This window comes from Solibaculum intestinale (assembly GCF_040096205.1).
Classification (GTDB): domain Bacteria; phylum Bacillota; class Clostridia; order Oscillospirales; family Acutalibacteraceae; genus Solibaculum_A; species Solibaculum_A intestinale.
Genome location: NZ_JBBMFD010000016.1, coordinates 1 through 57,447 on the forward strand (window position 1 = coordinate 1; position 57,447 = coordinate 57,447).

58 protein-coding genes (1 of these 58 only partly in view) are annotated in these 57,447 nt (G+C 52.3%); 16 read left to right on the top strand and 42 right to left on the bottom strand.

Annotated elements, in window-relative coordinates:
- Positions 1-240 precede the first annotated feature (240 nt).
- The 13 genes from ruvX to WMO26_RS09280 all read right to left on the bottom strand — a co-directional run bounded on the left by ruvX (position 241) and on the right by WMO26_RS09280 (position 12,550).
- Positions 241-675, bottom strand: a complete 435-nt coding sequence (gene ruvX / locus WMO26_RS09220; RefSeq protein ID WP_349219853.1) for a Holliday junction resolvase RuvX — start codon at positions 673-675, stop codon at positions 241-243.
- A gap of 13 nt (positions 676-688) precedes the next feature.
- Complete coding sequence (locus WMO26_RS09225) at positions 689-1,363, bottom strand: histidine phosphatase family protein (protein WP_349219854.1); 675 nt, start codon at positions 1,361-1,363, stop codon at positions 689-691.
- A 91-nt stretch (positions 1,364-1,454) separates the two neighbouring features.
- Complete coding sequence (locus WMO26_RS09230) at positions 1,455-2,366, bottom strand: dihydroorotate dehydrogenase (RefSeq protein WP_349219856.1); 912 nt, start codon at positions 2,364-2,366, stop codon at positions 1,455-1,457.
- Positions 2,366-3,139: a dihydroorotate dehydrogenase electron transfer subunit gene (locus tag WMO26_RS09235; RefSeq protein WP_349219858.1), complete on the bottom strand. Its 774-nt coding sequence runs from the start codon at positions 3,137-3,139 to the stop codon at positions 2,366-2,368. The genes WMO26_RS09230 and WMO26_RS09235 overlap by 1 nt, the downstream gene beginning before the upstream one ends.
- A gap of 21 nt (positions 3,140-3,160) precedes the next feature.
- Complete coding sequence (gene pyrF / locus WMO26_RS09240) at positions 3,161-4,087, bottom strand: orotidine-5'-phosphate decarboxylase (RefSeq protein ID WP_349219859.1); 927 nt, start codon at positions 4,085-4,087, stop codon at positions 3,161-3,163.
- 63 nt (positions 4,088-4,150) lie between these two features.
- Entirely contained in the window at positions 4,151-5,410 is a 1,260-nt protein-coding gene (locus WMO26_RS09245) for a dihydroorotase (protein WP_349219861.1), read from the bottom strand.
- A gap of 14 nt (positions 5,411-5,424) precedes the next feature.
- Positions 5,425-5,907, bottom strand: a complete 483-nt coding sequence (gene rlmH, locus WMO26_RS09250; protein WP_349219863.1) for a 23S rRNA (pseudouridine(1915)-N(3))-methyltransferase RlmH — start codon at positions 5,905-5,907, stop codon at positions 5,425-5,427.
- Between the two features lie 2 nt (positions 5,908-5,909).
- Positions 5,910-6,701, bottom strand: coding sequence for an MBL fold metallo-hydrolase (locus WMO26_RS09255; protein ID WP_349219864.1), 792 nt, complete (start codon positions 6,699-6,701; stop codon positions 5,910-5,912).
- 120 nt (positions 6,702-6,821) lie between these two features.
- Positions 6,822-8,105, bottom strand: coding sequence for a UDP-N-acetylglucosamine 1-carboxyvinyltransferase (murA, locus tag WMO26_RS09260; protein ID WP_349219866.1), 1,284 nt, complete (start codon positions 8,103-8,105; stop codon positions 6,822-6,824).
- A 229-nt stretch (positions 8,106-8,334) separates the two neighbouring features.
- A complete protein-coding gene (locus WMO26_RS09265) occupies positions 8,335-10,161 on the bottom strand; it encodes a peptidoglycan DD-metalloendopeptidase family protein (protein WP_349219868.1) in 1,827 nt (608 codons plus the stop codon).
- Between the two features lie 162 nt (positions 10,162-10,323).
- Positions 10,324-10,782, bottom strand: a complete 459-nt coding sequence (locus tag WMO26_RS09270; RefSeq protein WP_349219869.1) for an S-ribosylhomocysteine lyase — start codon at positions 10,780-10,782, stop codon at positions 10,324-10,326.
- Positions 10,783-10,810: 28 nt separating this feature from the next.
- Positions 10,811-11,662, bottom strand: a complete 852-nt coding sequence (locus WMO26_RS09275) for a hypothetical protein (RefSeq protein ID WP_349219871.1) — start codon at positions 11,660-11,662, stop codon at positions 10,811-10,813.
- A 12-nt stretch (positions 11,663-11,674) separates the two neighbouring features.
- Positions 11,675-12,550, bottom strand: coding sequence for an RluA family pseudouridine synthase (locus WMO26_RS09280; RefSeq protein ID WP_349219873.1), 876 nt, complete (start codon positions 12,548-12,550; stop codon positions 11,675-11,677).
- Between the two features lie 382 nt (positions 12,551-12,932).
- Between WMO26_RS09280 and WMO26_RS09285 the strand changes: the two genes are divergently transcribed.
- The 3 genes from WMO26_RS09285 (at position 12,933) to WMO26_RS09295 (ending at position 13,851) form a co-directional block, all read left to right on the top strand.
- Positions 12,933-13,109 (top strand): ribbon-helix-helix domain-containing protein, encoded by a 177-nt coding sequence (locus WMO26_RS09285; protein ID WP_349219874.1) that lies wholly within the window; start codon positions 12,933-12,935, stop codon positions 13,107-13,109.
- A gap of 149 nt (positions 13,110-13,258) precedes the next feature.
- Positions 13,259-13,435: a hypothetical protein gene (locus tag WMO26_RS09290; protein WP_349219876.1), complete on the top strand. Its 177-nt coding sequence runs from the start codon at positions 13,259-13,261 to the stop codon at positions 13,433-13,435.
- Between the two features lie 146 nt (positions 13,436-13,581).
- Entirely contained in the window at positions 13,582-13,851 is a 270-nt protein-coding gene (locus WMO26_RS09295) for a hypothetical protein (RefSeq protein ID WP_349219878.1), read from the top strand.
- Between the two features lie 91 nt (positions 13,852-13,942).
- Here the strand turns inward: WMO26_RS09295 and WMO26_RS09300 are convergent, their stop codons facing one another.
- Both WMO26_RS09300 and alr read right to left on the bottom strand, forming a co-directional pair.
- On the bottom strand, positions 13,943-15,016 hold the full coding sequence (locus tag WMO26_RS09300; protein WP_349219880.1) for a branched-chain amino acid aminotransferase: 1,074 nt from the start codon (positions 15,014-15,016) through the stop codon (positions 13,943-13,945).
- A gap of 143 nt (positions 15,017-15,159) precedes the next feature.
- Entirely contained in the window at positions 15,160-16,350 is a 1,191-nt protein-coding gene (alr, locus tag WMO26_RS09305; protein ID WP_349219882.1) for an alanine racemase, read from the bottom strand.
- Between the two features lie 269 nt (positions 16,351-16,619).
- Here alr and WMO26_RS09310 point away from each other — a divergent pair, with 269 nt between their 5' ends.
- From WMO26_RS09310 to leuD, 10 genes are all read left to right on the top strand, one after another.
- Positions 16,620-20,381 (top strand): phosphoribosylformylglycinamidine synthase, encoded by a 3,762-nt coding sequence (locus tag WMO26_RS09310; protein WP_349219884.1) that lies wholly within the window; start codon positions 16,620-16,622, stop codon positions 20,379-20,381.
- 127 nt (positions 20,382-20,508) lie between these two features.
- Entirely contained in the window at positions 20,509-21,780 is a 1,272-nt protein-coding gene (gene yfmF / locus WMO26_RS09315) for an EF-P 5-aminopentanol modification-associated protein YfmF (protein ID WP_349219885.1), read from the top strand.
- On the top strand, positions 21,777-23,045 hold the full coding sequence (gene yfmH / locus WMO26_RS09320; protein ID WP_349219886.1) for an EF-P 5-aminopentanol modification-associated protein YfmH: 1,269 nt from the start codon (positions 21,777-21,779) through the stop codon (positions 23,043-23,045). The genes yfmF and yfmH overlap by 4 nt, the downstream gene beginning before the upstream one ends.
- A gap of 67 nt (positions 23,046-23,112) precedes the next feature.
- The gene (gene lgt / locus WMO26_RS09325; RefSeq protein WP_349219888.1) at positions 23,113-24,624 is read left to right on the top strand and encodes a prolipoprotein diacylglyceryl transferase; all 1,512 of its coding nucleotides are present in this window, start codon (positions 23,113-23,115) and stop codon (positions 24,622-24,624) included.
- A 95-nt stretch (positions 24,625-24,719) separates the two neighbouring features.
- Positions 24,720-25,577, top strand: a complete 858-nt coding sequence (folD, locus tag WMO26_RS09330) for a bifunctional methylenetetrahydrofolate dehydrogenase/methenyltetrahydrofolate cyclohydrolase FolD (RefSeq protein ID WP_349219890.1) — start codon at positions 24,720-24,722, stop codon at positions 25,575-25,577.
- 134 nt (positions 25,578-25,711) lie between these two features.
- Positions 25,712-26,023 (top strand): 50S ribosomal protein L21, encoded by a 312-nt coding sequence (rplU, locus tag WMO26_RS09335; RefSeq protein ID WP_349219892.1) that lies wholly within the window; start codon positions 25,712-25,714, stop codon positions 26,021-26,023.
- Between the two features lie 6 nt (positions 26,024-26,029).
- Positions 26,030-26,344 (top strand): ribosomal-processing cysteine protease Prp, encoded by a 315-nt coding sequence (locus WMO26_RS09340; RefSeq protein ID WP_349219894.1) that lies wholly within the window; start codon positions 26,030-26,032, stop codon positions 26,342-26,344.
- Between the two features lie 5 nt (positions 26,345-26,349).
- Complete coding sequence (rpmA, locus tag WMO26_RS09345; protein ID WP_349219896.1) at positions 26,350-26,634, top strand: 50S ribosomal protein L27; 285 nt, start codon at positions 26,350-26,352, stop codon at positions 26,632-26,634.
- Between the two features lie 105 nt (positions 26,635-26,739).
- Positions 26,740-27,999 carry a 3-isopropylmalate dehydratase large subunit gene (leuC, locus tag WMO26_RS09350; protein ID WP_349219897.1) on the top strand — a complete coding sequence of 420 codons (1,260 nt, stop codon included), beginning with the start codon at positions 26,740-26,742 and terminating at the stop codon, positions 27,997-27,999.
- Positions 28,000-28,014: 15 nt separating this feature from the next.
- A complete protein-coding gene (gene leuD / locus WMO26_RS09355; protein WP_349219899.1) occupies positions 28,015-28,509 on the top strand; it encodes a 3-isopropylmalate dehydratase small subunit in 495 nt (164 codons plus the stop codon).
- 123 nt (positions 28,510-28,632) lie between these two features.
- On the opposite strand, the gene WMO26_RS09360 is transcribed toward leuD, so the two are convergent.
- The 11 genes from WMO26_RS09360 to WMO26_RS09410 all read right to left on the bottom strand — a co-directional run bounded on the left by WMO26_RS09360 (position 28,633) and on the right by WMO26_RS09410 (position 39,856).
- Positions 28,633-30,297, bottom strand: a complete 1,665-nt coding sequence (locus tag WMO26_RS09360; protein ID WP_349219901.1) for a recombinase family protein — start codon at positions 30,295-30,297, stop codon at positions 28,633-28,635.
- A gap of 93 nt (positions 30,298-30,390) precedes the next feature.
- Entirely contained in the window at positions 30,391-30,660 is a 270-nt protein-coding gene (locus WMO26_RS09365; protein ID WP_349219902.1) for a hypothetical protein, read from the bottom strand.
- Positions 30,661-30,749: 89 nt separating this feature from the next.
- On the bottom strand, positions 30,750-32,015 hold the full coding sequence (locus WMO26_RS09370; RefSeq protein ID WP_349219904.1) for a relaxase/mobilization nuclease domain-containing protein: 1,266 nt from the start codon (positions 32,013-32,015) through the stop codon (positions 30,750-30,752).
- Positions 32,015-32,308 (bottom strand): plasmid mobilization protein, encoded by a 294-nt coding sequence (locus WMO26_RS09375; RefSeq protein WP_349219905.1) that lies wholly within the window; start codon positions 32,306-32,308, stop codon positions 32,015-32,017. The genes WMO26_RS09370 and WMO26_RS09375 overlap by 1 nt, the downstream gene beginning before the upstream one ends.
- A 647-nt stretch (positions 32,309-32,955) precedes the next feature.
- The gene (locus WMO26_RS09380; protein WP_349219906.1) at positions 32,956-35,688 is read right to left on the bottom strand and encodes an N-6 DNA methylase; all 2,733 of its coding nucleotides are present in this window, start codon (positions 35,686-35,688) and stop codon (positions 32,956-32,958) included.
- Positions 35,689-35,700: 12 nt separating this feature from the next.
- A complete protein-coding gene (locus WMO26_RS09385; protein WP_349219907.1) occupies positions 35,701-36,552 on the bottom strand; it encodes a DNA-methyltransferase in 852 nt (283 codons plus the stop codon).
- Positions 36,553-36,554: 2 nt separating this feature from the next.
- The gene (locus tag WMO26_RS09390) at positions 36,555-36,767 is read right to left on the bottom strand and encodes a helix-turn-helix domain-containing protein (RefSeq protein WP_349219909.1); all 213 of its coding nucleotides are present in this window, start codon (positions 36,765-36,767) and stop codon (positions 36,555-36,557) included.
- A gap of 113 nt (positions 36,768-36,880) precedes the next feature.
- Complete coding sequence (locus tag WMO26_RS09395) at positions 36,881-37,054, bottom strand: TnpV protein (RefSeq protein ID WP_349219911.1); 174 nt, start codon at positions 37,052-37,054, stop codon at positions 36,881-36,883.
- Between the two features lie 213 nt (positions 37,055-37,267).
- Positions 37,268-37,639 carry a TnpV protein gene (locus WMO26_RS09400; RefSeq protein WP_349219913.1) on the bottom strand — a complete coding sequence of 124 codons (372 nt, stop codon included), beginning with the start codon at positions 37,637-37,639 and terminating at the stop codon, positions 37,268-37,270.
- Positions 37,640-37,778: 139 nt separating this feature from the next.
- Positions 37,779-38,984, bottom strand: coding sequence for a tyrosine-type recombinase/integrase (locus tag WMO26_RS09405; RefSeq protein WP_435431553.1), 1,206 nt, complete (start codon positions 38,982-38,984; stop codon positions 37,779-37,781).
- Between the two features lie 197 nt (positions 38,985-39,181).
- Positions 39,182-39,856, bottom strand: coding sequence for a helix-turn-helix domain-containing protein (locus WMO26_RS09410; RefSeq protein WP_435431554.1), 675 nt, complete (start codon positions 39,854-39,856; stop codon positions 39,182-39,184).
- A 171-nt stretch (positions 39,857-40,027) separates the two neighbouring features.
- On the opposite strand from WMO26_RS09410, the gene WMO26_RS09415 reads away from it, so the two are divergent.
- Positions 40,028-40,243, top strand: coding sequence for a helix-turn-helix domain-containing protein (locus tag WMO26_RS09415; RefSeq protein ID WP_349219916.1), 216 nt, complete (start codon positions 40,028-40,030; stop codon positions 40,241-40,243).
- Between the two features lie 237 nt (positions 40,244-40,480).
- Positions 40,481-41,893, top strand: a complete 1,413-nt coding sequence (locus tag WMO26_RS09420) for a MobA/MobL family protein (RefSeq protein WP_349219917.1) — start codon at positions 40,481-40,483, stop codon at positions 41,891-41,893.
- A 93-nt stretch (positions 41,894-41,986) separates the two neighbouring features.
- On the opposite strand, the gene WMO26_RS09425 is transcribed toward WMO26_RS09420, so the two are convergent.
- From WMO26_RS09425 to WMO26_RS09475, 11 genes are all read right to left on the bottom strand, one after another.
- A complete protein-coding gene (locus tag WMO26_RS09425) occupies positions 41,987-42,157 on the bottom strand; it encodes a cysteine-rich KTR domain-containing protein (protein WP_349219918.1) in 171 nt (56 codons plus the stop codon).
- Positions 42,158-42,168: 11 nt separating this feature from the next.
- Positions 42,169-42,993 carry a bifunctional DNA-formamidopyrimidine glycosylase/DNA-(apurinic or apyrimidinic site) lyase gene (gene mutM / locus WMO26_RS09430; protein ID WP_349219920.1) on the bottom strand — a complete coding sequence of 275 codons (825 nt, stop codon included), beginning with the start codon at positions 42,991-42,993 and terminating at the stop codon, positions 42,169-42,171.
- Positions 42,986-43,885, bottom strand: coding sequence for a radical SAM mobile pair protein B (locus WMO26_RS09435; RefSeq protein ID WP_349219922.1), 900 nt, complete (start codon positions 43,883-43,885; stop codon positions 42,986-42,988). The genes mutM and WMO26_RS09435 overlap by 8 nt, the downstream gene beginning before the upstream one ends.
- Before the next feature lie 10 nt (positions 43,886-43,895).
- Positions 43,896-44,357, bottom strand: coding sequence for a GNAT family N-acetyltransferase (locus WMO26_RS09440; RefSeq protein ID WP_349219923.1), 462 nt, complete (start codon positions 44,355-44,357; stop codon positions 43,896-43,898).
- Positions 44,354-45,832, bottom strand: a complete 1,479-nt coding sequence (locus tag WMO26_RS09445) for an amino acid adenylation domain-containing protein (protein WP_349219925.1) — start codon at positions 45,830-45,832, stop codon at positions 44,354-44,356. The genes WMO26_RS09440 and WMO26_RS09445 overlap by 4 nt, the downstream gene beginning before the upstream one ends.
- Before the next feature lie 13 nt (positions 45,833-45,845).
- Positions 45,846-46,529, bottom strand: a complete 684-nt coding sequence (locus tag WMO26_RS09450) for an alpha/beta hydrolase (protein WP_349219926.1) — start codon at positions 46,527-46,529, stop codon at positions 45,846-45,848.
- On the bottom strand, positions 46,526-47,152 hold the full coding sequence (locus tag WMO26_RS09455; RefSeq protein ID WP_124100974.1) for a nitroreductase family protein: 627 nt from the start codon (positions 47,150-47,152) through the stop codon (positions 46,526-46,528). The genes WMO26_RS09450 and WMO26_RS09455 overlap by 4 nt, the downstream gene beginning before the upstream one ends.
- A 3-nt stretch (positions 47,153-47,155) precedes the next feature.
- A complete protein-coding gene (locus tag WMO26_RS09460; protein ID WP_349219928.1) occupies positions 47,156-47,557 on the bottom strand; it encodes a MarR family winged helix-turn-helix transcriptional regulator in 402 nt (133 codons plus the stop codon).
- A gap of 210 nt (positions 47,558-47,767) precedes the next feature.
- The gene (locus WMO26_RS09465) at positions 47,768-48,148 is read right to left on the bottom strand and encodes a TnpV protein (RefSeq protein ID WP_349219930.1); all 381 of its coding nucleotides are present in this window, start codon (positions 48,146-48,148) and stop codon (positions 47,768-47,770) included.
- A gap of 309 nt (positions 48,149-48,457) precedes the next feature.
- Entirely contained in the window at positions 48,458-48,736 is a 279-nt protein-coding gene (locus WMO26_RS09470) for a helix-turn-helix domain-containing protein (protein WP_349219932.1), read from the bottom strand.
- 87 nt (positions 48,737-48,823) lie between these two features.
- On the bottom strand, positions 48,824-49,126 hold the full coding sequence (locus tag WMO26_RS09475; RefSeq protein WP_349219934.1) for a helix-turn-helix domain-containing protein: 303 nt from the start codon (positions 49,124-49,126) through the stop codon (positions 48,824-48,826).
- A 110-nt stretch (positions 49,127-49,236) separates the two neighbouring features.
- On the opposite strand from WMO26_RS09475, the gene WMO26_RS09480 reads away from it, so the two are divergent.
- A complete protein-coding gene (locus WMO26_RS09480) occupies positions 49,237-49,683 on the top strand; it encodes a hypothetical protein (RefSeq protein WP_349219935.1) in 447 nt (148 codons plus the stop codon).
- 44 nt (positions 49,684-49,727) lie between these two features.
- On the opposite strand, the gene WMO26_RS09485 is transcribed toward WMO26_RS09480, so the two are convergent.
- The 5 genes from WMO26_RS09485 to WMO26_RS09505 form a co-directional block, all read right to left on the bottom strand.
- Positions 49,728-50,600 carry a polysaccharide deacetylase family protein gene (locus WMO26_RS09485; protein ID WP_349219937.1) on the bottom strand — a complete coding sequence of 291 codons (873 nt, stop codon included), beginning with the start codon at positions 50,598-50,600 and terminating at the stop codon, positions 49,728-49,730.
- A gap of 65 nt (positions 50,601-50,665) precedes the next feature.
- The gene (locus WMO26_RS09490; RefSeq protein WP_349219938.1) at positions 50,666-51,154 is read right to left on the bottom strand and encodes a type IV pilin protein; all 489 of its coding nucleotides are present in this window, start codon (positions 51,152-51,154) and stop codon (positions 50,666-50,668) included.
- 25 nt (positions 51,155-51,179) lie between these two features.
- On the bottom strand, positions 51,180-51,488 hold the full coding sequence (locus WMO26_RS09495; protein WP_349219940.1) for a type IV pilus modification PilV family protein: 309 nt from the start codon (positions 51,486-51,488) through the stop codon (positions 51,180-51,182).
- 10 nt (positions 51,489-51,498) lie between these two features.
- Positions 51,499-52,053 carry a hypothetical protein gene (locus WMO26_RS09500; protein WP_349219942.1) on the bottom strand — a complete coding sequence of 185 codons (555 nt, stop codon included), beginning with the start codon at positions 52,051-52,053 and terminating at the stop codon, positions 51,499-51,501.
- Between the two features lie 17 nt (positions 52,054-52,070).
- Positions 52,071-57,447 carry the 3' portion of a type IV pilin protein gene (locus WMO26_RS09505; protein ID WP_349219943.1) on the bottom strand. Its footprint extends 1,868 nt past the window's final position, so only the last 5,377 of its 7,245 coding nucleotides appear in the window; its start codon lies beyond the right edge, outside the window — the gene reads right to left on this strand; the stop codon is at positions 52,071-52,073.

Here is a 57,447-nt window from a genome sequence, read left to right on the forward strand (position 1 = left end):
ATTTTCAAGGTCCATCCACCGGACTTTTTGGCCACTTTGCTGACCCGCCGTTCGGTGCTTGACTATAATATCAAATCTAAATGGGCTTGTCAACCGATTTCGACGGCTTTTTTTCAATTTCGTCCGAAACCCACTTTTTACACACATTTACAGGCCATTTTCCCGTCTCTTTTGTGTCCTTTTCTTGCAGAAAGTGGGAAATCCCAAAAAACGCCTCGTGTTTTCAAGCAGCCGCCTTATTTATCTGGTGACGAAACCACCTTGATTTTTGCGAAAATCCAAGTAATCCTGCAAAATAATAGTGGCCGCCGCCGCGTCAATGGTCTGCTTACGCTTTTTTCCGCGGGTATCGGTGGCGTTAAAGTACCCAATTGCAGACATGGTGGTACACCGCTCGTCCCAAAGCCGAACCGGCAAGGAACAAGCCTCATGCAGACGCGCGGCGAAAGCGGCGCACTTCTGGGCGCTTTCCCCTGCCGAACCGTCCATGTTCTTGGGATACCCCACCACGACTTCCTGTACCCGTTCCCCAGAGGCAAGCTGCGCGACTTTTTCGAGCAACTTCTCCCGGTTCCGTTCGGTAATGACGCACACCGGCGAAGCCAGCAGCTCCTGCTGGTCGCACACGGCGATTCCCGTGCGCACATCTCCCAAATCCACCGCCAGAATCCGCATGACGAGCCCTCCTTTATTCAAATTTGGAGAAGTTTTCCCCTTTCCACCAGCTCTGGCCCGCCAAGGTGGACATGCCATGGGTCAGGTGAGCGGTATCGTTCTCCGCCACCAGGGTCGGTCGAAAAGCTTCGTCGAAATCCAGTATAGTCACCGCCGTGTTGTCGCACCAGCCCTGCCGGTTCATTTCCTCAATCCGGCCGAATTTGACACGGGTAAGCAGGTTGCGGATAACCCCGCCGTGGGCTACCACTGCCGCGGTATGCCCTTCCTGCTCCCGGGCAATCTCCAAAACCGCCTGCCAGATCCGTTCATAGACGGCACGCATGGGTTCTCCGTCCTTAGGAGCAAAGTCCCAGGGGCGGTTGGCCCAGGCGTCCGCTTCCTCCGGGTAGAGCTTGGGCAGGTCCGCCCACTTGCGCTTCTCCCAATGGCCGCCGTTGATTTCAATGAGATTGTCCCTGCGCTCTATGGGCAGTCCGTGGTAGCGGTTGACCGCTTCGGCGGTAAACACCGCCCGGGACAAGGGGCTCGAATAGACTGCTTCAATAGGTATGTCCCGGAACCGCTCGGCCAGCAGGTCGCACTGTTCCTTGCCCTTCTCGCTCACCTGTCCGTCGGTATGCCCCTGAAAATAGCGCAAAATGTTTCCCTCCGCCTCGCAGTGGCGGACGATATAAAGTCTCGTCATGTTCCTTTGCTCCGTTCCTATGTAAGTTTAAAAAGAAGGGAACCGCCCGGCTCGCAGGCGTTCCCTTCTTCGCTTTGTTTTTTTGACTTCATTACCAGGGCTGCACCTTTCCCACCAAGTCCCCGACCTTTTCGATACCATTGTCATCCAGGTACTGTTCCAGGCCCTCCAGCACCTTCACCGGGGTAAAGGGATCGGTGAAATTGGCGGCGCCGATCTGCACGGCCGACGCGCCCGCCAGCAGCATTTCCACCGCGTCCTGCCATTTGGCGATGCCGCCCATGCCCACCACCGGGATCTTCACCCGGTTGGCCACCTGCCACACCATCCGCACCGCCACGGGCAGCACCGCAGGCCCCGAAAGGCCGCCGGTGTTATTGCGCAGGACGGGACGGCGAGTCCGAATGTCGATACGCATCCCAAGAAGGGTGTTGATCAGGGACACGCAGTCGGCTCCCGCAGCTTCCACCGCCGCGGCAATTTCTGCAATATCGGTGACGTTAGGGGTCAGCTTGATCATCAAAGGCTTTTTGCTCACCGCGCGCACCGCCTTGGTCACTTCCTCGGCCCCTGCGCAGGTGGCGCCGAACTGAACGCCTCCTTCCTTCACATTGGGGCAGGAGATATTCACCTCGATCATGTCCACATCGGTGTCCGACAAAATCTCCACAATCCGCCGGTAATCGTCCACTGAGCTGCCGGCTACGTTGGCAATGATCGCCGTTCCCTGCTTTTTCAGAAACGGGATTGCCTCCGAAATAAAGCGCTTAACACCGGGGTTTTGCAGCCCTACGGAATTGAGCATTCCCGCCGGGGTTTCCGCGATACGGGGCGGCGGATTTCCAAGGCGTTCTTCCAGAGTAGTTCCCTTGCAGGAAACGCCGCCCAGCCTGCTTACCGGGAAAAACTCATTGTACTCCCGGCCATACCCAAAGGTTCCGGACGCGCCGATCACCGGATTTTTGAGCAGTACGCCGCACAAGTTTACACACAAGTCCGCCATTACCACACCACCTCCTTCGCATCGAACACCGGTCCGTTCTTACAAACCTGGGCGTACCGTTCCTCGCCCTTGGGCGTTCTCGTCTTTACCGCGCAGCCCACGCACGCGCCCACGCCGCAGGCCATCCGCTCTTCCAGCGACACCTTACAAGGAATGTCCCGCTCTGCCGCGATGGCCGCCACCGCCTTGAGCATGGGCTTGGGGCCGCAGGCGTAGATCACGTCGCAGGATCCATTCTCCAGCCGCTCAAGCAGCAGGTCGCACACCAGGCCGCAGTGTCCAGCGGTGCCGTCGTCGGTAGAAAGCATGACCTTCGCTCCCGCCGCGGCAAAATCGTCGGTGAGGATGACTGCTTTTGCCGTGCGAAAGCCCAGAATGGCGGTGGCGTTCTTCCCGTACATTTTCGCCCCGGAAAGAAGCGGCGGAGTTCCGATGCCGCCGCCGACAAATACCGCCCGGCCTTCCCTGTCTACAATCTCAAACCCGCGGCCCAAGGGGCCGACAATATCCAAAGTTTCCCCTTCCTTCACAGTGGACATCCATTCGGTTCCTTCCCCGCGTACCTCGAAGACAAAGCGCAGCGTCCCTTTTTCCTTGTCAAAGTCACAGATAGAAATGGGGCGGCGCAGGAAAAAACCATCACAGGTAATCTGGGCAAATTGGCCGGTTTTCGCAAGCGCCGCCATCTGGGGCGCAGACACGGTGACGTCAAAAGCCAGTTTCGTAAGCTGCTTTTTGCTTAAAATCGGGCATATCTCCTGCAAATACTTCATGAAACCCCTCCTGTTGCTCTGTTATACGCTTGCAATGGCTGCGGCGATGTCGTCACGCATGCGGATGGCTTCTCTGCGGGCGGCCATGGCATAGTCCTCCGGCCGGCAGCCTTCCTTCTTATACGCGCACATAAGCGCCCGGGAGGAATTGACCACCGCGCCCAGGCCCTTTTCATCGAAGGCGCCCGCCACGTCCTTCGCGCCGCCGCCCTGGGCTCCGTAGCCGGGTACCAGAAAGAAGGTGTGGGGCAGTTCCTTTCGAAGTTCGGCAAGCTGCTCGGGCCAGGTGGCACCTACCACCGCGCCCACGCCGGAATAGCCGTATTTGCCCGGCAGTTCTTTTCCCCATTCCTCGCACATCTTGCCCATCACCAGGTAAACCGGTTCTCCGCCCTGGACTTCCTGGTTTTGCAGCTCGCTGGAGGAAGGGTTGGAGGTCTTCGCCAGAACAAAGATGCCGGTATCCTTTTCCTTGCACACCTTCAAAAGAGGCGCGATACCGTCGGTGCCCAGGTACCCGTTGACGGTCAAAGCGTCGCCGCCGAAGGGAGCGAAGCGTTCCCCCGCCACCTGAATCTCTCCCAGATGGGCGGCGGCGTAGGCCTCCATGGTGGAACCGATGTCATTGCGCTTGCCGTCGGTGATGACGAACATGCCCTTTTCTCTGGCATATGTAATGGTATCCTTTAACGCGCGCATTCCCTGCCAGCCGTACATCTCATAATAGGCGCACTGAGGCTTAACCGCGGGCACAATGTCGCACAGCGCGTCGATGAGGCCTTTGTTGAAGGTGAGTAGTGCCTGTGCCGCCCCTTCCAGGGTGCAGCCGTGTTCTTGGAAGGCCTGCTCCTTGATATAATCGGGGATATAGTCGAGCTTGGGGTCCAGGCCCGCTACGGTGGGGTTCTTCTTTTCCAGAATGTTTTTGATTAGCCGGTCCAATGCCATTGTGTTCGTCTCCTTTGCCGCCCGCTTTCGCCGGGCCAACTTTTATGGTGATAATCGCTTGTTTTACAGCCGGCTCATGACTACCTTGCCCCGGCAGATGGTCAGCATGACCCGCCCGGTCAGAGTGGTGTTCTTAAAGGCGCTGTTGCGGGCCTTCGAGCAGAAGCCCTCCGGGGTGACCGTCCAGCTTTTGTCCGGGTCGATGAGAATCAGGTCCGCATTTTCCCGTTCCGCCAGAGTGCCCGCCGGGATTCCCAGAAGCTTAGCGGGGTTTGTGGACATCAGCTCAATAAGCCGCTCTATGGTGATGACGTTTTCATTGACCAGATAGGTGATGCCTGCCGCCAAAGAGGTTTCCAATCCCACCACCCCGTTGGGTGCCCGTTCAAAATCCGCCTTTTCCTCGGGGGTATGGGGGGCGTGGTCGGTGGCGATGGCGTCGATGGTACCGTCCTGAATGCCGGCGAGGATGGCAAGCCGGTCGGCCTCTTCCCGCAGAGGAGGGTTCATCCGGTAATCCGCGTCCCGGGTCATGAGCATCCGGTCGGTCAGGGCGAAATAGTGGGGTGCGGTTTCGCAGGTGACCATAACGCCTCGGGCTTTCGCCTGGCGGATGAGCTCCACCGAGCCCTTGGTGCTCACATGGGCAATGTGGATGGGAAGGCCGTAGTATTCGCTGAGCATGACCTCGCGCATGGTGGAAATGTCCTCCGACGCCCGATGGATGCCCTTGACCCCCAAGGCTTTGGAGACCGCCCCTTCGTTTAAAATGCCGCCGTTGACCAGGGAAAGGTCCTCGGCATGGGAAATGGGCAGAAGGCCGTTTTCCATGGCCCGCTCCATAGCGTTTTTCTGCATGTAGGCATGCTCCACCGGGCGGCCGTCGTCGGTGACGGCGATGGCGCCCGCGCACTTAAGCTCGTTAAAATCAGTCAGGACCTGGCCGTTCTGCCCCTTGGTGATGGCGGCGGACACATAGACGCGGGCGTCTGCGTGTTCCGCCCGGTCGAGAATATAAAAGATGGTTTTGACGTTGTCCACCACCGGGTTGGTGTTGGGCATGGCGAGCAGGGAGGTCACTCCGCCGGACGCCGCCGCCAGGCAGCCGGTAACGATATCTTCCTTCTGGGTAAAACCGGGATCGCGCAAATGCACGTGCATGTCCACAAGGCCCGGCGCCGCCAGCAATCCGTGTGCCTGGATGGTCTCCGCGTCGGCGAGAATTTCCCCGCCAAGCGCGGCGATTTTTCCGTCCTCAATCAAGATGTCGCCCTTTCCGCCGCCGCAAAGCCGCAGATTGGCTCCTTTGATCAGCAGTCGCACTTGGTATCTCCTCCTTATTTGTGGTATTTGCCGCCGGCGTTGATGGAAAGCGCCCGGTAAAGCTGTTCGAGCAGCAGAATCCGCGCCAGCTGATGAGGAAAGGTCATAGGGGAAAAGGACAGCTTTATTGTGCTTTTCGCCTTGATCTCTTCCGATAACCCCCAGGACCCGCCGATCAGCAGCGCGATGCTGCTGACCCCCTCGACCTGCGCTTTGGCCAGCGTTTTCGCAAAATCAACTGAGCTTTGCTCCTTACCTTCGATGCACAAGGCGATGGCCTTTGCCTGGGGCGGCAGCTTGGAAAGGAGACGCTTGCCCTCCATGTCCAGTGCCGCTAAAATCTGTGCCGGGGAAGGCTGCTCGGGCACCCGGGCCTCCTCCACCTCGATCACTTCTATTTTACAAAAGGAAGACAGGCGTTTGCAATACTCTGCCGCCGCTTCCCGCCAATATTTCTCTTTTAATGTGCCCACGCACAGCACAAAAACACGCAGCATTCTTAAAACACCATCATCTTTTCTTCACTTTTGCGCGGAGCCACCGTCAAAAGGAAGTCCTCTCCCCGGCGAAGACCCGCTTCTTCCAGAGCATTGAGGGCTGTCTGCCAGGCAAGCTCAGGGAGGTTATTCTGCGCGCTCAAATGGGCCAGCACGAACCGGGTCACCCCCGTCTGCGCAAAAGCCGCCAGTTCCCTGGCGCAGTCGTTGTTGGAAAGATGCCCGCTGTCTGACAGGATACGGCGCTTGAGCGGATAGGGGTAACGTCCGTTTTGCAGCATGCGTACGTCATGGTTGGACTCGACCACTGCCAGGTCGCACCCATGAACAGCGCTTCGGATCTCGTCGGTCATGTGGCCTAAGTCGGTAGCCACCGCAATACGCCTTCCATCCGGGGTATGGACGCGGTAGCCAAATCCTTGGGCGCAGTCGTGAGGCGTGGGAAATCCCCGCACCTGCATGCCTGCTTCCTCTACCGTATTCCGGTCAAGAACCACCGCCTCAAATTTTCCGTTGAGAATGTTCATCCCTTCCAGCGCCCGCATGGTTCCCGCCGAGGCGTATACCCGAGTGGCATACCGGGAAGCGAACACCCGCAGCCCGGACACATGGTCGGAATGCTCATGGGTGACAAAAATGGCGCGGATGGACCCGGGATTGATCTCCCGTTCCAGCAGAGCGCGCTCAATGGCTTTGGCACTCACGCCCGCATCAATCAAAATTCCGCCGTCTCCCGCTCCTATGTAAATGCAATTGCCGCCGCTGGAGCTGAAAAGGGTACAAAACCTGGCCAATGGACTTCCTCCTGTCTTTCTCCACGTGCATGGATTTTCCCGGCGTTTGCGTCAAAAAGAACAGCCGGATACAATTTCAGCCGTCGGCGTCGGACCGGCGGCTGGGTACCTTGTCGTATTTTATTGCGCCTTCGCGGTTACCGCTATCTGCACCGGCACACGGCGGATATCCGCTCCAAGGGATTGCAGTTTTTCTTCGATGTTTTCGTATCCTCGCTCGATATGGCAAATTTCTTCAATTTCGGTCACACCCTGGGCCGCCAGCGCCGCAATAATCATAGCGGCACCCGCCCGCAGGTCGGTAGCCTTGATGGGGGCACCCTGCAAAGCCTCCACCCCTTCAAACACCGCAACCTTGCCGTCCACCTGGATGTTCGCTCCCATCCGCCTCAATTCATCCACATAACGGAACCGATTGTCCCACACGCCCTCGGTGATGATACTCGTCCCCCGGGCCAAAGCCAGCAGCACCGCAAACTGGGGCTGCATATCGGTTGGGAATCCAGGATGGGGCATGGTCTTGATGTTGCAGCGGTTGAGAGGACCCGAGCGGCTGACGCGCACGCTGTCGTCATACTCCTGCACGTCCACGTCCATTTCCAGCAGTTTTGCGGTAATGGATTCCAGATGCTTAGGGATGACGTTTTTCACAAGCACGTCTCCGCCGGTGGCGGCCGCCGCCGCCATATAGGTGCCGGCCTCAATTTGGTCGGGTATAATCGAATAGGTGGTGCCGCTCAAACGGTCCACCCCGCGGATTTTAATGACATCCGTACCGGCGCCTCGAATGTCAGCGCCCATGGAATTGAGGAAATTTGCCAGATCGACGATATGCGGCTCTCTAGCCGCATTTTCAATCACCGTAAGCCCCTTGGCCTTAACGGCGGCGAGCATGATGTTGATGGTAGCGCCCACCGAAACCACGTCCAGATAAATCTGGCTGCCCACCAGCTTATCCACCTTTACGTCTACCATGCCTTGATCCAGAGACCAGGTAGCGCCTAAGGCGGCAAAACCCTTCAGATGCTGGTCAATGGGACGCACGCCGAAGTTGCATCCGCCTGGAAGCGAGACCCTAGCATGCAAAAAACGGCCGAGCAGCGCGCCAATCAGGTAATAGGATGCGCGCATTCTTCGGGCCATTTCATACGGCACCACCGCCGTGTGAATATGTTTGGGATCAATTTCAATGGTATTTTTATTCACCAGGCGGATCTGAGCCCCCAGCTCGGATAAAATCCGGCTGATCATGGATACGTCGCTGATATTGGGTATATTTTCAATCCGGCAAACGCCGTCCGAAAGAATTGCTGCGGGAATGATCGCAACCGCCGCGTTTTTCGCACCGCTGATGGTCACTTCGCCTCTCAGCGGCCTGCCGCCGGTTATCACAAACTTATCCAATCGCTTACACCCCTTCAAATTCGTACTTCGGTATTATAGCACCTTGGAATGAAAAATTAAAGTAAATATTTATTACAAATTTTTAATCTTTGCATCCAAAATCGCTGCAATTCTAGTATGCAACGCCGCCCGCTTTTTCATGCGAAACCACTCGTTAAAAAACATGCCAAAATCCTCGTCCAATGGCGAGGATTTTGGCAAAAATCGCACAAAACAATGTTTTAATTGTCTAGATGCCCAGGTAAGGCGCCGGATTAACTGGAGTTCCGTTAATCGTGATGGTGAAGTGGCAGTGGTTGCCGAAGGAATAGCCCGTATTGCCCACATACCCGATCAACTGGCCCTGGCTGACCTGCTGGCCCACCGCGACCGCCACGGAATTCATATGATAATATTTCGTCATCACGCCGTTTCCATGGTCGATGAACACACAGTAGCCGTAACCGCCTGCCTTCCAGCCAGCCTGTACAACCGTCCCGCCGTCAGCAGCCACAATCTGGGAATTGGCGGGAGCCGCCAGATCCAATCCGTCGTGCAAGCTGCCCCACCGGTATCCAAAGCCGCTCGAGAGTCTGCCAGCAGCCACCGGCCACATAAAGGTGCCCGTAGAAATGCCGTTACCCTGGATAACCTGAACCGGAGCAGCGGAACCGCGGTTGACTGTCACCTTTTTTTCCTTAGTGCCGATCTCGGTTACCTCATTGACCGGCGCTTTCAGAAGCTCGGTACTGGTAACCGTACGGCCGGTCTCTACGCCGTTGACATAAACGACCTCATAGGTGATCTTTTCTTCGCCGTTTTCACCAGGCGTTACCACTTTTTCATAGCCCTTATACTGGCGGCTGTTTTCCGTGGTTTCCTCTTCATAAGCAATGGAGCGGATTTCTTCCTCGCTACGTACCAGCTTGACACCCAGCCAGCGCTCCTGTGCGGCTACACGTACCTGGTTGCCAGTGTACATCAGGTCGTCTAAATTGGGATTCAAAAGGCGAAGCTGCTCCACGCTGATCCCATATTGGGCCGCAATGCCGTCCGGTGTGTCGCCGGTCTGCACAGTGTAAAGCTGTTCGTCGGAAATGTTGGAATTGAGCTTATTCTGAATTTCTTCTTCGGTGACTACGGTGTCCTTGGGATACAGGCCATCCACAAACTGGATATCCCGCATGAATTCCACCCGTTCCCCTTCGGTCCCGGTGGAATAGGAATCGAGCACCGATGCCAAGAAGGTTTCCACCTCGCCCCGGTTCTCCACCGCGCCGACAAAGGAACCGTCTACAAACAAGCCGCTGGCGCTACCTACCACATCACTGGAGGCTTCCAGAATTTTTTCAGTCAAGGTGTCCGCGTCCATAAATTCCTCGTCGGTTTCCACCTTTGCCAGCGTATAATTCGGGAATTGGTTGAGGGCAAAGCCCTCTTCCACATTGATGATTCTTGCCTGAGCTTGTCCGATAGCCTCGTTAAACACGCTCTCGTCGGACACATATCCCAATACCTGCCCGTCGTAAGTGACGCTTAGGGCATAGGTCGCAGAGGACCACGCCGTAATCATCGGGACGATCAAAAACGCACAGAGAACCGGCAGGGTGTAGTTGACTGCCGTAGTAAATATCTTGCGGTGACGGCGGAATGCCTTCTTCGCAAGCAGGCCAAAGGTCTTAACCATCGCCAGCTTACCGCTCTGGGCCGCCTCCTTAAGGCTGCTCATGGCCACACCAAAGCCCTCGTGCACCTCTTTAAACTCGTCTCGCACTTTGCGCGCATTGCGCAAAACCACATAATCCGCAACCGGATACAGCTTCTTACCAATCGGTTTACATGCCCGGCTTGCGGCGGCACCCGCCGTTTTCAGCCCCTTACCGGTGACAGCGCCGGCCTTTTTCGCCGCCTGCAGCGCGATCACTGCATAGGCCTTTGCCGACTTCTTCGCGGGCAGCGAAGCAAACTTCGCAATCGCCTCGCCTTTGACCCGGTACTTGCAATCCATTCGTTTTATCGAAAGTCTTTTCTTAGACTCGCCTTCTTCAAACGCTTTGTTGCCAGCATTCGTGGGCATCGAATCACTCCTTTCGGGAAGCTCGTAAAGGTTACATTTCTGTAACAACTACTATCTATTATATCCAAAGGTTACAGAATTGCAACCCTTTTGTAACCTTCTTGAAAATGTTTGTACGAGTTGCCCAGAAGTAATTCAATATTTTTGTCGGATACCCATAGTTTATGCCGGATAGGTGAGAGATTCTTCCTGCCAACCTTCCAGAACGCGGCACATCTTTTCTCCCTCCGCCCGCGCGCCTTCCAAGTTTTGATCGGAATAATTGCCGCATTCGACGGGACTAGCGCCTGGAATGTCCCCTTGCCAGGAGGCGATTTGAGCGAAACACGCTTTGACAAGCGCAATCGCGTCGGTGTGGGACAGATCCCGAAGCAAGAGGTAAAACCCGGTCCGGCAGCCCATGGGGCCGAAGTAGATCACATGGTCCGCCTCCTTCGCGTTGCGGGCAAGGGTGGCGAAAAGGTGCTCGACGGTGTGGGCCGTGCCAGTATCCATCACCGTCTCCACATTGGGACGGCGGGTGCGGATGTCGTACGTGACGATGTCCCCGTCTACACGGGACACATACATCCCGCAGGTCAGCTTGTTATGGTCGATCTGAAAGCTTGCAATCCGTTTCATGACTGGTTCCTCCTTTGGTCTACCTTCTTTATAGATTCGCGTGCAGCGCCTCTTGGGCTCGTTCGGCCGCCTGCTCGAAGAGATCGAACAGGCTTTCCTCCCGCTCGGTCTCTGGGTACAGAGGGTCACGCCAGACGGCGTGTTCCACGTTTGCATAATCGAACCCGTCCGGCTCGGTCAGCGGGTGCATCCGGGCGGTGACGATTCCTTTTCGCAGCAAAAGCCCTTCGTATAAGCGCAGAGCGGAGCGCTTAAAGGTGGTGCGGTTGTTGAGAACCCTCATCCAACGCCGCCGATGCTCCATGGCTTTCAGCACCGCTGCTTGTGCCACGGGCTCTCTCCATCCTTGTGCCAAACCATCGGCGTAAACCATCGAAACACATTCCCATACGCCCGCTTCCCTAGGCCAGGTTTCCTTAAGGGAAAGCTCAAAGGGAAGCTGCCCGGTTTCATAGCGCAGCAGCAGAATGTCAAACACCGCTTCTATCCGGGCGGGGAGATTCTCGTCCAGCTCCATCGCCCGTGCCGGCTCATCGGTTTGCTCATAGGCAGATAGAGCGGCCCGGAAAAAAGGGCCGACCGCTTCCCAATAGGCCCGGTGACATAAGAATCCCGCCAGGTAGGCGCGGATCAAATCCTTCTTTTGTGGATGGCTGTGCGCAAAGGCGGTTTCCTGCGTCAGAAGCTCCGCGGCCGAAAGCGCATTCACATAATCGGCGAAGGCGCCAAGCGACGCTTCCTTACGGCGAAAGGGATGCGGCGGGTCCCGAAGAAAATCCTCCCCTTGAGCGCCCAAAAGGAAGGCCTGCCGTTTTGCCTGCCCCCGCTTAATAGGTAAGAAGCGCTGGGCAAGCAGATGGTATCCCAGTATGGTCGGCATAGGTCATTCCTCCTATCTCATAGCGGCGAAAAGCGCCTGCATATCGGTGGGATATTCGCTGACGACGCGCACAGGTTCGCCGGTAACCGGTTGCAAAAAGCACGCCCGGCGGCAGTGAAGCGCCTGGCGGGCAATCAAGGGGCTGGCGGTTCCATACATGGTGTCCCCCACCAGCGGCATTCCCAGGTGGCAAAAATGCACCCGAATTTGGTGGGTGCGCCCCGTTTCCAGGCGGATGGAGAGCTTGGTCATCCCCCGTCCGCTTTCCTCCGCCTTCCAGTGGGTGACACACCGCGCCCCCCCTTCGCCCACCTCCCGCATGACGCCGAAGCCTTCCCGGCGGCGGATGGGCAGGTCGATGGTGCCTTCTCCTGTCAGCACCCCATCGACCACCGCTACGTATTCTTTCTCCACGTGCCCGTGCAGCCTTGCCGCCGCGTAAGCGTTTTTCGCCGCCACCACGATGCCGGAGGTATCCCGGTCTAAGCGATTGATGGGGCGAAAGGCACCACGCTCTCCCTTTTCCTCCAGGTAAGCGGCCACGGCGTTGGCAAGGGTCCCGTCGTAATGACCTGGGGACGGATGCACCGCCATGGCGGGCGGCTTATCCAGCACCAGGACCTGGTCGTCCTCGTAAAGCACCTGAAAGCGCTTGTCCGGAATGGGGACGGCCGGACGGGGATCGTCGGGAATGTGCAGCTCGATGACGTCCCCCGAATGTACCCGGTCGATAACCCGGATGTGCCCGCCGTTTGCCGTAATGCCGTTTTCCACATGCTTGAGGCTCACCATCAGCCGGTAGGAAAGGGCGCAGCGTCCCCGCAGGAACACTTTGAGCTTTACCCCGTCCGATTCCGGCGGGACCACAAAACGCAGCGTCTGAGCCATAAGCGGCGCGTCTCCTTTCCTCCCGGTATTGGTGCTGACTTTTTATGAGTCTCGCTTTCGTTTCTTTCTTATCTTATAACAAAACTCTGGCCTTTTCCCCCTGCCCTTCTCCGATGCGAGGGGGATTTTCAAGGGGGAAAAATTTGTGTCCCAGATTCCAGCGTCTTTCTCCCCTCCTGCCGCCTTTTCTTTGGTTCGTTTCTTTTAGCGGAGCAAAAAAGGAACAAAAAGTTGAGTTTAGAGGCTATGAATAAGCAATCCATAGCTATTATGAAATTACAATTATAATATTTATTGAAATAGAATAATAATTCGCTATATTATGATTGACTTAGGAACTTCTTTAATGTATAATTTAGAAGTTCTTAAGTGAGGTGATGAATTGGGAACGAAAAAAATGGGTCGTCCGACCGACAACCCGAAACCGCATCAGATGACGGTAAAGTTCGATGACGAATGCAAAAGCATCCTTGAGCAATACAGCAAGCAAGAAAATGTCTCCAAAATGGAAGCGGTGCGCAGAGGGGTTAAGAAGTTGAAAAACGACCTCAAACACTGAGGAAATACCGGGCGGCAGGGAAACCTGCTGCCTGGTATTTCTTTTAACAGAATGAATTACACATGAAATTTATTAATATTCAATCTATTTTATTGACTTTTGATATACATATATGCTAGTATTTTGAATATCGAAAAGGAGGTGAACTCTTGACAAGCTCCAAAATGGGCCGTCCTACGGATAATCCCAAAGATACGCCTTTGTTTGTCCGTCTCGATCAGGAATGCAGAGAAATCTTGACTGCCTACTGCGAACAGAGGAACGTCAACAAAGCAGAAGCAGCCCGGCGCGGGATTAAGAAGTTAAAGGACGACCTCAAAAAATGAAGGAAGCGGCGCACTACTCAACAAAGTCACCACCGCTTCCCCAAAACCAACAACCGCCAAAAGGCAGGTGCGGCGTAACTATTATATCATGCGCCGCCGCGCCTTTCAAGCGTTGTTGGATCTTAACCAGGAAAGGACGCATCCAAATGAAAAAAGAATGGGATTTTTTCTTAGACGAGCTTTTGAGCCACGCGGCTACGGAATTCCGGCACACCAAAACCTATGAGCTTCTGGAGGAAAAGCTCGAGCAGATGGAGCGGGATTGCGATACCATGCTGACCGAGGACGAAAAAGAGTTCGCCGAAGAATGCTTCGAGCTGCTCTACGAGGCAAGCGGGCAGCAGGAAGAGCACGCCTACCGCTGCGGAATGCGCGACGGCATTACCATATTAAAGTATCTCGGGGTTCTCGCTTGACCACTTCGCAGGCTCGCCCAAAATCAAACGAAACGCATCGATCAAAAACCGGGCGGCAGGTTTTCCTGCCGCCCGGCTCTTCTTTTGTTGCTTATTTCACGGTAACCGTCCAGCCGTACTTGTCTTCCACCTTGCCCCACTGGATGCCGGTCAGCTCGTCGTAGAGCCGCTGGGACACCGGGCCGATCTCACCGTTGTTGATGTTCATGATCTTGGTGTCGCCCCAGTTGAGATGGCCGATGGGAGAGATGACCGCGGCCGTGCCGGTGCCGAAGGCTTCCTCCAGCTTGCCGTCGTCATAGGCTTTTGCCAGCTCGTCGATGGACAGGCGGCGTTCGGTCACCTTCATGCCCCAGCCGCGCATCAGCTCAATGGCCGACTTGCGGGTGATGCCGCCCAGGATGGAACCGTCCAGCGACGGGGTAATGATCTCGCCGTCAATCTTGAAGAAGACGTTCATAGTGCCCACTTCTTCGATGTACTTGCGCTCCACCCCGTCAAGCCAGAGCACCTGGGTATAGTTCTTCTCCTTGGCCTCGTACTGGGCCTTCAGGGAAGAGGAATAGTTGCCCGCGGTCTTGGTAAAACCGGTGCCGCCCTTGACTGCGCGGACATACTTGGTTTCCACATAAATCTTCACCGGGTCCAGGCCCTCGGGATAGTAGGGGCCCACCGGGGAAGCGATAACCATAAAGAGGTAGTGGTTCGCCGCGCGCACGCCCAAATGGGGGTCTACGGCGATGATGAAGGGGCGCAGATATAAAGAGGTATCCGGAGCCTTGGGAATCCAGTCGGCGTCGATGGAAACGAATTTCTCCAGGCACTCGAGCATAAACTCTTCATCCACCGGCGGAATGCACAGCCGGTCGTTGGAAAGGTTTAAGCGCTTGAAGTTCTCCTGGGGGCGGAACAAAAGCACCCGGCCGTCGTCTGCCCGGTAAGCCTTCATGCCCTCGAACACTTCCTGGCCGTAGTGCAGGCACATGGCCGCCGGATCCAGGGAAAGAGGGCCGTAGGGGACGATGCGCGCGTCATGCCAGCCCTGGCCCTCGTCGTAATCGACGATAAGCATATGGTCGGTAAACACGTCGCCGAAGGTCAGCTTGGACTCGTCCACCGGCTTCGGCTTGGGGGATTTGGTCAGTTCCACTTTGATGTTAGACATAAATACCCTTCCTTACTCCATAGTCTATCATTTTTGATGTTATTCTTTATTATACTCGCGTTTTTCCCTTGACGCAAGGCCGGCTTTTCCGCTTTTTGGCGCAAAAGCGATGGATTCTTTTAGATAATCTGACGAAACCCCCGTCAGTCACCCGCTTTGAGGTAATCGGCCACCCCGATGACCTTGCCGTTCTTCACATACACCCGGGGCACCCGCTTACCGATGAGGCAGACGGTTTCATACGGAATGGTTCCCACCGCGTCGGACAGTTCCTCAATAGGCAAAAACGCCTCCCCGTCCCGGCCGAACATGGTCACCGTCATTCCTTCCCTAGCTTCCGCAATGCCGGTCACGTCCAGCATCAGCTGGTCCATGCACACCCGGCCTACTACCTTGGCGGGCTTTCCGGCCACCAGCGCCCTGGTCTTGGAAGACGCAAGCCTTGGGTAGCCGTCGGCATATCCCACCGGGACGGTGGCCACACGCATGGGGTTTTGGGCCGCATAGGTGCGTCCGTAGCTGACGGTGGCCGCCGGCCCGATTTCCTTGACCATGGAAATCACGCTTTTAAGCTCCATGGCCGGACGGAGGGACAGCACGTCCTTGCACTTTCCCGAAGGGGCCAAACCATAGAGGATAATCCCCGGGCGGACCAGGTCCAGGTTCATCTGGGGGTAACAGAGCACTCCCGCGCTGTTGCAGCAGTGGCGGTAGCGAAACCGGATGCCCTTTTCACGAAGGGCGTCCACCGCCCGGCAAAACTGTTCGAACTGGTGCTGGGTAAAAGCTTCTCCCTCTTCCCCTTCGTCGGACACGGCGAAATGGGTAAAAATCCCTTCCGGAACAAGTCCCGGCAGAGTGCAGACCTGTGCCGCCTCGTCGATGGAGGCCGCGCAGTCCTCCTGCTGGCAGAAAAAGCCCAGACGGCTCATGCCCGTGTCAATCTTTATATGAATGTTTACCGCCACGCCCGCCTCCACGGCCCCTTTGGACAAAGCCTCGCCGTAGGAGGTGGAGAACACAGTCTGGGAAATGCGGTGGCGGGCCAGCTCCCCTGCAAGCTGCGGCGGGGTATAGCCCAAAATCAGCACCGGCTGGGGAAGGCCCGCCCGGCGCAGCTCCACCGCTTCCTCGATATTGGAAACCGCAAACCAGTCCGCCCCGCAGTCCGCCAGCTCTCTGGCCACGTACACCGCGCCGTGGCCGTAGCCGTCCGCCTTGACCACCGCCATCATTCCCGCCGCTGGGTTCACCGCCCGCCGGATCTCCTCATAATTATGCCGGATGGCATCCAAGTCCACCTGCACCCAAGTGCGCCGTAAAAATTCGTCCATCTGCGCCTCCGCCGCACACCCTTTTCGAACGGCATGCGTTTCATTCATTCGTAAATGTAAATTTTACCCCAGTTATTCTTGTTTTTCAAGTGCATTTTCGCCACGCAAACCGCCGCTTTTGCGCTAAATTTGTGAACGCGGTTTGAAATCTCGATTCTTTTGCGCCCCAAAGCCTTTTTTTCACGCTATATTTATGTTAAAATAAAGCGGTACATGCAACCCGTCCCAATACGCCCGCCCGGCGGGCAAAGAAGTAAGGAGTTTGCGATATGTCAGATGTAATCCGCGTATTCGTGGAAAAAAAGCCCGGCTTTGACATTGAAGCGGGCCACATTTTGGCCGATCTGAAAGAAAACTTAGGCATCAAAGCCTTAACCGGCCTGCGTTTTGCCAACCGTTACGACGTGCAGGGCCTCAGCCGCGAAGAGTTCGACGCGGCCAAGGGCACCATCCTTTCCGAGCCGAACCAGGACATCGTCACCTTAGAAACCTGGCCGGTGGGCGAGGAATATCAGGTCTTCGCGGTGGAATATCTGCCCGGCCAGTATGACCAGCGGGCGGACTCCGCCGCCCAGTGCGTACAGCTGCTCACCCAGGGAGAACGGCCCGAAGTGGCCAACGCCCGGATGTACGCGGTCAAGGGCGACCTGTCCCAGGACGACCTCCGCAGGATGCAGGAATATCTGGTCAATCCCGTGGAATCCCGCTTGGCTTCCCTGGAAAAGCCCCAGACGCTGGACATGGACGTGGAAGCGCCGGAGAACGTCAAGCGGGTGGAGGGCTTTATCGAAATGAGCCCGGAGGAAATCGCCGGCTATTGGAAGCGGATGGGGTTTGCCATGAGCGTGGAGGACCTGGAGTTCTGCCGGGATTACTTTGCCACCAAGGAGCGCAGGGACCCCACAGTGACCGAACTGCGGGTGATCGACACCTACTGGTCGGACCACTGCCGGCACACCACCTTCTTAACCAGGCTTGAAAAAATTGAAATTGAAAAAGCGGAGATCACCGCCGCTATTGAAGAGGCCCTGCAGGCCTATTATGACGCCCGCAAGGAGGTCTACGGCGACCGGGACAAGACCGTCTGCCTGATGGACATGGCCTGCATCGGCGCGAAGCTGTTAAAGAAGCGGGGCATGATCCCGGACCTGGACGAGTCGGAGGAAATCAATGCCTGTTCCATCGAGGTTCCCATCGAGATCGACGGGGAAAAAGAAACGTGGCTGGTCCAGTTTAAAAACGAAACCCACAACCATCCCACGGAAATCGAGCCCTTCGGCGGCGCGGCCACCTGTCTGGGCGGCGCCATCCGCGACCCCCTTTCCGGGCGCGCCTATGTCTACCAGGCCATGCGAGTGACCGGTTCGGGCGATCCCACCGTGCCCATAAGCGAAACGCTCCCCGCCAAGCTTCCCCAGCGCAAAATCACCACCAGCGCCGCCCACGGCTATTCCTCCTACGGCAACCAAATCGGCCTTGCCACCGGCCAGGTGGTGGAGCTCTACGACAAAGGCTATATCGCCAAGCGTCTGGAAATCGGCGCGGTGGTGGGCGCTTCTCCCAAGTCGAACGTGGTGCGGGAAGTTCCCCAGCCCGGCGATGTGATCGTCCTTTTGGGCGGGCGCACCGGCCGCGACGGCTGTGGCGGCGCCACCGGCTCCTCCAAGGCCCACACCGATGAATCCTTACAGACCTGCGGCGCAGAGGTGCAAAAGGGCAACCCGCCCACCGAGCGCAAGCTTCAGCGCCTCTTCCGCAACCCGGACGTATCCAGGATGATCAAACGCTGCAACGACTTCGGCGCGGGCGGCGTGTGCGTGGCCATCGGCGAGCTTGCCGACGGGCTTCGCATTACGCTCGACAGCGTGCCGCGCAAATACGAGGGCTTGGACGGCACCGAGCTTGCCATTTCCGAGTCCCAGGAGCGCATGGCGGTGGTTCTCGACGACGGGGACGTAAACGCCTTCATTGACGCGGCGGATGCGGAAAACCTGGAAGCCACCCCGGTGGCGGTGGTCACCGCCGACGAGCGGCTGCGCATGCTCTGGCGGGACGACATGATTGTGGACATTTCCCGCGCCTTTCTCAATACAAACGGCGTGACCCAGAAAGCCGAAGCCGCCATCACCGCCCCCAAGGCGGAGGAATGCTATCTGGAGCAGCTTCCCGAAGAAGTGGTGGGCAAGGACTTTGCCGGCGCCATGAAGGCAAACCTTTCCCGCCTGAACGTCTGCTCCCAGAAGGGGCTTTCGGAACGGTTCGACTCCTCCATCGGCGCAGGTACCGTGCTTATGCCCTTTGCGGGCAAGTACCAGCTGACGCCGGAGGAGGCCATGGTGGCAAAGCTTCCCCTTCTTCACGGGGAAACCGACGACGCCACTGCCATGAGCTATGGCTTTATTCCCGGCATTTCCGAGTGGAGTCCGTTCCATGGGGCGGCCTGGGCAGTCACCGAGTCCCTGTCCAAGCTGGCGGCGGTGGGAGCCGATCCCCTTTCCGCCCGCCTGACATTCCAGGAATATTTTGAACGCCTACACGACGTTCCCACCCGCTGGGGCAAGCCCGCCGCCGCCCTTTTGGGCGCTTTGCAGGCCCAGCTTGCCTACGGCACCCCCTCCATCGGCGGTAAGGACTCCATGTCCGGCTCCTTCAATGAGCTGGATGTTCCCCCCACCCTGGTGAGCTTTGCCATCGCCGCCACCAAGGCAAGCAAAACCGTGTCCGCCGCTTTCCAGAAGGCCGGCTCCAAGCTGGTGTTTGTAAAATTGCCTGCGGCCTCCTCCAAGCTGCCGGACTTTGAAAAGGTCAAAGAGATCTATCGCAGCATTCACGCCGCCGCGCAAAGCGGCGCGGTGCTCGCCGCAGGCGTTTTGCGCGAGGGCGGCCTTGGGGCGGCGCTTGCCCGCATGGCTTTGGGCAACCGCATCGGCGTCAAGCTGACGGCGGACCTGTCGGCAAACGACCTGTATACCCCCAAGGCGGGCTCCTTCCTTTTGGAAATGAACGAGCCGGAGGCTTTGGGTTGCATTCCCTATCAGGTCATCGGCGAAACCACCGCTTTGCAGGACTTTGTGCTCGGCGGCGAATCGGTTTCCCTTGCCCAGCTGCAGGACGCCTATCTCTCCAAGCTGGAACCGGTCTTCCCGGTAAACGCGCCCGACGCGCCCGATTACGGCATCGAAGTCACTCCCTATGCCTTCCCCTCCGGCGCGGCGCCTGCTGTGAAAACCGCCAGACCGAAGGTGTTCATCCCCGTCTTCCCGGGCACCAACTGCGAGGTGGACTCCGCTCGTGCCTTTGAAGAAGCGGGAGCCAAGGCGGAAATCCTGGTGGTCAACAACCTGACCGCCTACGGCATTGAGAAAACCATCGAGCGGATGGTAAAGGAGATCGGCGATTCCCAGATCATCATGCTGCCCGGCGGCTTCTCCGGCGGCGACGAGCCGGACGGCTCGGGCAAGTTCATCGCCACCACCTTCCGCAATCCCCAGGTGGCCGAAGCGGTGCGCGCGCTGCTTTATGACCGGGACGGCCTGATGCTGGGTATCTGCAACGGCTTCCAGGCGCTCATTAAGCTGGGCCTGGTACCCTTCGGTGAAATCCGCGACTTAAAGCCCGAGGATCCCACCCTGACCTTCAACACCTTAGGCCGCCATGTGTCCCGGATGGTGTATACCCGCGTTTCCTCCGTCAACTCGCCCTGGCTTACCGGCGTCAAGCCCGGCGACGTGCACGCGGTGCCGGTGTCCCACGGCGAAGGCCGGTTTGTGGCGGACGAAACTACGGTCAAATACCTGGCGGAGAACGGCCAGATCGCCTTCCAGTACTGCGACCCGCAGGGCAACATTTCCAATTCCATCGAGTGGAACCCCAACGGCTCGGTCTGCGCCATTGAGGGCATTTTAAGCCCGGACGGCCGCGTCCTCGGCAAGATGGGTCACTCGGAACGCAAGGGCCGCAACCTGTACAAAAATGTCCCCGGTGAGAAAGAACAGCGTATCTTTGAGTCGGGTGTGAAATACTTTAAATAAAGGCCCATTAGGATGAGCATAATAACAAGGATTGCCAAAGAAGGGCGTCGTGTTGTTATGCTCATCTGCCGTGGGGCGGCTTCGTCCCGCAGCGAGGGGCCGATCATTTTAATAAGGTGGTGTGCGTGTGCCTGTATGGAAAACCGTGCCGTCGGTAGACGACGGCGTGAAGCTCTTGTCCCTGCCGGATTCCCGCTTTAAAACCAAGCGGGCGGCCGTATCCTTTTATGTTCCGCTGCATGCGAAATCTGCGGCTGCCATGGCGATTCTGCCCTATCTTTTAAGCCATTCCTGCCGGGACTATCCCAACGTTACCCTTTTGAACGAGCGCCTCGCTTCCCTCTATGGCGCAAAGCTGTTCGGGTCGGTGGAGCGCCTCGGGGAAAGCCAGGTGCTGACCATTTCCTTGTTCGCTATTGGAGACGAGTATACCCCCGACCACGAACCGTTGAGCCGGGAATGCATGTCCCTTCTGCGTTCGCTGCTGTTTGACCCGGTTTTGGAGGACGGCTGCTTTCCCGCGTCCTCCATTGAGCAGGAAAAGCGCTGCTTGACGGAGCTCATCGAAGCCGAGCAAAACGACAAGCGAACCTATGCGAGAAACCGGTGCGAGCAGATTATGTGCGAATCGGAAGGGTACGGGGTCAATAAGTACGGCACGGTTCAAACGGTGGCCGCCCTGACGCCCACCGACGTGACCGCCGCCTGGAAACACCTCCTGAAAACCGCCCGGGTGTGCCTTTCCTTTTTGGGAATGGAGTCGGACGGGACGCTGGAGGAGGCCTTCCAGGCATATGGACGCACCCAGCCGGTCTCCTGCCGGACCCAGGTAATAGAGAAGGCGGAAACGGTCAAGGAAGTTACCGACCGGCTGCCCGTCAATCAGGCAAAGCTGGTGATGGGTTTTCGCACGGGTACGGCTGAGCCGGACCCGGCGGTGATGGCCACCCGGATGATGGTGGCTCTCCTGGGCGGAACGGCTCATTCGAAGTTTTTCCTAAACGTGCGGGAAAAGCTTCATCTGTGCTACTACTGCTCGGCCCGGTTTGACCGGCACAAGGGAATTATGCTGGTGGAGTCCGGCATCGAGCGGGAGAACTTTGAGAAGGCCAAGGCGGAAATCCTCCGTCAAATCGAGGCAGTCCAGGCGGGGGACTTTACCGACGAAGAGCTGTCCGCCACTGTCATGAGTATTCAGAACTCGTTTCGCACCGTGTCCGACCGGGTAACCGGCATCGCCACCTGGTACGAAAACCAGTATTTTGACGATACTCTTGTAACCCCCGAGGAAAGCGCCGACGCAGCCGGCAAGGTTACGCGGGAAGAGGTGGTCGCCGCGGCAAAGCGGCTGACTCTGGATACCATTTACCTGCTGACTGGAGAGGAGGATGGACAGTGAACGTGGTAAAAAGCGCCCTGCTGGACGAAAGCTATTACGAGTACGACCATCCGTCGGGGCTGAAAATCCTGGTATACCCCAAGGAAGGGTACCAGTCGGCCTACGCTATTTTCGGCACTCGCTACGGTTCCATCGACACCCGTTTCCGCCTCAAAGGCGAACAGGAATGGACGGTGGTACCCGAGGGAATTGCCCATTTTCTCGAGCATAAGCTCTTTGAAAGCCAGGACGAGGACGCCTTTGCCCGCTATGCGCGCACCGGCGCCAATGCAAACGCTTTCACCTCCTTTGACCGAACCTGTTACCTTTTCTCCTGCACGGAGAATTTCGGCGCGTCCCTGGAAATCCTGCTGGATTTCGTCCAGTCCCCTTACTTTACCAAGGAAACGGTGGACAAAGAGCAGGGCATCATCGGCCAGGAAATCCGTATGTATGACGACGAGCCCAACTGGCGGGTCATGTTTAACCTTCTGACCGCTCTGTACCACACCCATCCGGTGCGCATCGACATTGCGGGTACCGTAGAGTCCATCGCCAAGATCGACGCGGACCTTCTCTACAAGTGCTACCACACTTTTTATAACCTCAACAACATGGTGCTGGCCGTAGCGGGCAAGGTAGACCCGAAAGAGGTCCTCTCCATTGCCGACAGGGTACTCAAGCCCTCTGCGGACGCGGTCATCGAGCGTTCCTTTGAGGAGGAGCCGGAAGGAATTGTGACCGATCATGTGGAGCAAAAGCTGTCGGTTTCGGTGCCTCTTTTCATGTTCGGCTATAAGGAAACGCCCAAGGCGGAGGGAATGGATACCCAGACCTTGGTGGAATGGGAGCTTCTCTTGGAACTGATTGCCGGCAAAACCTCTCCCCTCTATCGCAGGCTTCTGGACGAACAGCTCATTAACGAAAGCTTCGGCACCGAGCTCTTTGAGGGCCGGGGGTATGTCGCAGCCATGTTCGCCGGGGAGTCGAAGGACCCCAAAGCGGTGGCAGAGGCTGTCAAAGCGGAAATCGAGCGGCTCAAGAAGGACGGCATTGACAAGGATGCCTTCGAGCGGGTCCGCCGGGAACGGTACGGTTTGTCGGTCATGGCCTTTGACAGCGTAGAGGGCATCGCCAACAACCTGTCCTCCGCTCATTTTACCGGACGGGGGATCTTTGACACGGCGGAGGTTTTGAGCCGCGTGACCTGCGAGCAGGTACAAAACCGTTTGATGGAAAGCCTGCGCCCGGAGCGCAGCGCTCTTTCCACCATCCTTCCCGCATAAACCGCAAGCAAGGACTTTTGCCGGGTTTTACGCCCGGCCTACATAACATACAGGAGGACCTACGCGAATGACGAATACCATTGAATTCCCCAAGCTGGGGTTTCAGATTGATCTCAACCCCATCGCGTTCTCCATCGGCGATTTCCATGTATACTGGTACGGCATCATCATCGCGCTGGGCATGCTGCTGGCCGTTCTCTACGTCATGAAAAGCTGCAAGCGGTTCGACGTGAATCCCGACCGGCTCATCGACGTGATTTTGGTTGGCGTGGTCGCCGGCATCGTGGGCGCCCGGCTCTATTACGTGCTCTTCAACATGAAGGAATTTACCGACGTCTGGTCTATTTTCGACCTAAAGTCAGGGGGCCTGGGCATCTACGGAGGCCTGATCTTCGGCCTGGGCGCGGGAGCTTTGATGGCCATGTGGCGCAAGGTGGACATCCCCAGTGCCTTCGACCTGGCATCCTTAGGCTTTCTCATCGGCCAGGGCATTGGCCGCTGGGGAAACTTTATCAACCAGGAGGCCTTCGGGGTCAACACCGATCTGCCCTGGGGCATGACCGGCAACCGCATTTCCGCCTGGCTTTACGCCAATTCCTCCACTCTGGCGGACGAAGGCATTTTCGTGGATTATACACAGCCGGTGCATCCCACCTTTCTCTACGAATCCCTGTGGTGCCTCTTAGGTTTTTTGCTGCTGCATTTCTTAAGCAAGCACCGCAAGTACAAAGGCGAGATCTTCCTTTTGTACTCCGCCTGGTATGGGTTCGGCCGCTTCTTTATTGAAGGGCTGCGCACCGACAGCCTCTACATTCCCGGCACCTACATCCGAGTATCCCAGGTGGTGGCGGCGGTGGCCTTCGTGGGCGCGCTGATCGCGCACTTTGTGATTCTTCACCGCATTAAGCAGAAAGAGCCGCTGGAACCGGACTATGTGCCGGTTTTCGGCAACCTGGATGAATTGTCTGCGGAGTCCCTGCGGCTGCGGGCGACCGAGCTTAATGCACAAGCAAAAGAACTGCGTGAGCAGGCCGAGCGCTACCGTCTCCTTGCCCAGGAGGACGGGGATTTTCCCGAGGAGGAAGAGTCAGACGGCAGCACCCCGCAAACCGCAGAAGAAGCCTCTGAACCGGAAAACGCGGAAGCCGCTCAAACAGGCGAGGACAATGACGAGGACGATTACCGCAAAAGCGCCGAAGAGGCGGAGCGTCGGGCGATAGAGTTGGAGGGACAGGCGAAGGACTACATGCAAAAAGCCGAAGAACTGGAAGCGCAGGAAGAAAAGCAGGCCGACCGCACCGCGTTAAAGGCGAAGGCCCATTCTCTGCGCGTTCGTGCCAAGGCGCTCGAAGAGGAGATTGCCGCTCTAAGCGATACCGAGGAAGACTTAGAAAAGAAAAAAGCGCTGGAAGCGGAACGGGCGGAGTGCGAGGAAACGGCCGCCGAATGCGAACAACTTCTTCGTGAACAGGAAGCCCAGGACGAGCAAAACGACGACCGCATCCAGGAAGTTTCCGGTGACGCAGATACAAACGCAGAAGGCGGAAATACCGGCTCGCAGAACGAAGAAAAACCGTAAGGTTACGCTTTGGGAAGGGGTGAGAGAACGCTCCTTCCCATTCTCTGTACATAAAAGGGAGCCGGGGAAAACCGGCGGAAAGGATGATGAGAGCAATGGCAACGATCATCGACGGCAAGGCGGTTTCCGCCAGCGTAAAAGAACGGGTCGCCCAGGAGACAGCAGCTTTGAAGGAACAAAAGGGGATCACTCCGGGTCTGGCGGTGGTCATCGTAGGGGATGACCCTGCTTCCCGCGTCTACGTCAACAACAAAAAGAAAGCCTGCGCGGCAGTTGGATTTTATTCGGAGGAGCACGCCCTTCCCGCAGACACGACCCTTGAGCATCTGCTTGGCCTCATCGACGGCCTAAATAAGCGTGAAGATATCCACGGCATTCTGGTGCAGCTGCCGCTTCCGAAACACCTGGACGAACAGGCGGTGATCCACGCCATTTCTCCGTTAAAGGACGTGGACGCCTTTCTGCCCGAAAACGTGGGGCGCATCATGATCGGCGATTTTCATTTTCTTCCCTGCACCCCCGCGGGCGTCATGGAATTGCTGGACGCCGCCCATGTGGACATCGACGGCAAGCGTGCTGTGGTCATCGGCCGCAGCAACATTGTGGGCAAACCCCAGGCCATGCTGCTGATGCACAAAAACGCCACCGTCACCATCTGCCACTCCCATACGAAGGACCTGCCGGCTGTCTGCCGGGAAGCGGACATTCTGGTGGCCGCCATCGGCAAAGCGAAATTCGTCACGGCGGACTTTGTCAAGCCCGGCGCCGCAGTGATCGACGTGGGGATGAACCGGGACGAAAACGGCAAGCTTTGCGGCGACGTGGATTTTGCTTCGGTGGAGCCGGTTGCCGGCTGCATCACGCCGGTGCCCGGCGGGGTAGGACCCATGACCATCGCCATGCTGATGAAGAACACTCTCATGGCCGCCAAGCTGCAAAACGGCCTTTGTTAACCGACTTTTTTGTTTGACTTTTTCCATGGTTTGTGCTATACTCGTCTAGCCGCATATTCCGGGCTTACACAAAGCGGACATCCTGTCCCGCCTGGGAACTAGCGAGTCTATTGTAAAGTAGGTGCCATCCTTTCATGTACGCAATCATTGAAACAGGCGGAAAGCAGTACAAGGTTTCCGTAGGCGACGAGATCTTCGTAGAAAAGCTCGGCGCGGAAGACGCGTCTGAGTACAGCTTCACCAAGGTTATCGCCATCGGTTCGGACGACGGGATCAAAACCGGCAGCCCTTATGTGGACGGTGCGACCGTATCCGCGAAGGTCATCAAGAACGGCAAGTCCAAGAAGATCACTGTCTTCACCTATAAGCCCAAGAAGGGCGAAAAGCGCAAGATGGGTCACAGACAGCCTTACACCAAGGTGCAGATTGAAGCCATCAACGCTTAAGCTTTTATGACCAAGGTGCGTTTTAACCATCGGGACGGCAAGCTTTGCGGATTTACCATGTCCGGCCACGCCGGATATGCGCAGCAAGGCGAGGACATTGTCTGTGCCGCCGTTTCCTCCGCCGCTTATATGGCGGCCAACACCATCACCGAGGTGCTTTCTTCTCCGGCGCAAGCGGAGGTTTGCGAAGCTTGCTTTCGGTTTTCCCTTCTGTCGGCCTGCGATTCGGCGGCCGCGATCCTAGAGGGGCTGAGGCTCCATCTTACGGAGCTTCAAAAGCAATATCCCGCCTATTTAACGATTGATATTACGGAGGTGTAACACACATGCTTACTGTTAACATTCAGCTTTTTGCACATAAAAAGGGAATGGGTTCTACCAAGAACGGCCGTGATTCCGAGTCCAAGCGTCTCGGCGCCAAGCGTGCGGACGGCCAGTTCGTTCTCGCGGGCAACATTCTGGTTCGTCAGCGGGGCACCCACATCCATCCGGGTACGAACGTCGGCATTGGTTCGGACGACACCCTGTTCGCGCTGGTCGACGGCAAGGTCAAGTTCGAGCGTCTCGGCCGCGACCGCAAGAAGGTCAGCGTCTACGCGGTGGAGCAGTAATCTTTTTTCGTTTCTTGCTTTGAAAATCCCGGGCATAACTGCTCGGGATTTTTGTATATTGATTTTCTTGCAGGAATGCCTGCATTTTTAAGGGAGGCAGATTTTATGGGAATGACCATGTCGCAAAAAATCTTGGCGGCGCATGCCGGACTCGACGAAGTGAAAGCTGGCCAGCTGATTGAAGCAAAGCTGGATCTGGTGCTCGGCAACGACATTACCACGCCGGTTGCCATCAATGAATTTGAGCGCTGCGGCGCCGCGGGTGTCTTCGACACCGAGCGGGTAGCCCTGGTCATGGATCACTTTACCCCGAATAAAGATATCAAGGCGGCGGAGCAGACCAAAAAGGTGCGCACCTTCGCCCGCAAGTATGACGTGCTCAACTACTTCGACGTGGGCGAAATGGGCATCGAGCACGCTCTCCTGCCGGAAAAGGGCCTAGTGGGCCCGGGCGACCTGGTCATCGGCGCGGACTCCCACACCTGCACCTACGGAGCGCTGGGCGCTTTCTCCACCGGCGTCGGTTCCACCGACATGGCCGCTGGTATGGCCACCGGCCGGGCCTGGTTCAAGGTCCCCACCGCCATCAAGGTAAACCTCACCGGCACATTACAAAAGTATGTGTCGGGCAAGGACGTGATTTTGCATTTGATCGGCCTCATTGGTGTGGACGGGGCGCTCTACCAGTCGCTGGAGTTTACCGGCGAGGGCGTGGCGGCTCTCAACATTGACGACCGCCTGTGCATCGCCAACATGGCCATCGAGGCGGGTGCCAAAAACGGCATCTTTCCTGTGGACGAGGTGACCATGGCCTATTGCAAGGACCGGTTCCAGCGCAGCCCGGTCAAATACGAGGCCGATGACGACGCCGAGTACGACCGGGTGGTGGACATTGATCTGAACACCCTGCGTCCCACCGTCGCTTTCCCCCACCTGCCTGAGAACACACGCACCATCGACGAAGTGGGTAAAATCAAGATTGACCAGGCGGTCATCGGCTCGTGCACCAACGGCCGCATCACCGACCTGCGCGCCGCCGCCGACATTCTGCGGGGCCGCAAGGTGGCCAGGGACGTGCGCTGCATCATCTTCCCCGGCACCCAGCAGATTTATCTCGACGCGCTACACGAGGGCCTGATTGAGGACTTTATCAAGGCCGGCGCAGTGGTTTCCACCCCCACCTGCGGCCCCTGCCTGGGCGGACACATGGGCATCCTCGCCAAAGGCGAGCGCGCCATCTCCACCACCAACCGCAATTTTGTGGGCCGCATGGGCCATGTGGAATCGGAAGTGTACTTAAGCAGCCCGGCGGTGGCGGCGGCCAGCGCGGTGACCGGTTTCATCACCGATCCGGCGAAAATATAAAGGAGGCGCGTCAATATGAAGGTTCAAGGCTTTGTCCATAAATACGGCGACAATGTGGATACCGACGTAATTATCCCCGCCCGGTATCTCAACACCTCGTCCCACAAAGAGCTGGCGGCCCACTGCATGGAGGACATCGACAAAAACTTTGTCTCCAAAGTGAAGCCCGGCGACATCATTGTGGCCCAGAAGAACTTCGGCTGCGGCTCCTCCCGGGAACACGCCCCCATCGCCATCAAGGCGTCCGGCGTTTCCTGTGTCATCGCCTCCAGCTTCGCCCGCATTTTCTACCGCAACGCCATCAATATCGGCCTTGCCATCCTGGAATGTGACGAAGCGGTGCAGCAGATTCGCGCCGGCGATGAGCTGAGTGTGGACTTCTCCACCGGCGTCATTACCGACCTGACCACTGGAAATACCTTCCAAGCGGAGCCCTTTCCGCCCTTTATTCAGAACATCATCGAAAAGGGCGGCCTGCTCAATTCCATCTCCGACCGGCTGCATAAATAAGGATCGGCAAAGCAGCATAACAAAGGATTAAAAAGAGGAGCCAGACGTAAGCCGAGGTGCGATAACGAAGGAAATATGTAAGGTGGCGGTGCATCCGGAAGGCTGTGCCGCCGCTTTGCGTTGTCAGGCTGTTTGCTTGTGCCATCGTTCCTGCCTGCCGTCGAGGGCAACGCAGTCCTCATCGGCAATGTTGATAATTCCCGCAGCCTTGTAGTAAATTTCAATCTTTTGCTTTCTGTGGCCGCTGCTCTTGTCTGGAGCGTGTACCACGATTTTGTCAACCAAATCATTCAGGATTTCCGCTGTAAGCTCCTCAGGATCGGTATACTTGCGAACATTCTTCAGAAACTGCTGAAGGTCGTGCTGTTCCTGCTCGCTGCTGTCAATCAGTTCCTGCAAATCAAGGATTGCCGCTTTGACATTCTTCTGCTCTGCTTCATACTCGGAAGAGAGTTTATCAAACCGCTCCGCCGATAGCCTGCCCGATACCATATCTTCATAGATTCGCTTGAACAGCGTATCCAAATCCTCATCTCTGCGCTTGAGCGTTACAATGTCTACTTTTGCCTTTTCAACGGATAATTTTCGTTCTACATTGGCTTTTTCCATTTCCTTTTTGACAAAGGACGCTTCAAACTGCTGGATATAGGACAGTACCCCCTGAATGTGCCGGAACACAAGCCGGTTCAGGGTAACTGCCCGGATATAATGCCCCGTGCAGGTTCCCGTATTGCTACGGTAGTTGGCACAGACGAAAAAGTCCTGATTTTCCTTGAACGCATTTGCCGTGCAGTAGTGCAGTTTTGCTCCACAGTCCGCACAGAATACCTTGCCCGAAAAAATGCTGATTTTTCCCGTTGCGGTCGGGCGGCGTTTGTGTTTGCGGATTTCCTGTACCGTCTCAAAGATATGCCTGTCAACAATGGCAGGGTGAGTATCCTCAAATATCCGGCGGTTTTCCTTGTCGTTCCACACACGCTTTTTGCTGCGGTAATTCTTAGAGGTCGTTTTGAAGTTTTCGGTATGCCCGATATATTCCAGCTTCTCTAAAATCCCCGCAACGGTTTTCTGCGCCCATTTGTACGGTTCGGCAGGAAGCAGTTTTCCATCCTTCTGTGCCTTGTACGCCGTTGGAGTGAGCACTTTTTCCGATTTCAGCTTCTTAGCGATCTGTGTAGGCCCAAGCCCGTCATAGCACAGCTTGAAGATATACCGCACGGTTTGCGCCGTTTCTTCGTCAATCAGCCACTTGTCCCTATCTTCGGTGTCTTTGATAAATCCAAATGGCGGATTGGTAGTCAGGTGCTTTCCACTTTCGCCCTTCATTCGGAGGGTGGACTTGATTTTCTTGGCGGTATCTCTGGCATAGAGTTCATTGCAGAAGTTGCGGATCGGCGTCATGTCAAATTCCGTTTGTACGGCGGAATCTACATTGTCGTTGACAGCGATAAACCGCACATCATTTTCGGGAAAAACAATGTCCGTATACATCCCAACCTGCAAATAGTTCCTGCCAAGCCGGGACATATCTTTGACGATAACCGTTCCTACCTTACCGCTTTCAATCAGCTGTTCCATTTCCCGGAAGGACGGACGGTCAAAGCTTGTCCCCGAATATCCGTCATCGACGAAAAATTGCAGATGTTTGAAGCCGTGCTTTCTCGCATATTCCTTTAACAGCGCTTTTTGGTTGACGATGCTGTTGCTCTCGCCCTCACGCCCGTCATCTTGACTTAACCGGCAGTAGAGGGCGGTGATTTTGTTCTGTTCTGATTGTCTGTTATTCAAAGTAACTCCTTTCCGACAATCGGATGCAGTATATTGCGTAATTGCAGTATACTATATCCGAAGCCTCAATTCAACGCTTTAAAGCGATAACCTCTATCGTTCCTGTCTGAATTTGTATCCGAGTTTTCGGATAATGGTGTTGAGCAAAAATTCGTCGCTGCCAAGATTGAACAGGCCGGCAACCTCATATTCCGTGTTACCGTCTTTTACAGTGAAGTCCATATCCGGCGGAATGCGGCAGAGTTTTTTGGCCGGTCTTTTTGTATCCATAACAGCAGGACGGTTTAAAATCCTGTCAATCTCAGGCCGCTGTTTTTCTAACCTTGCAAGGATTTCTTCCAAATCTCTTTCTTTGTCCGTCATCGTGCGTCACGCTCCTTTCGCTGTGATTTTCTTTGCTGTTCGGCTTCTTTCGCCCTGTATTCGTTGGCATAGAGCAGGTCGGTCTTCTCCTATATTTTCATTGACCGTTCTTCAATGCCTTTGTTCAGCTTTAATTGCTTTCGCAGGACGGTAATCTGCTCCGTAACCTTGGATTTTTCTTCCCGCAGCGTTTCTTTTTCGGCTGGTGAGGCTCGGCGGATTTTGTTTTGCAGCTTGGTGCGGTAGGCGATCAGCTTGTCCATTTCGCCCTGTAATTTATCCCTGTCCGCATACAGATCATCAAAGGTTTCAATGCCGTATTTGCTCATATACCGCACCTGCTCAGACAGTTCCTCCAGCTTTTTCAAATCCTCTTTGAGATAGGGGCTTGTGGGGCGGTAGGTGGTTTTCTTTGGTAGAACGCCTAACAGATAGCAGTAGTGCAGATACAGTCTGTAGATGTGGCTTGTCTTTTGAAACGGCTTGAACCAGTCCCGCAGGCTCTGCGGCATTTGGGGCGGATAGGTGATTGTCGCCCTACGATTTCCGAAGGAAGCGTATGCACCCATTGTCCTTTGGATATGTTCAGGCGTCCATCTTTCATCCAGCGTGTCCAGCCTTGTAAAATGCGCATACTGCGGCAGCCGTATCTTCCAATGCTTTCCTGTAAAGTCGGTAATATATCCTTTCCTTTGCAGATATTCCTCCATATAGCAGGGGCGGCGGCTGAAATTGATGGCTTCTTTTACATCTTCCCGGTAGACATTGTACCTTGTCGGCTTGCCGCTTTTCTCGTCAAGCCATACCTGCCTTGGCGGCGCTTTATGCGGATTTTCGATAACCGACAATCCGTGCTCCCGGCAGATTCGGTCGGATACTTCACGGAGTTTTCTCTGCTCTGATTTGGAATAGTTGTATTTCTTTCCGTCTAAAAAGGAAACCGAATTGAAGCAGAAATGATTGTGCAGATGGCCTTTATCAAGGTGGGTGGTGACGATGATCTGATACTGTTCGCCCCACATCTCCTTTGCCAGCTGCAAGCCGATTTCATGTGCCTGTTCGGGTGTGACTTCGCCGGGCTTGAAGCTTTGATAACCGTGCCATGCGATATATCCGTTTTCCTTGCCGTACTGCTTTTTCGTTAAAATCATCTGCTGCAAGGCAATCTCTTTGAGACAGTTAATAGCCGAAACATACTCGCCCTGCTCGGTGGCTTCAGGGCGGCTGACATAGGAAAACACATCCCACAACGGCTGCAAGTTCGGATTATCCGCTCTTGTCTTTTCAGGATTTTCTACATAGGCAATCAGGTCTTTCAGCCTGCCTTCGATATGCCATAGAGAAGTTGTTGCCATTATGCTACCTCCTGTAACTCGAGGATCAGGCCTTCGATTTCTTTGCAGATTGAAAGGGCAGACGGCTCGTATTTGCCGCATTTCTGAAAGCTGTTATGGACTGTGTAGAGTGCTTCAAGCAGTTCCCAAAATTCTTTTTGAGGTTGTGGCTTGGGCGTTTTTCCTTTGCAAAGCTGACGGATAAACTCTGATTGTGACAATCCGCAGGCTGCCGCACAGCGTTTCAGTTTTTCGTTTTCTTCTTCGGATAAGCGTACCTTGATACGCTCTTTTTTATCACTTTCTTTGTTCAAAACTATCATCTCCATTCTTGGGTTTTGTCTTTTTGCAGGGGTATTCAGGGGATTTCCCCTGAGTCAGTCCACACGCCTTCAGGCTGTGGATTGGGATTGTGGGGTCACAATCCGATGCTCGCTACTACTGTGGACATCATCTTTCTCTCTGCCGGTCTGCCTGAATGTCGTTTTTCTATTCCTGCCCCGGAATCTCACCGCAGCGTCGTTTCGCTCTCTCTGCTCACACAAAAGGTCTTGGCAAAATCATATCCCATCCAGCCGGTCATTCAGTTGTAACCGGCTTTCAGGCAACAAAAAAAGCCGGCACACAAATGCGTACCGACTTCCCGCAAAAAGGATAGACCTATCCCTTGCGGTGTGGCTTCACATTCATGTAACCGGCTTTGAAATTCAAAGTCGAAACTGTCATCTACGCTTTTCCAACTGCCGACAGTTGGGGGCAATTCAGAAGCGGCGGTATTTTCTCTTAGCATACCGCAGGCGTTGTCCGGCTGAAAGCCGTCATCCCAAATCTGTGAAGAAAAATATTCAGTTACAGTCCTCAAATAAGGGTATTTTGTATTATACCAAATCCCTCGCCGAAAATCAAGGTTTTCTGGCGAGGGATTTGTATAGGTTTTACAAAAATAGGGAATACTATTTAATTATTCTTTCGCAGTTGCTCTTGTTTCTTGCATAGATAAAAGTGAAGTTTTAATTTTATCAAAGTAGATATCTATCCCAAAGCTATGTAAAACTGTATGTTCAAAAGCAAGACGAGTTTCATCTTTTAGTTCTTCTGAAACTTTCATTATTGGTCTTGCCTTTAATTGCCCAAAGGCAGAGAGTATTTTCTGCCTATCAGTAGTACTTACGAGTTTCGGATTAAGCATATAACAATTTGCTATACTATCCTTGTTCACATCTAATACCCCAAGTCCTCGACCAAACCCAGAGGCTTCAATGTAGAACATTGTGAACATAGAATTTAACAATGCATGGTTCAGTTCTTCGTCAGGGTAATCTGCTTTATGGGTTAATCCAATCAACCTTTGATTGACAAACGATGGTGTTTCAAATTTTGCAAAGAAAAGTCGTTGGTCTGGATTCATCATTGTAAACACTTCTGCAATTTCATTATCTTTCAATTCGTACCATTCCATTCCCTTTCTTTTTAAAACAGTGGGTAACGGTTTGCCGACACCATTTCTCTGATCTACAAATTTTTCAATCCAGCTTAATGCTCCAGAATGTCCACACTTTTTCAATTCTTCCATTGATACGCCGCAACAAAAGGCATCTCTGTCAGCAGTAGCAATAAGCTTTGTTACATTTCGTGCATTAATTAAAACCTTTTTGAGATATTGCGGTTCTATTTTATGTTCCCCTCTTTGAGGGTAAAACAGTGGATCCCAACCTCGACGGCTGCCCCTGAAAACATTATAGACTTTATTGATAGGTATAATCTTATCCTTTACATTAAGTAACCAATCCACATCGTGGAAGAACGCATTATAACACATATTCAAGCTTAAAATATCTTTTATTTGTGCTTGTGAATACTTCGACAATCTAGAAATGCTATGGTTTAATTCTGATGATAACAACGCCGAATTAACCAGAGTGTTCTCCGCATCGGCATTTTCAGCAAGTTGTTCCAGCGAAAGTTTCCAGAGCCAAAATTCTGTGTCAAAGCTATCGGAATTTTGCTTTTTCTCTAAAATAATAATCGTTGTAACAATATCGGCATTCTCGAACCATCGTCCTTTTCCGCTGATGTGAACCTGTCTGATGTTATACTTTTTCTTCAACACCTCCACAAACTTAACACCAGCATTGGTGCCAAGCCACGAGTTAGAAACAATGATTCCCAACATTCCTCCGGGTTTAATGACATCTGCGATTTTGGTTGCAATATAACAATACAAATCAGACCTTCCATCCAAATTCTTTGCTAATGGCATTTTGGCTATTTCATCTTTGTCATCGGCAGGAATAATCTCAAAAGGAACAAATGGCAGATTAGAAACGACTGCGCCAAAAGCAGGCAAAGACAGAACCATATTGTCGCCCGTTTCTGGATTTGTTATTGTTATTTTTTCACTGATAGTCAAGGTCAACGCATTGTGTTGAAACAGCCTATTTGCAATATTAATAGTGTCAGAATCCGTCATACTAATATTTGCAACTTGTAAAGGGTAGTTATTTTTGTCACACGCCCAAACTGTCTCAACTGCTTCTTTCGCAGTCATTTGGGACTTCTTGATTTGGATTGCTTCTTTCGGAATTGTACCTGTACCGCAACAGCAATCAAGGATTGTATCAGACCAATCTCTCACAGTAAGTCGAACTAGCAATTTAGCTAATTCAGTTGGTGTTGTATATTGTCCATTTATTGCTCGTTTATTTGTAGAAACAGAACCCTCCAATATGTTTTGAAGTGTTTCCTGATTCAAATGGTCTATCCCGTTACTACGCAAGAAGTTTGAAAATTCGACGAAATCCTGCCAAGAAAGTTCAGGTAAAATCTCATTATATCTGACTGCCGAAAAGACATTATAGAAGTCGCATTTTTCAGTAATCTTTTTGAAAATTGTATTTGCTCCATCAGGGGTTCTGTCATAGTCGATTTCATCGACTAACATTGCACCGTTTTGCCTATGTTTAATGATATGTGCAAACAAAATTCTATTTGCCCAGTTGAGGATAATCGTTTTTGCATAAGCCTTGTATTTATCAGATTCATCTTGTGCATATTCTGATTTAACGCTCAACCACCAATTATCAATGAACGCTGCCATAACAGCATCTCTAAAAGCATTTGCATGTAAATTTTCCGCAATTATATTTTTGTTTCTTTGAATGAGTGTTGTAATCGCGGACTCAGATATAATTTCTCCAAGAGGCGCATTGCGAAATTGTCCCGAAGCAAAATACCTATTGACTTCTGTGATGATTTCGTCAAGCTGTCTTTCCCAATCAGAACGATAAGTTTCAACATCTTGCCTTGTATGAATATGGTTTGTTGCATTCCACTGCTTAATCTTTGTGAATGAGTTTCCTTCTCCACGAACATATAACACAGCATATGTAAAATTCCATATCAAGCAACTATTTAAATTTAGCGCAATCGCTTTTCTCTGTGCGTCTTTTATGAATGTTTCATCTTCAATAGGAACATCTGGCATTTTAAGTTCCCAACCTTGAAGAATAACACTTTGCTCAACATTGCCATACAGAACGACATCAGGGAACATTGTGTTTCCTCTGCCAGTAGAGACGGTGGTTTCGCCACCAGCTTTCTTTATAACAAGGTCATTATTCTTGGCAATCAAGTTGATTTTAGAAATCAAATCTATTGCCCAACTTCGTTCGTTACGACGGATTACTGTTGCCATAACCAACACCTTCTACCTTTCTTCAAAATCTTTGATAAGATTTGTCACCGCAATATACCGCTTCGTTTTCTTGTCTAATCCTTCCCATGCCAAAAACAGACGTCTTTTAGCAACATCAATATAGTTTATATCATCTTTTTTGAACAACGCAACATCCTCGTTTTTCTCAATTCCGATAAAATTGCGTCCCTCCATCAATGCGGCAACTAAAAACGAACCACTGCCAAAGGTGTTATCCAAAATCACATCTCCGGGATTGGAATATGTGCGAATAAAATACCTACCCAATTCGATAGGCTTTTGCGTAGGATGAACAACTTCGCCTTCGCTTTCTGCCGTCTTTACATAGATAATATCCGTAGGATAGCGTTCTCCTTCGCTTGATACATGAACAGGCTGAAAATCACCATAGCTACCACTCAACTGATTTTTCCTAACGCCTTTATCATAAGGCTCCCCCTGCGTCATTTGAGGATGGTATGTTGGCTGTCTTTTATAGAAAACACATACATCTTCGTGCTTTCTTAAGGGCTGTTTTTTTGCATTTAAAAAATTGGTTGGTTTGGATTTTTCCCACACCCACTTGTACTTATAATATTTGGGTTGACTAAGGATTAGTTTTGCTGTAAACAGTCCTTGCGATGTAAGTATGATTGCACCGTTTGGTTTAATAATACGCAAATACTGTTCCCACAACATATCAAGAGGAATATAACTATCCCATTGATTCTGTGTAATTCCATATGGTAAGTCACATAGAATCATATCTATTGCTCCATCAGGAATACGTTTCATACAGTCAAGACAATCTTCTTCAAAAAGACTGTTGACCATTGGGTAAATTGGAGAATTTATATTTATCATAATTAGTGTCCTTCCATATCATTAAATTCAAGTATATCGTCAACCCCACAATGAAGTGCTTTGCATATTTTTTCAATGGTATCAAGTGAAATATAATTATCTCGTTTTAATCTGGTAATAATATTAGGGCTGAAGTTAGCTCGTTCCATTAATTGAGCATTTGAAATATCTCTATCAATCATCAAATGAAATAATTTTTTATATGATACTGCCATAGCAAAACCTCCTTGAGGTCTTAATCATATCACATATCCGTGAAAAAATCAACTTGCAAAAGAAAAGAACAATGTATGTTGACAGTATCCTTTTCATTAACTGGTAAACAGCATTAACAGAAAATAAGTTCGTTTGAAACAATTTCCATAGCAACATTTCTAATGTTATTCATTTTCTGCATCCACCGCATTTGATTTTCCTCTTTGAGAGTTTCTTTTATACCTTCTTTTTCGGAAAGCTGTTTCGGGAAAGATTCGGGATTTCTCCTAAAAAATATCGTGAGCAATACAATGTCATATTGTAGGAAAGGAAAGTAATTTGTGCGCTCAGCCGCCTGTTGATATCACCAATAAATCGAAAATTAGAGGCTGAAAAAGCCCGATTTCAAGCCATTTTTCAGTCATAAACTTTGAGGGGTAAGGTGTTTGTACCTTACCCCTCAATTTTGCGTTTGAAAGCGTTACACGCTTCATTATGCGGCTTTCATAGTGCCTTTGATTTATGCAAAAATCACTTCTGCGTTCACGATTTCCACAGCCGCTTCACGCAGCGCATTCATCTTTCCTACCCATTCTATCGGTTGCTCGGCTTTGAGCTTTTCGGTTATACCTTCACGCTCTGCCATCTGTTCTACCAGCCGAAAAAACATATCTTCCGCCTGTTCGTCAATATTCGCAAGATAGCTTCTCAGTTTACCGCTTGTGAGCAGATTCGTATAGAGAACTTTGCGATGCTGTTTGAGATACCGCATATGCCGCTGTCCCCATATTCCTATAGGCTTATTTTCTTCAATGGGCAGAGTGAGATTGGGCAAATAATAGTCGCCTTGCAGCGTGTAAGTGCCACCCATTTGTTCAAATAATGATTTCATTGCAGTTTCCTCCAAATTCAGTTTTATCTATCTAACCCTCTAAAAGTCCTTTGTTTTCAAGGCATATCGCCTGTTTTGTATTCCAACCTTATGTATTTTCCCTTGTTTTTGCCCTTACGAGCCGAAACAAGGGAAATTTTTATGCCCCGCCGACTACTTTATCCAGCAGCCTTGCGGAACTGCGCTTCGCTTCCCTTGTAGCGTGAGCGTAAATGTTCATCGTGGTACTTACATCGGCGTGTCCGAGAAGCTCCTGCACATCCTTCGGTGCTGCCCCGTTTGAGAGCAGATTGCTTGTGAATGTGTGTCGGAGTTGGTGGAAATGGAAACCCTCTAACCCCTCGACCTTTTTGCTTGCCGCCCTGCACATAATCCCTACTGTACTCGGCGCTTCATACGCTCCGTCTGGTCTAAGGCAGACAAAGGATATTTCCTTGTAGCCATCGGGGATTTCTTCCGTTCTCGGCAGACTGTATACCTCGTAATAAGTGCGGTCTTTTTCCTTGACCTCTTTGTAATAGTTGAGGTTGTAAAGTTCTCCGTAACGGAAGCGGTTTTTGTGCTGTTCGGTTTTTGCTGTCCGCAAGATTGCCGCCAGCGTGTCGCAGAAGTCAACAGTGCGGATTTTCTTTCGCTTTGTTGCCCCTATCTCGGTCTTGTGCCTTGCCCCATTGTAGCGCATACTGCGGCGTACTGTGAGATATTGTTCTTCAAGATTTATGTCCTGCCAAGTCAAGCCGCAGACCTCGCCAATGCGAAGCCCCGTATAGTAGGCGATTTGAACGGGGAGCAATGCGGGATTGTCCTTTGCTTTCAGAAAATCCTCCAGCTTGCAAAATTGCTCATGGCTGAGGGTGGGAGTGGAAACCGTGTCGCTGTCCTCGTCCGAGAACAGGTCATAGTCCTCTTTCTTGCCCCGCCATACCACATACTGCATAGGGTTAAAGGTAATCATCCGCTTCGGGAACACCGCAAAGCGGAACGCCCCTTGCAGGACTGCCGAGAACAACCGTAAGTACCCTTTGCTGAGAGCCTTTGCTGTCGTACCGTCGGGATTTTCCCCGCCAAAGCTGAGATAATCCATATACGCCTGCAAATGGTCGGCAGTAACGGTTTTCAGCTTACGGTTAGCGATAGGGTGCTGCTTGATACGGTTGACCGTTCCTTGATACGCCATTACCGTTCCGTTACTGAGATTGCTGGGCTTTAATTCCTCCTCCACCCACATATCCAGCAGCATACCCACCGTGGCGTTTTCGGACTTTGCTACGAATTTCTTTTCCTCGTAGTCGGCGATTGCCTTGCGGAGCATAGCTTCCGTCTCGGCTTTGCTTTCAGTACCCACAAACTCCTTTTGGACTTTTCGACCACTTTCATCTTCGATATAGAAGCGTCCGTACCACTTTTTGCCTTTCTTACAGAACCTTTTGCCATAGATAAAAAACTCCTTTCTATCCGTGGCAATCGGGAATGTGACATATGGTGTGCGTAAAGTAAATAGTGTCACTTGTGCCGATTGTGTTCAATCGGCATCTTCACTTGTCAAGGTGCCACGGAATTTTCTTTTTCGGTAAGCCTTGCTTCGGCTTCCGCTACTATCCCGAAAAGGTCGCCCATAGATATTTTGGTGCGTCCCTCGTCGTAGATATGTAAAATCCCGTCTAAAAAGCGTTTCATATCTTCGATAGGTAATTCCATCTCTTTGCGGTAAACACGTTCGGTAATTGCGCCTGACTCAATGGCATACCGCCTAAGCGACTGCTTCAAGCCCTCGTCCTCTGCCACACGGTCAACCTCCGCCATAGCGTCCGCAAAGTGATAAGTCATAACCGTATAGAGGTCAATCATCTTTCCGAGGAAAGTCGTGAGTAACTGCTGGTGCGGCTCGCCCTTTACCACAGAAGAAACCGTATCAAGATACTTTTTGATGTGTTCCTCCATATCCTTTGCACATAATGTGCGGCTGTCGTATTCCTTATCCTCGGAAAGCCCTGTCAGCCATTCGGGAGTGGTAAGGAGTGCTTCGGCAAGACCGTTGATAATCATTGTGCGCTTCGGGTCAACGCCGTCCGCTTCATACCGCTGAATGGTGGATTTGTTTACGCCGATACGCTTACCGAGTTCGGGCATTGTTAAGTTTAACTCCGTTCGGCGTTCTTTTACCCGTTCGCCGACTTGTTTTGCGGTGAATATGATTTCGTCTTTCAAGGTTTTCACCTCCTATGGTCTTTATTATAGCATAGGAAAACTTATTTTGCAACCCATTTTGCAATATTAATTAAAAATATTTTGAAAACAGTTGCAAAACGGGTTGACAAGAGATAGCAAAATAAGTATACTTACAGGTACATAGTTGCAAAACGAGTATTTGCGAAAGAAGATGTAAAAATGAGCGCAGTCAAAATGGGTTTAACCATCGAAGAAGCGGCCAAGTGTACGGGTATCGGCAGGAACACCATGCGGAAGCTGGTAGACTGGGGCAAGCTGCCCGTCCTTAAAGTCGGGCGAAAAGCAATTATCCGCAGGGACACGCTGGAGCATTTTATGAGCGTCAATCAGGGCAGAAATCTTCTCAATCAGAATGATGTCCGCAGAGTGGAATAACGCCCATTCTTTTTTCGGGAAGTGATTTTAAGCCCTCGGCGTTTGAGAGCGAAATACACCCCTCGCACAAATCTCCGATTTGTACTCAGGGTATTTCGCCCCTGCGGGGAGCTAAGTATCAACGCAGTCACTTCCCGTTCCCGCATTGATACTTTTCGCCGCCACTGTTTCGTGTCGGCGGCAACTGTCAAGACGGTTGCAAAAGAGATAAGCACCCATTAAGGGAGAAAGGATACTATGGCAAGACACAGCTTCATACAGATGTCGAAGCTGCCGAATGTCAAAGGACGGATTTCCTATATCACAAGTCCCGCAAGACAGGAAAACCTGTACGCCGCCTACCGCACCGCAGACAATGCCTTTTGGGGCAATCTTGCAAAAGAAAGCCAGCAGGAGTTTAAGCGAAGCGGCGCAGACGGAAAGTGTGTCGAAGCAAGGGAACTGATTATCGCCCTGCCCGAAGTCTACACGCAGTATGAGCCACAGCAGGTTCTCGAAGATTTCACGGAGGAATTTCACAGGCGGTACGGTGTGGAATGTGTGTCGGCTCTGCACCACAACAAGCGCAAGACCAATTATCACATTCATCTGATTTTCAGCGAACGGACGCTTTTGCCCGAACACAAAATCAAGATTGCCACCCGAAGCGTGTTCTTTGATGAAACGGGCAAGCGAGTACGCACCAAGAAAGAGATTACCGATGAGGACAGAAAAATCCGAGAGAGCTGTACCGTCATTAAAAAGGGAGAAGTTTATGAAAGCCACCTATTCACTACAAAGGATGACCGCTTCAAGAGCGAGCCTTTTCTTCGGGAGGTAAAGGCAGTTTACACCGACCTAATCAACCGCCATATTTCCACCCCCGAACAGCATTTGAAGGTGTTTGATAAAAACAGCGTCTATCTTCCGACCAAGAAAATCGGCAAGAACAACCCCAAAGAGGACGAAATCAAAGCCGACAATGCCGCAAGGCAGGAATGGAATAGGACAGCGGATATGGCGTTGTTATCGGGCATCTCCGAAACAAAGATTTTAGAGGTTAAGCGGACAGAGATACACGAAAAAACGAGCCAGTCCATCAAAAGTAAAGGATGGCTGCCTAATCTGTTCCACAGTATTGTCAATAAGGCAAAAGACCTCCTGCAAAATTTAATCCGTGAAAAGGATATGCCACCCAAGCCTACGCTTGACATTGATATGGCAGAGTTCCACACTATGCAGAAACTGATGATAAAGGTGCAGGATAAGGCGAAAGAAATCCGACATTTGCAGGATACGGTACTTCCGAAACTGAAACAGCAGCTTACCGACACAAAAGGGATTTTTAAGGGTAAGGAGCGAAAAGCCCTTACAGAGCAGATACAGCAGACCGAAAAGGAAATCTCCGAAAGGATGGATAAACTGCCCAATATGATAAAAGAGGACGGCTATCCCGATGTGCAGGCGTTTATGACAGCTTACCGGGAAGCGGAAGCCGTTGTGGAACAGTACAACCGTCGTCTTGCCGAGTGGGAGCAACAGGTTAAGGAAAAGCGCAGACCGCAGAAACCGCCCGAAAAAGAGAGCGTCAGAAACAGGCTCAGGCAGTTGCAGGAGCAGGGCAGACGGCAGCCACGCAGAAAGAAATCCTTTGACAGAGACAGCCGATAGAAAAACAACGACTGCCGCACTTTACGAGACATTCGTTGTTAAGAAAAACCGCCGCTATGGTTTTATCCATACACGGCGGCATACATAGATTGGTTAGTATTCCTGCCTTTGAATGACGGTTATCTGTAAATCCTTTGCATTGATGAGCGTTTCCTGCCTGCATTTCGGGCAGTAGAGAGGAAAGTTTTTCAATACGGTATCTTCCCGCAGTCTGTCACGGGTTTTGTTGCCGCAGACAGGGCATAATATCCATTCGGTTTTCATTTCCAATCTCCTTACTTCTGACAATTCGGACAATATACGCTGCTCCTGCCGCTGATTACAACACGGACAAGTGTTTCGCCACAGTTTGGGCAAGACTCGCCAGCGTGACCGTACACCTGCAAAAAGGGCGTGTTGCGATAGTCCTGCCCTTTCGTTTGAAGGTAATCCTCCTGCTCAATATGATTTTTCTCGATAAAGTAGGATAGACATTCGGGAATCATCTCGGCAAGTCGTTCCCATTCTGTCTCTGTTAAGCTGTCTGCGGAACGAGCAGGACAAATTTTTGCCAGAAACAGGATCTCATCGGAATAGATATTGCCGATTCCCGCAATCACGCTTTGGTCAAGCAGACACTCTTTGATTTTCTTTTTTCGCTTTCCAAATTTGCTTTTCAGATATTCAACGTTACACTCACGAGACAGTGGTTCAAGCCCCAATTTTTCGATTCCGCTGTATGTATCTTTTTCGCCCTTTCGTATCAGCCAAAAACGCCCGAAACGGCGGATATCGGAAAATTGCAGTTCCTTTTCGCAGCTTAGATGAAAAATGATATGCGTGTGCTTTTCCATTGGATAGTCAGACGGTGTAACAAGCAAGCAGCCTGTCATCCGCAAATGCAGGATGATCCTGCTTTCATTTTTCAAATGAAGTATTAAAAACTTTCCCTTGCGTGTCATGGCGGATATTTCCTGCCCCGTAACGGCTCTGAGAAATTTATCAGCGTTCGGCTGTGCAATAACTTCCGAGCGATTGACAGTAATTTTTTTGATAACAAGCCCTTTTATCTGCGGTTCAATTACATTTTTTATCGTTTCTATTTCAGGTAGTTCAGGCATTATTGTCACCGCCTTTTCTTGCTGATCTTTTGATTTCGCTGTGATAGAAATAATTAACAATCACAGGCGGAGCGTCAATAGAACAGCTCATACTGTCATCATTCGTAACATAGTCAAAACCGATTTCGGCAGCATATTCTTTTAGTTCTGCGTCGAGAATTTCCCAATAACTGCGATTACCTCGATTATAAATATCCTGATACAGTGGCAGCAAAGCAGGATATTTCTCTTTGATATAATTCATAATGACCGCTTTATAGCTGCCACGCAGATTTAGATTTTCAAGCCATATCAAATTGTATTGTTTCTTCGCCCGTTCAATTATCGCCTTGACATCGGTAATGCCGGGAAAAATCGGGGAGATAAAACAGGCAGTGCGAACGCCTGCGTCATGAAAAAATTTCATTGCAGCAAGCCGCCGTTCGATAGAAACAGCCTTGTCCATATCGTCCTTGAACGTTTCGTCAAGGGTGTTTATGCTTATGCCGACTCTTGCATTCGGCAAAGATTTTATAAGTTCTATATCCCTTAAAACAAGGTCAGATTTCGTTTGAATGGTAATTTTTGCTTTGCTTCCCTGCAGCTGCTCCAAAAGTGCACGGGTACGCATATAGATTTCTTCCTGAGGGTTATAGGGGTCGGTTACAGAGCCGACAAAAAATTCTTTGCTGTCGTATTTCTGTGGATTTTTTATCTCATCCCAATATTTTACGTCTAAGAATCTTCCCCAATCTTCGGTATGTCCCGTAAATCGTTTCATAAAACTCGCATAACAATACTTGCAAGCGTGCGTACACCCAATGTAGGGATTTACCGAATAATCGCTGATAGGTAAATTGGATTTAGTGAGAATAGTCTTGGTACCCACTTTATTTATGATAATATCGTCCATAGCAGCTCCTTTATATTTCCAATTTCATATAGCCTTTCATATCCGAAAAGCTTAAAGACGAATAAAGTGAGCGAGCTTTATCGGAAGTTTCCAAATATATTTTGGTGATTTCTTTTTGCTTTGCTTGCTCTATTAGCCAATTTACAACTGCTTTCGCCACGCCCTGTTTACGGAACATAGGATGGGTATAGATATTCATAAGATAGGCACACAAACCGTTTTTATTATCGGGCGAAGGCATTTCTCGGTAAATACATATACCGCCGCAACCTACGATTTCTCCGTCAATGCAAGCAAAACAGGCAATGTGCTCTCCGTTTGGTATGGCATTCAAATAGTATGCATGGTTGTTTGCTCTGAGTTCGGACATATCCAAATTTTCTTCGATAGAAAACACATCGTGTAAAACTTCCATACGCCAAGACATAAGCGTATCTATATCCTCTATTGTTGCTTTTTTAATTTCTATCATAGCGCACCTGCTTTCATAACGACGGGTAATTTTGCTGTATCGGGTTTGCCGTTACTGTTAAGCGGAATGCTCGGCATTTTAATCATAAATTCTGGTATCATAAATGCTGTTAAATGTTCGGCAAGTTCTTTGCGTATTTGCGATACTTTAACATTGTTATCTGACGGAACGATATACGCCGTCATAAAGCTGAGTCCGTCTTCGTCGATAAACGCACGGACTACCGCTTGTTCAACGCCGTTGCATTGGTAGAGTCGTGCTTCTACTTCGGCAACTTCAACACGCTTTCCGAGTATCATAATTTGATTGTCTTTTCTATGTAAAAAAGCAATATTTCCGTCGGGCAGAATATATCCCAAATCGCCGCTGCGGTAATATCTTTCGCCGCTATCCGTCGTTGCAAACGCTTTATTTTCTTCGGCGTGATCGCCTATATAGCCGAGCGATACACCATTACCGTAAATACAGATTTCGCCTGTTTCGCCGTGCGGTAATTCTTTTCCGTATTTATCTAAAATTTTAATACGGGTATTTTTTACCGCCGTTCCGATAGGGTATGTTCCGTCGGACAATACGCTATCAGCCGTGCAACGGAAGTAGGAGGCACACACCGTCGTTTCTGACGGTCCGTAGGTATTATAAATTTCCGCTTTTCCCAAAAGATTGCTTATGTATGCGCTACGCAAAACGTCGCCGCCGCTTATGAGTAAGCGCAAGCAAGACGGTATTTCGGGTAAGTGGTTCATTTCCGCTAAAAGGTACGGAAAGCCGCTCAACATTGTTATCTTATGTTTTTCCACAAATGCCATAAGCGAACGGATGCCCTGTTTATCTTCGTCGGACGGAATAGCCAGAGCTACACCGTTTAACAGGCTTGTAAATACTTCTTCAACGAAAATATCGAACGAGCATACCGAGTATTGCAGCATTATGTCTTTTTCCGTAGGGCAGAATTCGTTTGTAAACGCTTCCACATAGTGGCAGACGTTCCCGTTTGTAACACAAACGCCTTTCGGTTTGCCTGTCGTTCCCGAAGTATAAAGAACATAAGCGGGCGAATTTTCCTTTGCCGTATTTACCGTTTTTACCGTAGGCGTTTCAAGTCCGCAGATAGAGCAATCGAAAATGTTTGTATCGAATCCTTTTAATTTATGATCAAACGCTTTTTCTGTCAAAATAAAATCTACGTTTGCTTCTTTCATCATATATTGTATTCTGCCCGTTGGGAAGTTCGGCTCGGCGGGAATATATCTTGCGCCGCATTTGAGTACAGCCAATATCGCCGCTATCATTTCTGCACAGTGACTCATAACGATTCCGATGCTCGTTATCTTTTCGGGAAAACTTCCCGCAATTAAATCGACTAATTCGGAAAGTTGTCCGAAAGTCAATGTTCTGTCGTTTTCGATAATCGCTGTTTTGTTTGTATATTTTGCTACAGCGTTTTCAAACATAGCATAAATAGTTTTTTCCATAAATAGTCTCCTGTTAATTTTCCAATATCCATTTGATACCTTTTGCCGAACGTAAAGCGCAATCTTTGAAGTGATTGCCTTCGTTCAGTTCAAAAACGGTGTGGATATTCTTTTGAGCGTAGTAACACTCGATTTGCTCGGTGTTTTCCTGCACGGTTTTCAAGTACGGATTTCTTGTTTTGCTTTCCTTGTTTCCAAGTGAAAAATAAATATAATCGGGCATTCGTTTTAATTCGTGATTAAAAATGTATTCTTTAAAATCAGGATACCACAGCGAACCCGACATACTTGCCGCACGAGAGAATATATCCGTTTTGTAGAGCGAATATATCGCAAACAGCCCTGCAAGAGAATAGCCTGTTATTGCTCGCCATTCGGGTTTTCCTTGTATATGCTCTTCTGACGCAGGAATAATTTTCTCTGTAAGAATACGCAAATATTCATCCGCTTCGCCCGAACACGGCGTATCGTTTGGGGATATAGGCGGTATTGCATACGGCGTCATATCGCCATCCCAATTCAAATTGCCGATTACGACGAGTGAAAAATCTTTGTCTGTTATTTCCTTTAATGCACGATAAACGGATCTGCCGCTTTTATCGTAATTATTGAAATATATTACAGGCTTATCTTGTTCTGTGCATGCATAGATTTCAACGGTGCGGTTTTCGATATTAAATATTTTAGCCGTTATCATTTCCATCTTCCAAAGCGTATTTGCTTGTCTATGTCGGGATTATATTGCTCTAATTGCACTTCATCGGGATTTGCATAACCAATACCTATAAACACAGGTATCATATAGGTCGGTGGCACTTTAAGCCTTTTCTTCACCGTGTCGTGTTCCTCGTTCAGCGGTATGCGCATGGAGCAGGACAACCCCTCTGCCGTAGCCGCCAAAAAGATATTTTCTATGACACACCATATGGTAGCAAAAGGATTTAGCTTTGAAACATATTCGCCGTTCAGCTGCTTGGATTTAAACACGGGGATTATTACATAAGGGGCATCCTTGAGCATTGTAAACTGTTTCGGCATAGCGTAGCCGTACATTTTCTGCCCTAAAGTTATGGGATAGGGGCGGGGCATATTGAGGTATCGGTCGGCGTCGAATTTATCGGCGATTTTCTTCGCTTCGGGAAAGGCAAATTCCTTTTCCTCATCGGTTCTGAGGACGATATACTGCCAGTTGCGGTTATGATCCCAAGTGGGCGCTTTGTTGCCCGCCTCTAAAATTCTTTTGATAATCTCAAAATCAACTTTTGTATCTAAAAATTCCCTTGTCGTTTTTCTTTTGTTGATTGCTTCATAAAGTTCCATAGTTCAATCCTCCGCTTCCCTGTTGATAAGCTCAGTGAGATTTTTTGTAAATGTTCGTGAGAGGTCTATCAGCTGTTTTTGCTCCTCTTGTGTAAACATAGACATTGCTGTATCTTCAGCCCATGTGATGTGGCGGACAACCTTTTCACAGTAAACTTTGCCTGCTTCGGTTATCCGTACTATTTTCTCCCGCTTATTTCCTTTGCGTTCCTCAACCGTTACATATGCTTCGTTTAAAAGATTTTTAATAATCAAATTGACTGTCTGTTTGGACTGAAAGGTGCGCTGACAAATTTCCATCTGTGTCACGCCGCCCTTGTCATAGAAATCGTCATAATATAAAACGTTAACTACTAACAGTGTTTTCATCAACATTCCGTGGCGTTTGGCATACGCATCATACAACGCAAACTGCTCATCCCGAAATTTGCAATATAGATATGCGTTTTTCTTGGTTTCCTTTGTTATATCAGCCACCTCCCTTAAAGTCAATTACCGTACAGTAAATTTATTGACTATTGTTAGTGTAGCAAGTTTTGTCCTGTTTGTCAAGAGTATAAGTATTGACATTTCTTCAAAAACAGCGGCAAGGATTTTCCTTGCCGCCTTAAAACACTAATTGAAAATCAATTCTGTATTGATAATTTCTCTTGCTCTGATTTGGATATTTCCCATTCTTTGTATCCATAACATTTGATTTTCAACCTTGAGCATTTCCGTTATACCTTCTTTTGCTGCCATCTGCTTTATCAACCGAGAAAACATATCCTGCGCTTGCTCGTCAATATCGACAAGATAGCCGTTCAGCGTTCCGTTTGTTAGAAGCGTTGTATAAGTTACTCTCTTATATTCTTTGAGATACCGCAAATGCCTCTGCCCCCATAAGCCGATAGGCTTGTTTTCTTTTTCGGCTGGTAAAGTAAGGCAAGGAATATAGTAATCTCCCTGCAACTCATACCAAAGACCGTTGCTTTCATCATAAATATACTTGTCCATTAAAAAAGTCCTCCGTTATAACGTTATAATATATTCGCACATATGTCACAGTTCTCCGATTGCCACACTCTGTTATATCTTGTTATGAGATTTTCTTGCCCTTAATTTTGCCCTTATAAGCAGTCAGGGAAAGAGTAAGCTTGTGTGAAATCATATAAAGGGATAAGGTGAACACATTGCGATAAATCCTTTATTTTCAAGGTTTCTGGAGGATTTTATTGAAGCCCTATGACGGACAATAACCACTTATAAAATTGTGGTTTTCAAATTCCGATTTAGATTTTCTGCAATATACCGCACCGATTGTCTTTACCACTTGTTTTCAAAACCTTCGTTACGGCACCTCATCATATGTCTGGCTCCTCTTTTTAATCCTTTGAATTCCAACAGCTTGCATGGCGAAACTTCCAGCGCATCTGCCAAATCGAACAGAGTCATCATGGAAAATGCTGTTTTCAAATTCGGCGCTTCGATTTTACTCAAATGAGTGCGGCAGATAAACGCCTTTTCCGCCAATTCAAACTGGGTCATCCCCCGCAGCTTGCGGTAATAGGCAATGTTCAGCCCTACCTCAATCAACCGATCCATCTTTGCCATCACCCCACGACTATTATAACAAGGCAGGCGGCAAACAAAAACAATCCACGTTTTTGCATATGCGTATGGATGGGCTGCTCATTCTCCTAACATACTCTTTACAAGAGACATAAGCAGCGTTCTCTGCTCGGCAGACAAACGGTATACCGTCTGTACTACCTCATCATTTAAAAGGCTCTGCATCGAGAGGTCACTGAAGAAATCAACCACCGGCAACTCCAGCGCATGGCAAAGCAATTCTATGCTTTCGACGGTGGGATTTTTATTTCCCTTTTCAATTTCTCTGACAAAGCTTTGGGATAATCCCGCACGGTCAGCAAGGGCATTGACGGACAGCCCTTTTAAAAGACGCAACGTTCTCAGGCGATTCGCAACATCCATCAACGTCCCTCCCTTTGCTATAATAGTAAACGAATTTCAGTCAAAAGATTACAGTTATAGAATTGACTATATAACGCTATAGTGATATTATGGGTATCGTGGTGATGTTTATGCCTTCCGTTTGCTTTCTCTGCGACTGTGATTCTCTGTCTCGTTCGTCCGCATCTCTCCGGGAAAGGCTCTCCGAATCCCTGGAAAATGCCGTCTATCAGGGCTACCACCATTTCCTGTGCGGTTTTGATGGGGAGGCCGACTGTATCTTTGCGGCTCTTGTTCTGGCCCTAAAAAAGGAATATCCCCGCATCCTTCTAGAGGCCTGCCTGCCTTACTACGAGGAATCCCTCTTCTCCACCCCGCCTTACCGGAACCTTTTGGCCCAATGCGACCAGATTATGTTTTTCTCCGAGAAGCCAGACCCGAACAGCCGGGAACGCCGGGACCTTGCCATGCTCCGCCGGTGCAGCCTGGCCCTTGTGGCGCTGGGCAGCGAAGAAGGAACGGATTTTACCCTCCGGCAGGCGCTTTTGGAGCGAGACCGGTTTCTAGAGCTGATCTAAGCAAAAAGGCCCGTGCTTTTGCACGGGCCTTTTTCGATTTTCTTTCAGTCCTCCAGCAGCTTTTTCATGAACTGCTCGGTGGAAACGCCGCTGGGGCGGTTAAACCGATTGAGCGCATACAGCTTCTCCGGGTCGCGGGTAACGTAATTGGGTTTTTCGTAGCAAGTAAGCGCCACGGTAAATCCCAGCTCTTTGAGCACCGGCACCGATTCTTCGCTGATATAGCCGTAGGGATAGGCAAACACAGTGGGAGTAATGCCGCAGTTCTCGCTCAAAAGATCCTGGGTCTTCATAAGATCGGCCCGCAGGGCGGCCTGGTAATCCTCGGTGCTTTCCCCCTTCCTCTTCGAACAGCCCCGGCGCTTATCTTGGCTGTGCATGTTATAGGTATGGCTGCCGATTTCAAAACAGCCGGAAGCGGCCAGAGTCTTGATGTCCTCCCAAGTCAGGTGGGCGTAATTGGGCTTGGGATCGGGCGTGTTGGAAAACCGTTCGGAATAACTGCCTACAATGTTGATTTCTGCCTTGGCCTGATGCTTTTGCAGGATGGGTAGCACATAGGTCAGGTTGTTGAGGTACCCGTCGTCAAAGGTGATAACCACCGGCTTTTCCGGGAGCGCCGCGCCGCTGTAAACATAGTCCACCAGTTCTTGCAGGAATATGGTGGTATATCCGTGTTCTTTCAGGTAAATCAGGTCGTTTTCAAATTCCGTGGGAGACACTACGTATTTTCCATCCATTTTCTGGTCCTTGAGCACACTATGGTACATAACGATGGGGACCTTTACGTGTTCCTCCTCCGGCACCGCGCAGTCGGCGGTGGCGATGGTAACCGCTGGAATGGAAATGCAGCACACTAGCAGCAGCATCCCCAGTGCCGCGATAACCTTCCACTTGATTTTGTAACAACGAAACATAGCGATCGCCTCTCCCTCCGCATAACTATATGCCAGAAGGGGCAACCGCTATGAATCGTTTTTGTTTATGCGTTTAGCAGTTCAAACTGGGAAGCGGAGGTATCTACCAGCTGACCGGTTTTGTCCGCCAGATCCAGAGTAAGGGTGGCGGTGTCCCCCGCCACTTCCACCTGCACCTTCGCCAGCAACCCGGCGTAATGCTTCTCTTCCAATGGCATGACGGAAAAGCCATTCCCCTTAAGTACCACATATCCGTACTCTCCCGCCACCGGCTCGATTTCCATAGTGACCGCACCATAACGCACGCTGTCATAGGAAACCCCGTCGCCCGTCACCTGAAGGTTCTGCGCGTACCGCAGCTCGCCCAGCAGGCTGGTGGCGACGGTAGAAGAAACCACGCTGCTTTCGGCCTGCACCATGCTTTTCTGATAAATCCGAAGAAGAGAGGGCATCAGCGCGGCAAGGCTGGCTGCCAGAATCCCCACCAAAGCTACCGCTGCGATCATTTCCACCAGCGCAAATCCCCGTTTGCCTGTTTTCCTTTTCCTGAACATGGCTTTCATCCGCCTTTCCAAGCGCTTATTTCTTAGCCCGGTAGGCCTTGAGCTGGCCCGCCTCAATCACCGTAACTCCGCAGGCGCCGCCGTTTAACAGCCCGTCGTCAAACTGGATGAGCATCTGGCCTTCCGTCCCCTCTGTCGCCGTTTCCGCCTGTTTGCAGTCGGTCTCGAAGGCTTCGTCCATTTCCTCGGCGGTGCGGTTCATTTTGCTGGCGGTGGAAAACATCACCGAGAAGGAGAGCACCACTAAGGAGATGAGCAGGATGCTCACCACCGCCTCTACCATGGTTTCCCCTTTTCGGCTGCGCCGCAATCGCTGTCGCTTCATGTTCCTGGCCTCACTTTCCCGCCGCAAACCGGTCGAACTGCCAACTAATTTCTGTTTTCGTCCCGTCTCCCGCCGGTCTGGTCACCGCGATGAAGTAGGCCGTCATCTGGTAGGAGTCCTTCTCCTCCTGAGCGCGGATCACCGCGGTCAAATCATAAGTGTTCGTCATAGTAAGCTCCATCTGCGCGTCCATACCGGGCACGCCGGTTACTGTCGCCGGATAGGTCTGTTCCCCAGCGCCGCCGGCCACCTTGGAAACCGCTGCCGCGGCAAATTTGGAAAGGGGTAAAGCATCGTCCCTGCTTGTGATCTGTATCTTCCCGTCCGGGGTTTGCTCCATCGTCAGCGTCAGTTTCTCCACCTGTTCTTTGAGCAGCTGCCCGGCAGACTTGGCCGTCAGGTACACCTGCTCTTCCCTGGCCGCCTTGCGGGAATCCCCCACATTGGACGAAGCGGACAGCAACACGCTCGATCCGATCAACAGGCAAAAGGACAGGAAAATCAGCACGATGGCAAGCGACGCGCCTGCTTTGCCGCGAAGCTGGTTTCCAAACCGTTTTTCCATTTCATCTGCCTCCTTCTTCATTTCCGCCCAGAGCGAAGCGGGCGGGCAGACACTCGGACGTCCGCGTCTTCCCTCTTCGCAATGGCAGCCGTTACCTGCAAGGGGGCAAGGGGATTGCCGCTCTGGTCATAGGGCCGGATGGTCAGCCGCACCTGCCGCAAAGCCGCTTCTTTGGCGAACGTGAAACCGAGCTGCGTCATGGTGGTCTGGGGCGCGTCCGGGGCGTTTGCCAGGACCTCGCCGCTTTGCGCGTCCACCGCTTCCGTCTGATAGCGCACGGCGCCACTCACCGGCTTCCAATGAAGGACCACCCGGTAGGCGGAGGCGGTGTCCTCCGCAGTGCTGGCGAGAATCCAGTCGGCAGACGGCAGAGAAAACTTCACCGTGCGGGTCGTAGGCGGAGAATCGGCCGTTTTCTTGGCGTCGGAGCCTTTTGCACATACGGTAGTCACTAAGCGGTCCCCGTCCTCCACCGCCCGGCTCAGCACTGCGGTATAGCCGAGGGCGTCCACTGCCGTCACCGTGCGGTAGGTACCTAGGTTGGCGCCCGTGCTGCTCTGATGCTCCAACACCACCTCATAGCCGTTGTTGTTCACTACCGCATCCCAGCGCAGGGCGGCGCTGGCGCCGTCCGCCGTTACCGTCAGGTTGGACGGGCTGGATAGCTGCAGATAGGGTACCGTCAGCGACGCGTCCATAGGGTTGGTCAGCTTGCGCAGGGTGTCGGAGGGTTCCACCGGCACATAAGAGGAATCGAAAACCGGGGTGACCCGCACGGTTAAAGTTTTGCCTGCGATTTTTACATAGGGCAACGCCATGTCGTAAGCGAAGACGCCCGACGTGCCCGCCAGGGAAACCTGCTCCCGCTTGACGATGGTGCTGCCGTCGAGCACCATCATCTCCAGTGAATCCGCCTGGGTCAGGGCGGCGCTGTAACGTACAATGGTATGGTAGGTGACGGCGGCGCCGTCCGCGGAAGTGGTCCCGCCGTCCAGGGATACCCCCAAAATCCGCCGCACTCCCAAATCCATGGGGATGGCTTCCAGGGTGGGAACGTCCCCATGGACCGCTTTGAGGGTCACCTTATTCGCCCGGTCTTCCGAAAGGGGCAGGATGTAGGAGGCGGCGTCTGCGGGAAGGGTGGCGGTAAGCGCTCCGTCCACATATAGCTCATACTGGGCGGCATTTGCCACCTTCGTCCAGGACAGGCTCGCCATCAAGGGCACCGCGCCGTCGTCCAGATTCGTGAGCGTCAGCACTGGCGCGGGCAAAGGCGGCACCACCGCTTGGCCGCTGACGGCCGGGTCCGAATCCAGGTATGCCTTACCCAGCAGCTGGTCGGCGTACCCGTCTGTCACCACCAAAAACTCCCATTTGCGCCCAGCATAGAAGCTGTCTAGCGTGACCGACGCGGTAAGCTTGTCGGTGGAAAGGAGGCGGGAACGGTTGCTGGTCCCCTGCTCCTGGATATAGACGGTATAGGTCTTGGCGTTCTCCACCGCGTCCCACTTCACCGTGCTGGTGATGGGATAGGAGACAATCTGCTCGGGGATGGAAACCTGCACGTTTTGAGGTGCCGCCAATTGGTCGGTGACCTTGTGGGGGTTATCCACAAGTTCCGGCAGCCCGTCGGACATCCGCCGCCGCCAGGCGGAAGACCCCTCCGGCAGGCCGGTGTTAAGCAGGCTGATAATGGACTGGTACTGTTCCGCCCTGGCCGGTCCGTCGGAATAATTGGTGTTTTGGATGACGTCGCTGGCATAATACGTGTCCTGGACGCCGGAAAGCTGGTCAAAGGAATAGCCGTAAGTATTTTGAGGCTTTTGCCCGTTTCTGCCGCTGCCCAGGGTGACGCCGGATACTTGCCCCACGTCGTAGGCGGTGTCGTTGAGCTGGTACTTGTTGTTCTGGTTTCCAGCCCGCAGCTTGACACTCAAACCCACTGCCGGCAGCGTCTGGTAAACCACGCGGTTGAAGTTTGTATAGGTGTAGTCGGACCGGTCGTTCATGTAGGAACTGTTGTTGGGATTGATGACCGGCGTCAGGCCGTGCTGATAATAGCCGCAATTGCGGATGAAGCTGGTATCGCTGCCGTAGTGGACGCCCACGATGCCGCCGATCTTGTTGTTGCTGTCGATCTGGCCGGTAGGAGTCAGGCTGGTGGTGTTATTCACACGGCGGTAATCGCTTTCGATCCGGCCGGAATTGTAGCAGTTATAAATCTGCCCGGCGTTTAAAGCCGCGATGCCGCCGGTGTTGTTGCCCCGGTTGTGAGGCACCTGGTCGGGGGTATAGTACTTGATACAGACAACGTCGCTGTTGTTATAGCTCGAGTAAATCTTTCCCGTCATGGCGTTGTATCCCACCACCCCCCCGATGGACATGGTGGTAGGCCCGTGGCTGCTGGTGCCGGTGACCAAGCCGCCGTCCCGGTAGCAGTTTTGAATCAAGCCCGCGTTGTACCCGGCGATGCTCCCCATCATCAGATGTGGAAGCTGGGTGCCGGAGAAGTGCATGTTCATATCCTTGCTGTTGAGCACCGCAAGATTGCGCACCACGCCGGTTTCCCCGATGGTGGCGAACAGACCGGTAAAGAAACTGTTGGAGGTGGTGGCTTCGATTTCCATGGCAAGGCCGGTGATGACATAACCGCCGCCGTCGTAATAGCCGCGGAACATCCCCTGCCAGCTGTTGGCGCTGGGGTTGTCGTTCATATTGCCCACGGAGGAAATTTCCTGGTTGTCAAAGGGCTGGCCGGTGCCGTAGGCGTAATTGACGCCGGTGCCGCCCACCGAATAGAACATCCGGCCGATGGGATAGAAGAGCCCGTGCATATCCTTGCCGCTGCTTATGCCGGTTTTTTGGTCGTACCGGTCGGAAATAAAGTCGTTTGTTAGGCTGATGACATTCGTCTGTACGAAATTCGCGTCCAGGCGGTACTTGACCGCCTCCAGATGGGCGGGCGAACTAACCTGGTAAGCCTGGGCATAGCTGCCGTCCCCCTTTTGGATGGTTTCCATGACCACCTTGCCGGTTTCGTCCAGGTCGTTGGCAAAGTCGGTGTGGGCGTAATGGGTGCGGCTGGCCAGAAGGTTGCCGTTCTCCGAATATGCATAGAGCGTAATTTTCAGCCGCCCTCGATACCGGTTGAGACCTTTGTCTTGTTCCAGAAGGAAATGGGAGACGTCCAAATACCCACCCGCCGGCTGCTCCACAAGAAAGCCGCTGGCGTCGATAGGGTCGAAGGCCTGGAACAAATTGCGGTTCCCAGCCGAAGCCGTCATGCCGTAGGCAGGGTCGCCCGCGGTGGGCAGGTTCCCTTCCACGAACAGCTTGTAGCTGGACGCTCCGGGATATTTCAGCCAGCTGATTTCCAGATTCTCCGAGTTGGTTAGAATGGAATGGAATGCATGGGTGTCGATGGCTTCCTCAAAGGGCGTGCGGTGAAGATTTTCCGCCATACGCAAGGAGGCAAACGGGAAATAATAGTTTTCCGCCGTTTTCGTGAAGGCGTAGACATTGTTGCCGTTGGCGCAAAGGCGGGGCAGCATGGTGGCCGGGCTTTTCAAGTCCGCCCCGGAAAGGGATTCGCACACGGCGGCGTTCGACCAGAAGCCGCTCTGCCCGATGGCCTCATGCTGCACGCTAGCCACCGACGCGCAGTAAGCGGCTGTACCGTCGTTTTGCCCGACGATGCCGCCGGAAGTTCCTGACTGCATATTTCCCACGTAGCCCAAAGAGCTGGAATACCGCACCGTGGAGCCGGACTGGTTAACGCCTACGACGCCGCCAACCACTCCCTTCGCGGAGACGGGGGTGACCATGCCGTATTCGTCCACGCTCTTCACCAGTACCCGGCCGGTATTGTAACAGGAATCTACCGTTCCCCGGCGGTTATCCCCCAGGACGCCGCCGATCTTCAGGTCGGAAGCTCCCTCGCTTGTCCCCACGGCGCCGGCGTTGTAGCTCAGGGTCACCATCGCTTCCATGCCGTCGTTACGGCCCACCAGGCCGCCGGCGGTGGCGCCGGCATCTCCGGCAATCCGCGCGGTGTTCAGGCAGCCGGTCACCGTTGCGGCATTTTCGCCCACGACGCCCCCCACCGTACCGCCGGCGGGAACCCACAGCTTAGACGGGGTAGACATAAGGCCCGAAAAATCGGAAAGGTCGGAGGTATGAGGAGCGGGGCCAACCGTACACGCCTTGACTCTCCCGGTGTTTTTAGCGGCAATACCGCCCACAAGGGCATTGGACGAGGTGGATTCAATCACCGGCATGCGCAGGACTACCTCCTGCACTACCCCGGCGTTTTCCGCAAAAAGGCCCGCCTGCCGCTGAGCAGAAAGCAGGGTAAGTCCCCGGATTTCCTTTTGGTTGCCCTGATAGGTGCCGGTGAACGGCGCTACGGTTTCCGGGGCGCCTTTCTCCCAGATCTGTCCGATGGGTTTGTGGTAATTGCTCACGCCTTTGGAACCGGCGTACACCCCGAAATCAATCTGGTTTGTCTGGGAAAACACGTCCGCCAGATAATTGGCGGCTCCGGTGCTTTTCCCGACGTTTCGCAGCTGACGGGGAGTGCGCGTTTCAAAAGGATGGGAAACGCTGCCCAAGGTCCAGGAGCCGACGGCGGTTGCATTTCCGAAATGAGGATTGAACTTCACCGACGTATAAAGGCTGGTGGAAATAGGCGGCTGATCCGCGTTCTGGTCGTACACGGTGCGGTCGCACCGCACCGCCGCGGTATAAAATCCGCTGCCGCTCACGTGGAGCCTATCCAAGGGATTGGGGTACAGGTAGACGAAATAATAGAAAATGCCGTTTTCTTCCGCAATGGTAATCTCGAAATCGTCTTTTTCCAGGCCAAAGGCGTTGGCCGGCACGTTTACCGTGAACTTGGGGTTGTTGGGATTGGGGACCCCGTTGTCGGTAGCCGCAATCTCGAGGACGAGAACCGGGTCCTCTCCGTCGTTCTGGCGGAAGGGGCCGTCGTAGAACTCCAGGCGGTAGGGCTCGTCGTCTTTGAAATGATTGGGCTGCATGGCCGGGAAGCTGAAGACATACCGCTCGTTATAGGCGGGGGTGTTTTCTTCCAGGTTGGAGGTGAACGCCCCGCCTGCACGGTATTGTTCCTCATACCGGCTCCAAATGGGCAGATAGGGAGGCGGCAGCTGTTCAATTTCCGGCCACTCCCGATAATGCTTCATACCCACAAGCTGGGGATAGGGATACCCTTGCGGGTCGGAGCTGTCTTCCCGCGCCTGCATCCAGACATCCGCGCCGAATCCCGGATAGTAGACAAAGGCATCGCCGTCAAATTCCGTCATGGCCGCATAGGTCAGGCCTTCCGGGGAATCCGGATCTCCCGCCACCGTGTACACCCATTTCGCCGCGTTA

What these genes read in the sequence shown, in the direction of transcription:
- WMO26_RS09485 (WP_349219937.1), bottom strand. Translation starts at nt 50,600, where the DNA reads ATGTTTCGTTGTTACAAAATCAAGTGGAAGGTTATCGCGGCACTGGGG.
- WMO26_RS09235 (WP_349219858.1), bottom strand. Translation starts at nt 3,139, where the DNA reads ATGAAGTATTTGCAGGAGATATGCCCGATTTTAAGCAAAAAGCAGCTT.
- WMO26_RS09265 (WP_349219868.1), bottom strand. Translation starts at nt 10,161, where the DNA reads ATGCCCACGAATGCTGGCAACAAAGCGTTTGAAGAAGGCGAGTCTAAG.
- WMO26_RS09500 (WP_349219942.1), bottom strand. Translation starts at nt 52,053, where the DNA reads ATGGAAAAACGGTTTGGAAACCAGCTTCGCGGCAAAGCAGGCGCGTCG.
- WMO26_RS09310 (WP_349219884.1), top strand. Translation starts at nt 16,620, where the DNA reads ATGTCAGATGTAATCCGCGTATTCGTGGAAAAAAAGCCCGGCTTTGAC.
- rplU (WP_349219892.1), top strand. Translation starts at nt 25,712, where the DNA reads ATGTACGCAATCATTGAAACAGGCGGAAAGCAGTACAAGGTTTCCGTA.
- mutM (WP_349219920.1), bottom strand. Translation starts at nt 42,993, where the DNA reads ATGCCTGAACTACCTGAAATAGAAACGATAAAAAATGTAATTGAACCG.
- WMO26_RS09475 (WP_349219934.1), bottom strand. Translation starts at nt 49,126, where the DNA reads ATGGATGTTGCGAATCGCCTGAGAACGTTGCGTCTTTTAAAAGGGCTG.
- WMO26_RS09480 (WP_349219935.1), top strand. Translation starts at nt 49,237, where the DNA reads ATGCCTTCCGTTTGCTTTCTCTGCGACTGTGATTCTCTGTCTCGTTCG.
- WMO26_RS09465 (WP_349219930.1), bottom strand. Translation starts at nt 48,148, where the DNA reads ATGGACAAGTATATTTATGATGAAAGCAACGGTCTTTGGTATGAGTTG.
- WMO26_RS09295 (WP_349219878.1), top strand. Translation starts at nt 13,582, where the DNA reads ATGAAAAAAGAATGGGATTTTTTCTTAGACGAGCTTTTGAGCCACGCG.
- lgt (WP_349219888.1), top strand. Translation starts at nt 23,113, where the DNA reads ATGACGAATACCATTGAATTCCCCAAGCTGGGGTTTCAGATTGATCTC.
- rlmH (WP_349219863.1), bottom strand. Translation starts at nt 5,907, where the DNA reads ATGCTGCGTGTTTTTGTGCTGTGCGTGGGCACATTAAAAGAGAAATAT.
- WMO26_RS09445 (WP_349219925.1), bottom strand. Translation starts at nt 45,832, where the DNA reads ATGGAAAAAACTATTTATGCTATGTTTGAAAACGCTGTAGCAAAATAT.
- WMO26_RS09275 (WP_349219871.1), bottom strand. Translation starts at nt 11,662, where the DNA reads ATGCCGACCATACTGGGATACCATCTGCTTGCCCAGCGCTTCTTACCT.
- rpmA (WP_349219896.1), top strand. Translation starts at nt 26,350, where the DNA reads ATGCTTACTGTTAACATTCAGCTTTTTGCACATAAAAAGGGAATGGGT.
- WMO26_RS09440 (WP_349219923.1), bottom strand. Translation starts at nt 44,357, where the DNA reads ATGATAGAAATTAAAAAAGCAACAATAGAGGATATAGATACGCTTATG.
- WMO26_RS09495 (WP_349219940.1), bottom strand. Translation starts at nt 51,488, where the DNA reads ATGAAGCGACAGCGATTGCGGCGCAGCCGAAAAGGGGAAACCATGGTA.
- folD (WP_349219890.1), top strand. Translation starts at nt 24,720, where the DNA reads ATGGCAACGATCATCGACGGCAAGGCGGTTTCCGCCAGCGTAAAAGAA.
- alr (WP_349219882.1), bottom strand. Translation starts at nt 16,350, where the DNA reads ATGGACGAATTTTTACGGCGCACTTGGGTGCAGGTGGACTTGGATGCC.
- WMO26_RS09455 (WP_124100974.1), bottom strand. Translation starts at nt 47,152, where the DNA reads ATGGAACTTTATGAAGCAATCAACAAAAGAAAAACGACAAGGGAATTT.
- pyrF (WP_349219859.1), bottom strand. Translation starts at nt 4,087, where the DNA reads ATGGCATTGGACCGGCTAATCAAAAACATTCTGGAAAAGAAGAACCCC.
- WMO26_RS09225 (WP_349219854.1), bottom strand. Translation starts at nt 1,363, where the DNA reads ATGACGAGACTTTATATCGTCCGCCACTGCGAGGCGGAGGGAAACATT.
- WMO26_RS09280 (WP_349219873.1), bottom strand. Translation starts at nt 12,550, where the DNA reads ATGGCTCAGACGCTGCGTTTTGTGGTCCCGCCGGAATCGGACGGGGTA.
- WMO26_RS09490 (WP_349219938.1), bottom strand. Translation starts at nt 51,154, where the DNA reads ATGTTCAGGAAAAGGAAAACAGGCAAACGGGGATTTGCGCTGGTGGAA.
- WMO26_RS09425 (WP_349219918.1), bottom strand. Translation starts at nt 42,157, where the DNA reads ATGAAAACCGAATGGATATTATGCCCTGTCTGCGGCAACAAAACCCGT.
- WMO26_RS09415 (WP_349219916.1), top strand. Translation starts at nt 40,028, where the DNA reads ATGAGCGCAGTCAAAATGGGTTTAACCATCGAAGAAGCGGCCAAGTGT.
- leuC (WP_349219897.1), top strand. Translation starts at nt 26,740, where the DNA reads ATGGGAATGACCATGTCGCAAAAAATCTTGGCGGCGCATGCCGGACTC.
- leuD (WP_349219899.1), top strand. Translation starts at nt 28,015, where the DNA reads ATGAAGGTTCAAGGCTTTGTCCATAAATACGGCGACAATGTGGATACC.
- ruvX (WP_349219853.1), bottom strand. Translation starts at nt 675, where the DNA reads ATGCGGATTCTGGCGGTGGATTTGGGAGATGTGCGCACGGGAATCGCC.
- WMO26_RS09270 (WP_349219869.1), bottom strand. Translation starts at nt 10,782, where the DNA reads ATGAAACGGATTGCAAGCTTTCAGATCGACCATAACAAGCTGACCTGC.
- WMO26_RS09385 (WP_349219907.1), bottom strand. Translation starts at nt 36,552, where the DNA reads ATGATAAATATAAATTCTCCAATTTACCCAATGGTCAACAGTCTTTTT.
- WMO26_RS09300 (WP_349219880.1), bottom strand. Translation starts at nt 15,016, where the DNA reads ATGTCTAACATCAAAGTGGAACTGACCAAATCCCCCAAGCCGAAGCCG.
- WMO26_RS09450 (WP_349219926.1), bottom strand. Translation starts at nt 46,529, where the DNA reads ATGATAACGGCTAAAATATTTAATATCGAAAACCGCACCGTTGAAATC.
- WMO26_RS09390 (WP_349219909.1), bottom strand. Translation starts at nt 36,767, where the DNA reads ATGGCAGTATCATATAAAAAATTATTTCATTTGATGATTGATAGAGAT.
- WMO26_RS09470 (WP_349219932.1), bottom strand. Translation starts at nt 48,736, where the DNA reads ATGGATCGGTTGATTGAGGTAGGGCTGAACATTGCCTATTACCGCAAG.
- WMO26_RS09435 (WP_349219922.1), bottom strand. Translation starts at nt 43,885, where the DNA reads ATGGACGATATTATCATAAATAAAGTGGGTACCAAGACTATTCTCACT.
- WMO26_RS09380 (WP_349219906.1), bottom strand. Translation starts at nt 35,688, where the DNA reads ATGGCAACAGTAATCCGTCGTAACGAACGAAGTTGGGCAATAGATTTG.
- WMO26_RS09365 (WP_349219902.1), bottom strand. Translation starts at nt 30,660, where the DNA reads ATGACGGACAAAGAAAGAGATTTGGAAGAAATCCTTGCAAGGTTAGAA.
- WMO26_RS09340 (WP_349219894.1), top strand. Translation starts at nt 26,030, where the DNA reads ATGACCAAGGTGCGTTTTAACCATCGGGACGGCAAGCTTTGCGGATTT.
- WMO26_RS09400 (WP_349219913.1), bottom strand. Translation starts at nt 37,639, where the DNA reads ATGAAATCATTATTTGAACAAATGGGTGGCACTTACACGCTGCAAGGC.
- WMO26_RS09230 (WP_349219856.1), bottom strand. Translation starts at nt 2,366, where the DNA reads ATGGCGGACTTGTGTGTAAACTTGTGCGGCGTACTGCTCAAAAATCCG.
- WMO26_RS09420 (WP_349219917.1), top strand. Translation starts at nt 40,481, where the DNA reads ATGGCAAGACACAGCTTCATACAGATGTCGAAGCTGCCGAATGTCAAA.
- WMO26_RS09370 (WP_349219904.1), bottom strand. Translation starts at nt 32,015, where the DNA reads ATGGCAACAACTTCTCTATGGCATATCGAAGGCAGGCTGAAAGACCTG.